Raw genomic sequence first — 41,776 nt, forward strand, 5'->3', positions numbered from 1 at the left:
ACGCGGGTCGCCTGCTCGGCGATGACTTCCTGCGCCTGCTTCTTGGTGCCGACGAAGAGGATGGTGCCGCCGTGGGCGACCGTCTCCTTGACGAACTCGTACGCCTTGTCGATGTACGTCAGCGACTGCTGGAGGTCGATGATGTGGATGCCGCTGCGCTCGGTGAGGATGAAGCGCTTGACCTTCGGGTTCCACCGGCGGGTCTGGTGTCCGAAGTGGACGCCGCTGTCGAGCAGCTGGCGAATGGTGACGACGGCCATGGCCGGTCTCCTGTTCTGGCGCGGGGAGCGCCTGTTGCGGTTGTCTCGCGCCGACCGACGGCCGGCGAGCCTGGTGCCCGGCACATGCCCGCCCCGCGTTCGCAGTGATGCGCTCGCAAGGACCGTTGGGAATGGATGCCACGTCACAGACGTCGTCCCGTTCGAGACGAGATCCGTCACGCTGTGGGCACGCGGAGTCACTCCGACATGCGGAGTGCGACACCCAGTGTACCAGGAGCGGCGCCCACGACCCTCCTCCCCACGGCTGCCGGCATCCGGGTTCTCCCCAGCGTGGGGAGACGGGGATGCCGCGCCCTGAGGACTGCGCGAGTCTCGGACGATGACCCCCTCATCCGCCCGCGCAGCGCAGCGACGACGTCGGGTCGTCGCCGGCCTGCTGGCGCTTCTCGTGGCGTCGGGAGCGGGCGCTCCGGACGGCGCTGTCGCCGTGGTGCCCGCTTCCGTGGAACCGAGCGTGGCGGCTTGGGTGTGGCCGGCCAGTCCGTTCCGCCTGGATCGCCCCTTCGTCGCCCCGCCCCACGACTACGGCCCGGGGCACCGCGGGCTCGATCTGACGCCGCTGGGCGGCGACGGGCTCGTGGCACCGGCGGCGGGGATCGTCGCGTTCGCGGGTCAGGTCGCGGGGCGCGGCATCCTCACGATCGACCACGGGGACGGACTCGTGACGACGCTGGAGCCGATCGACACCGCAATGACGGCGGGCACACCGGTCGGACGCGGGGATCCGGTCGGCACCCTGTCGCTGGGAGGCCACGCGGAGCCCGGCGCGCTGCATTTCGGGGTACGACTGCACGGCGAGTACATCAATCCACTCGTACTGCTGGGCGGGGTTCCGCGCGCGGTGCTGCTGCCCTGCTGCTGACGCGGGTCAGGCGCGCGGGTGCGCCAGGCGGTAGGTGGCCGTCAGACGCTCACTCGACACGTGCGTGTAGATCTGCGTCGTGCCCAGGCTCGCGTGGCCGAGGATCTCCTGCACCGCCCGCAGGTCCGCTCCCCCGTCGAGCAGATGGGTGGCCGCGGAGTGCCGGAGCGCGTGCGGCCCGACCTGCGCCCCCAGCTCCGGTCCGAGGCGACGCGAGACGAGGTCGTACACGGCGCGGGGTCCGAGCCGTCTCCCCCGCGCGCCGAGGAACAGCGCGGATGCCGCCGCGGCGTCGAGCTCGTCGGCCCGCGCCGCGAGAGCCGGCCGGCCGCGCACCAGGTACGCCTCCACCGCACGCAGCGCGGGCAGGCCGAAGGGCACCACGCGCTCCTTCGCGCCTTTGCCGAGGACCCGCACGGTGCGTCGATCCGGGTCGAGGTCATCGATGTCGAGCCCGCACAGCTCGGATACGCGCACGGCCGCGCCGTACAGCAGCTCGAGCACGGCATGGTCGCGGAGCGCCGCCGGGTCTCCGTCCACGGCCGCCTGCGCCAACTGCGCGAGCACCCCGTCGAGAGTCTGGGCTGTCGCCACCTTGGGGAGGGTCTTGCCCCGCTTCGGCGAGACGAGCCTCAGACTGGGGTCGGTCTCGATGGCGTCGGTCTCGGTGGCCCAGGCGAAGAAGCCGCGCACGGCCGCCGTGCGCCGTGCGATGGTCGCGCGGCTGTCGCCGCGTTCCACCGCCTGCCAGAGCCAGTCCCGCAGTGTCTCCAGGTCCACGTCGGCGAGGTCCACGTCGCCGCACGCGGCTTCGAGGCCCGCGAGGTCGGACCGGTAGGCGCGGACGGTCGCGGGCGACAGCCGGCGCACCTGGTCGAGGTGGCGCAGGTACGCCTCGGCGGCCTCGGCGATCCTCATGGCTCCAGCTTGCCGCGTGCGCGACGCCCGAGGCCCGCGGCGCACCGGTGCCCCACGCGATCACCCGTGAAGGGCGGCCAGCCGCCATCCGTCGGCACCCACGAGGACCGCCCCTTCGAGCCGCAGCAGGCCGAGCATCGCCTGCACCTCGTCGACGGCCATGCCGGCCCGGCGGGCGACATCGTCCGCGTCCCGCCCGATCCGGGCGCTGAGCGCGTCCCTCACACGCGTGGTGTCGTCGGTGCGGCCGCGGTCCTCGGCGCGTTCGGCAGCGCCTCCCGCGCGCGGTGTGGGCCCGCCGTCGCCGCGCGAGGCGGCGGCGAGCCCGAGCAGCTCACGCACATCGTCCGGGCTCGTGATGCACGCTGCGCCGCCGTAGTCGCGGATGAGCCGGTGCGTGCCCGCGGATCCGGGGGACGTGATCGGTCCGGGCACCGCGCCCAGGCCGCGGCCGAGGGCAGCGGCGTGTCCGGCGGTGTTCAAGGATCCGCTCCGCCAACCGGCCTCGACGACGACCGTGGCGGTCGACAGTGCGGCGATGAGCCGGTTCCGCTGCAGGAACCTCCATTTCGTGGGCGCCGAACCGCAAGGCACTTCGCTCGCCACGATCCCGGTGGCGGCGATGTGATCGATCAGCTGGGTGTGCCCGGCGGGATATGCGCGCTCCGCACCGCCGGCGAGCAGCGCGACCGTGAGTCCTCCGGCACTGAGCGCTGCGCGGTGCGCCGCGCCGTCGATGCCGTAGGCGCCGCCCGAGACGACGGGGATCCCTGACCCCGCGAGTTCGGCGGCGAGCTCGCGAGCCACCAGATCGCCGTATCCGGATGCCGCTCGCGCTCCCACGACGGCGACGGAGGGATCCAGCCGTGCGAGGGCTGCGGCATCGCCCCGCACCCAGAGGCACATCGGGGCGTGGGGGCCGAGGTCGTCGAGCTGCTGGGGCCACACCGGATCGTGGCGCGTCACCAGCCGCACCCCGCGGGCGCCCGCGATGCGCAGGGTGTCGGAGACCGCCCGCGCCGACAGGCGAGGCATCCATCGCTTGCGCGCGTCGGAGTCCTCTCGCGCCGTGAGTTCGGCGAACGGGGAAGCGGCAGCGAGACGAGCGAGGGCCTCGACGGGTCCGAGGGATGCCACGACGCGACCCGCGGCGGAATCCCCCGGTTCCACCAGCTGGCACCAGACGGCGACGGTGTGGCGATACAGCGCCTCCTCGTCGGACAGATCGAGCCCGAGCGGGGCGAAGGCCGCACGCGCCGCCCCGACCGACAGATCGAAGCCGGTCACAGTGCGATCCCCTTCTTGAGGTACAGCGCGCGCCCGATGTGATCGGCGCTCAGCTGGGCTCGTCCCTCGATGTCTGCGATGGTCCATGCCACGCGCAGCACGCGATCGTAGCCGCGCAGCGTGATGGTGCCGCGGCTGAGTGCGGCATCCAGAGGGCGGCGCACATGCGGCGGTGGAGCCGACGGGCCCTCGCGCAGCCACACTCCGGGCACATCGGCGTTGACCCGCCATGCCGTGCCCTGCAGACGCTGCCGCGCCCGCTCGCGGGCCGCCGCCACGCGGTCGCGGGCGACCGCCGTCGAGGTGACCGGCGCCGCGTCGCGCTGCGCGACCGAGACACGCGACAGCGTCAGCTCGATGTCCATCCGATCCAGCAGCGGCCCCGAGAGGCGACCGAGGTAGCGCCGGATCGCCGCGGGCGGGCACGAGCAGTCCCCGCCCCGGATGCCGTAATCACCGCACGGGCAGGGATTCGTGGCGAGGACCAGCTGGAATCTCGCCGGGTACTCGGCATGGGCGCCGGCGCGGTGGATGGCGATGGTGCCGGTCTCGAGCGGCTGGCGCAGGGCGTCGAGCACCGAGGCCGGGAACTCGCCGGCCTCGTCGAGGAACAGCACGCCCTCGCTCGCACGCGCGATCGCACCGGGGCGGACGACGCGCGATCCGCCGCCGACGAGCGCGGCGACGGATGCGCTGTGGTGGGGGGCCTCGAAGGGCGGTGTGCGCGACAGCTCGACGACGCGCACCCCCGACAGGCTGCGGATCGACGCGCTCGCGAGGGCTGCCCGGTCGTCGAGCTCGGGAAGGATGCCGGGCAGCCGGCGCGCGAGCATGGTCTTGCCTGCCCCGGGCGGGCCGCACATGAGCAGGTGGTGTCCTCCGGCGGCGGCGACGATGAGCGCTTCGACGGCGTCGCGCTGCCCGATGACGTCGGAGAGATCGACCGCGTCGTCCCGCGCGGCCTCCTCCTCCGGCAGCTCGACCGGCTCGTCGTCGGGCACCTCCACCTCACCGCCGTGCCACGAGACCACCTGGGCCAGATTCGTCGCCGCCAGCACCTCCACCCCGTCCACGAGCGTCGCTTCGGGACCGTTGGCGAACGGCACGACCACCCGTCGGTGCCCGGCGCGACGGGCGGCTGCCACCGCGGGGAGCACGCCTGCGACGGGCCGCAGACGCCCGTCGAGCCCCAGCTCGCCGATGTGGACGGTCGAGGCGAGGGAGGCGGCATCCATTCCCGGCTCGGTGGCGAGCGACGCGACCGCGATCGCGATGTCGAAGCCCGAACCCTGCTTGGGCAGGCTCGCCGGCGAGAGGTTCACGGTCAGCCGTCGCCGCGGAAGCGGGATGCCGCTGTTCGCGCAGGCGTTGTGCACGCGCTGCACCGCCTCGCCCAGCGCTTTGTCGCCCAGCCCGATGATCCGGAAGTCGGGCTGCTGGTTCGACAGGTCGGCCTCGACCTCGACGACCTCGCCCTCGGCGCCCACGAGCGACACGGCCCAGGTCCGCGCGACGCTCACGGCACCTCCACATCGACGAGGTGCTCGAGCGGCGCCGAGTGCGGCTGAGGTCCGACGATCCCGATCGCGTCGATGCGCAGCCGGCGCCCCTGCAGCACGTCGCGGTTCTCTGCCGCCCAGGCGACCGCCAGGCGCCACAGCCGGGCCCGCTTGCGTGCGTCGAGAGCTTCGAACGGGTGGCCGAAGGCCTCGCCCCGCCGCGTCTTGACCTCGACCACGACGACGTGCTTCGCATCCGCCGCGACGAGGTCGATCTCGCCGGCGCCGCACCGCCAGTTGCGCGCGAGGACCTCGTACCCGAGTCCCGTGAAGTAGCGGGCTGCGCGATCCTCGCCCGCGCGCCCGAGTTCGTCCTTCTCTGCCATTCCGGCATCGTCGCGCGGAAGGCGCGCCCCGCGGACGCCGGGTGGCGGCATCCGTTGACAACCCCCGGAAACGGGCCAGGGGGCCCGGCTGGGGAGGAAGGGTCAGGTGTCGAGCGACAGCTCTTCGGGAAGGTGGAAGTCCCGGCGGGTGAGCTCCTCGACGTTGACGTCCTTGAACGTCAGCACGCGGACGGCCTTGACGAACCGGTCGGCGCGGTAGATGTCCCAGACCCACACGTCCGACATAGAGATCTCGAAGTAGAAATCGTGCTCGGTGTCGCGGCGCACGACGTTGACCTCGTTCGCGAGGTAGAACCGCCGTTCGGTCTCGATCACGTACTGGAACTGCGATACGACGTCGCGGTACTCGCGGTACAGGGCGAGCTCGAGCTCTCGGTCGTAGTCTTCGAACACCTCGTCGTCCATGGTGCTTCCATCCTAGGGCGGAGAGCGGATGCCGCGCCCCCGCGTCCGCGGCCCGCGAACGCCGCTCTCAGAAGAGCGTCGGCGCCTCGGCGATCGACCACGAGGCGCGGTGGTGCCTGCTGATCCCATGCGCACGGATCGCTGCGCGGTGCTCAGGACTCGCGTAGCCCTTGTTGCGCGCCCATTCGTAAGCGGGGAGCTCGTCGTGCAGCTCGGCCATGAGGCCGTCACGGGCGACCTTCGCGATCACCGACGCGGCGGCCGCCGACGCGCAGTCGCGGTCGGCCTTGATCACCGGACGGATCGTGAGCGCCCACTCGCCCGCGGGCGAGATGTAGTCGTAGTTGCCGTCGAGGATGACGATCGCGTCCTCGACCACGACGCCCTGACTGCGGAGTTCGGCCAAGGCGCGCACCGAGGCGAGGCCGAGTGCGCGCATGATGCCGATCTCGTCGATCTCCTGCGAGCTCGCCCATCCCACGGCGCTCGCGGCCACCCACGAGGCCGCACGCGCAGCCACCTCGGGACGGCGCAGCTCGGGCACGAGCTTCGAGTCACGCAATCCCTGCGGCACGCGCTTGCGCGAGCGCGGGGCATCCACCACTGCCGCGCCGACGGCGACCGGTCCCGCGAGCGCACCGCGACCCACCTCGTCGCACGCGATGACGAGCGTGTGCTCGCGCAGCAGGCGTCTCTCCAGCGTGAGCCGTGGCTCGACGACGGTCATTTCGAGCCGTCGCCTCCCTCGGGCGCCGGTACGCCGGCGAAGACGTCGTGATGGAAGTCGAGCACCCCGAAGCGGTCGAACGGCCAGGTGATCAGGAACGCACGCCCGACGACGTTGTCGATGGGCACGAACCCCTTGCCCGGCTCGTCCATGTGGAATCGCGAGTCGGCGGACTTGTTGCGGTTGTCGCCCAGCATCCACAGCGAGCCCGCGGGGACCGTGACGTCGAAGGACTCCGCGGATGCCGGGTCGCCGGCATCCACGTTGATGTAGGCGGTCTCGTCGATGGGCACCCCGTTGACGGTGATCTGGCCGATGGCGTTGCAGCACACGACATGATCGCCCGGGATCCCGATGACGCGCTTGACCAGATGGTCGTCGCTGTCGGGAGCGGCGAGACCCACGAGCGACAGCACCCACTCGAACGCCTCGACGACGGGCGGTCGCGCCGGCTCGGGATTCGGCGGCAGCCATCCGCCCGGATCCCGGAACACGACGATGTCGCCGCGCTCGTACCCGCCGAAGCGCGGGGTGATCTCGTCGACGAGGATGCGGTCCTTGATGAGGAGCGTGTCCTCCATCGAGCCGGACGGGATGTAGAACGAGCGGACCAGGAACGTCTTGACCACGAGCGAGACGAGGACCGCGATCAGGATGATCACGACGACGTCGCGGAGGAAGATCAGCCACCCGCGCCGCCGCGGCTGCACCGTCGCCGCCGTGTCGGTGCCGGCGGTGGGCGACGGTTCGGCCGGGGCCGACTTCTCAGTCGTCATCGAGTTCCTCCGCGGGCGCCGACCGTCGGCGAGCCCGTCTTCAAGGGTGACACACTCCGGGGCGGTTGCCGCACGTCGACGCATACCCGGAAACGATCGAAGCCCCGGACCAGCGGTCCGGGGCTTCGATGCGCGCACGCGACGACGTATCAGTAGTCGCGCTTCTCCTTGATGCGGGCCTTCTTGCCGCGGAGGTTGCGGAGGTAGTAGAGCTTGGCGCGGCGGACGTCACCACGGGTCACGACCTCGATGTGGTCGATGACCGGCGAGTGCACCGGGAAGGTGCGCTCCACGCCGACCTGGAAGCTGATCTTGCGGACCGTGAAGGTCTCGCGCACGCCGTCGCCCGAGCGGCCGATGACGACGCCCTGGAAGACCTGGATGCGGGAGCGGTTGCCCTCGGTGATGTTGACGTGCACCTTGACGGTGTCACCGGCGTCGAAGGCGGGGATGTCGGAGCGGAGCGAAGCCGCGTCGACGGCGTCGAGGATCTGCATGATCGTCTCTCTCTGCGGCCGCCACAGGTCGACCGCGGGAAGTGTTCTGAAAGGATTCGGTGTGCCGCAGGCCTTCGGCGTGACGCCGTCCAGCTGATTCCCCTGAGGCAGAACCGGTCAGGGCACAAACAACCATTGTGCCACGGATGCAGCACCTCGCCAAAACGCCTCAGCCGGCGGGCGGTGCCTGCTTCTCGGTGATGACGATGACTTCGCGCGCCGCTGCCGTCGGCCCGTCGGCCGCCTCCTGCGGCGCCGGGATGTAGGCGACGCCTTCCGTCGTGTGCAGGACGACCCGGGAGGGGCGCGCCTCACTCCACAGCTGCCACAGCGCGAGCCAGAACAGGGCGATCCCGGCGAGCACCGCGACGACCATCACCGGCGCCCACCACGACTGGACGAAGAAGCCGAGCGAGATCACCAGGCCGTGCCACACCGTGAAGCCGAGCACGTCCCACCACGACACCGCACGCTGTGCGCGGACGGTCCCCCGCGCACGCACCAGCAGAGTGAGGATCAGCTGCCAGACGAACACCCCGGGGATGGCCAGGAACAGCACCCACAGGAACGCCCATCCGCCGGCGTTGAACACGGCCCAGCCGACGAACAGCCACAGCGGGAGCAGGAAGGCCGCGGGGATCAGCCAGCCGAAGAACGCACGACGCAGCCACATGCCTTGATGCTACGCCGCTCCCGGTCGCGACGGCACCGGTCCCGCGCGCCGCGGAGGATCCTCCCAGCCAGGCCGTCCCGCGCCCGGCAGAATGGTCTGAGAAACGAGAGGAACACCCATGATCGAGTTGCGCACCCCTGCCGAGATCGAGGCGATGAAGCCCGCCGGGCGATTCGTCGCCGAGACGCTGGCGACTCTGCGCGACGAGACCAAGGTGGGCACGAACCTCCTGGCGATCGACCGCCGCGCGCACGATCTGATCCGCCGCGCGGGCGCCGAGTCCTGCTACATCGACTATCACCCGTCCTTCGGAGCGAGCCCGTTCGGGAAGGTGATCTGCACCTCGGTGAACGATGCCGTGCTGCACGGCCTGCCCTTCGACTACGCGCTGCGCGACGGCGACCTCGTCTCGCTGGACTTCGCCGTGTCGGTCGACGGCTGGGTCGCCGACTCGGCAGTCTCGTTCGTCGTGGGCACGCCCCGTGACGAGGATCTCGCGCTCATCGACACGACCGAACGGGCTCTGGATGCCGCCATCCGGACGGCGACCGTCGGCAACCGCATCGGCGACATCTCGGCCGCGATCGCGCACGTGGCCCACGGCGACGGCTACTCCATCAACACCGACTTCGGCGGACACGGGGTCGGCCGCATCATGCACGGCGACCCCCACGTCCCCAACGACGGCAAGGCGGGTCGCGGCTACCCCTTGCGCGCCGGACTCGTTTTGGCCCTGGAGCCGTGGTTCCTGCAGACGACGGACGAGCTCGTGACCGACCCGGACGGCTGGACGCTGCGCTCGGTGGACGGCTCGCGCGGTGCGCACGCGGAGCACACCGTCGCGATCACCGAGGACGGCCCCATCGTGCTGACCGACCGGTCCTGGCTCGGCGTCTCCTGATCCGCGGCCGCTCCTGAACCGCGGCCGCGGTCAGGTGCGCAGCTCCGCGCTCGGAGCGTGCGCGGGCGTCGCGGCGCCGGCGAGCGCCGCGAGCGATGCCGCGACGGAGTGATCCGCTTCACGCTCCACGCGCGGGTGCTCGCTGAGCACGATCAGCGACTTGGCCGCCAGGCGCACCGTGTCGCCGGGCCTCACCAGGGGCGAATCGGCCCGCTCCCCGGCGGTGTCGATCACGACCTCCCAGTCCGGGCTGTACTCCACGACGGGGATGTGGAAGTCGATGATGTCGTCGCCGGCGTTGAACAGGACGATGAAGTGGCGGTCACGGATCGGGTCGCCCCGCCGGTCCTTCTCGCGGATGCCCTGACCGTTGAGGAACACGCCGACGGCGCGCCCGAACCCCGACTCCCAGTCGTCGGGCTGCATGAGCGAGCCGTCGGGTCGCAGCCACGCGATGTCCTGGATCGGCGCCCCGACGTCGCGCTGCACCGGGCGCCCCTCGAAGAAGCGGCGGCGGCGGAACGTCGGGTGGTCCCGCCGGAGCCGGCTCATGGCGGCGGTGAACTCGAGGAGCGGGCGGTCTGCGTTCTCCCAGTCGATCCAGGTGATCTCGTTGTCCTGCGCGTAGCCGTTGTTGTTGCCCTCCTGCGTGCGTCCGAGCTCGTCTCCGTGCAGCAGCATGGGAACCCCCTGGCTCAGCATGAGCGTGGCGAGGAAGTTGCGCTGCTGGCGCGCGCGCATGGTCAGAACCGCCGAGTCGTCGGTGGGCCCTTCGACGCCGAAATTGTCGGAGCGGTTGTCGTCGGCCCCGTCGCGCCCGTCCTCGCCGTTGGCGTCGTTGTGCTTCTCGTTGTACGACACGAGGTCCCGCAGCGTGAAGCCGTCGTGCGCCGTGACGAAGTTGACGGATGCCACGGGCCGGCGTCCGGAGTGCTCGTAGAGGTCGCTCGACCCGGTGAGCCGGGAGGCGAACTCGCCCAGCGCCTGCGGCTCGCCGCGCCAGAAGTCACGGACGGTGTCGCGGTACTTGCCGTTCCACTCCGTCCACTGCGGCGGGAAGTTGCCGACCTGATATCCGCCGGGGCCGACGTCCCAGGGCTCCGCGATCAGCTTGACCTGTGAGACGACGGGGTCCTGCTGCACGAGCTCGAAGAAGGTGGACAGGCGGTCGACGTCGTAGAACTCGCGAGCGAGCGCGGACGCGAGGTCGAACCGGAAGCCGTCGACGTGCATGTCGATGACCCAGTAGCGCAGCGAGTCCATGATCAGCTGCAGCGAGTGCGGGTTGCGCACGTTGAGACTGTTCCCGGTGCCGGTGTAGTCGGTGTAGTACCGCTTGTCGTCCTCGAGCTTGTAGTAGGCCGCGTTGTCGATGCCGCGCATCGAGAGGGTCGGCCCCAGGTGGTTACCCTCGGCGGTGTGGTTGTAGACGACGTCGAGGATGACCTCGATGCCGGCGGCGTGGAGCGCGCGCACCATCCCCTTGAACTCCTGCACCTGCTGGCCGCGGTCACCGGTGGCGGCGTAGCGGTTGTGCGGGGCGAAGTACGAGATCGAGTTGTAGCCCCAGTAGTTGGAGAGGCCCTTGCTCTGCAGGATCGCGTCGTCGACGAACTGGTGCACCGGCATCAGCTCGATCGCCGTGACGCCGAGCTTGGTCAGGTGCTCGATGATCGCGGGGTGCGCGACGGCGCTGTAGGTGCCCCGCATCTCTTCGGGGATGTCGGGATGCCGCATCGTCAGGCCGCGGACGTGAGCCTCGTAGATCAGCGTCTCGCTGTAGGGGGTCCCCGGCCGTCGGTCGCCCGCCCAGTCGAAGAACGGGTTGACCACGACGCCCTTGATCATGTCGGCGGCGGAGTCCTCGTCGTTGCGCGAGTCGGGGTCGCCGAACGTGTAGCCGTACACCGGCTGCCCCCACTGCACCGCGCCCTCGACCGCCTTCGCGTACGGGTCGAGCAGCAGCTTGGCCGGGTTGAACCGCAGCCCGTTCGCGGGGTCGTACGGGCCGTGCACGCGGTAGCCGTAGCGCTGGCCCGGCTGCACGTTGGGCACGTACGCGTGCCACACGAACGCATCGACCTCGGCGAGCTCGATGCGCGTCTCGGCGCCGCGCGTTCCGAACAGGCAGAGCTCCACGCGCTCGGCGCCTTCGCTGAACAGCGCGAAGTTGGTGCCGCTTCCGTCGTAGGTCGCCCCGAGCGGATACGCCGATCCCGGCCAGGTGTGCATCGTCATCCCCCATGCCTCACTGGCCACACCCTACCGGTGCGAACCCGCCCGCGGCCGCGTCTCACATGGCGGGCGCGAGCCGTGTGAGCGAAACGTTCGTTCGAGGTAACGGCGCACACCCCGGCGACGAAACACCGCGCTCCTAACGTCGCTGACACGGAATCCCCGCCGGATCAGGAGGACCCATGGCCCACCGCGACCGCGTCGACAGCCCGAAACACGACGCTGACACCGATGCAACATCGCCCGCATACGGTGACGACATGAGCAGCCTGCCCGCCCTCGGCACGCATGTCGTGGTGGTGGGCGCCGGGATGGTGGCGCATCGGTTCGTCGAGAGCCTGCTCAGCCGTGCCGACGGCCGGTGGCGGGTCACGCTGATCGGCGAAGAGGACCGCCACCCGTATGACCGGGTGGGCCTCACCGGATTCTTCGCGGGCGCGTCCGCCGACGACCTCACGCTCGACCGGTCGATCTTCGACGACGACCGGCTGCGGTTCCTGCGCGGCGACGCGGTCGTGCGGATCGACCGCTCCGCACGGCGCGTGACCACCAGGTCGGGGCTGAGCGTCGGGTACGACCGCCTCGTGCTCGCGACCGGGTCGTACGCCGCGCGCCTGGCGGTGGACGGCTTCGGCCTCGACGGCTGCTTCGTGTACCGGACGCTCGACGACGTCGAGAGCCTGGAGGCGTTCGTGCAGCGACGCTCCGCGCAGCTCGGCCGCCGCCTCACCGGCACCGTCATCGGGGGCGGGCTGCTCGGCCTGGAGGCGGCGGGAGCGCTTCAAGGCCTCGGCGTCGACTGCACTGTCGTGCAGTCGTCCGACCGGCTCATGTCGGCGCAGCTCGATCTGCCTGCAGGCGGCGCACTGCGGCGCCTGATCCAGTCGCGCGGCATCCGGGTCAGGACCGAGACGGTGACGACGCGTCTCGACCCCGACCGCTCAGGCCAGGTCACGGGGCTGGAGTTCCGCGACGGGTCGTACGAGCGCACCGACGTCGTCGTCTTCACCGTCGGCGTCCGGCCGCGGGACGAGCTTGCGCGCAGCGCGGAGCTGGACGTCCACCCGCGCGGCGGAGTGCTCATCGATGCGGGGTGCCAGTCGTCCGATCCGCGCATCCTCGCGATCGGCGAGGTCGCGAACTTCGACGGCCAGTGCGTCGGCCTCGTCGCGCCGGGCTACGCGATGGCCGAGGTGGCCGCCACGCGGCTGCTCGGGCTCGACGAGCACAGCGGCGAGGCATCCTTCCCCGGCTACGACCTCTCGACCAAGCTCAAGCTCTCGGGAGTCGACGTGGCGAGCTTCGGCGACGCATTCGCCCGGACGCCCGGCGCGCTCGACGTGGTGTACGCCGACCCTGTCGCGGGGGTCTACAAGAAGCTCGTCCTCTCGGACGACGCGAAGACGCTCCTCGGCGGCATCCTCGTCGGCGACGCGTCCGCCTACGGCTCGCTGCGCCCGCTCGTCGGCGGCGCCCTCGGCGGCGACCCCGTCGCGTATCTCATGCCCGAAGGCGGCGTCGCCGCGCCGACCGGCGACCTGCCCGACGATGCCCTCGTCTGCTCGTGCAACAGTGTCAGCGCGGGGCGCATCCGTCATGCAGTGCACGAGGAGGGCTGCTCGGACGTCGCGGGCGTCAAGTCCTGCACGAAGGCGGGTGCCGCCTGCGGATCATGCCTCACGATGGTGAAGAAGCTCGTCACCACGGAACTCGCCAAGACGGGCGCCAACGTCAGCAACGCCCTGTGCGAGCACTTCGACCTGTCGCGGCGCCAGCTGTTCGACGCGGTGCGTATCTCAGGTCTGCACACGTTCAGCGCCGTCATCGAGCGGTTCGGCGTCGGGCGCGGCTGCGACATCTGCAAGCCCGTTCTGGCGAGCATCCTCTCCACCCTCGTCGGCGGGCACGTACTCGACGGCGAGAACGCGACGCTGCAGGACACCAACGACCATGTGATGGCCAATCTGCAGAAGGACGGCAGCTACTCGGTCGTGCCGCGCATCCCGGGCGGCGAGATCACCCCGGAGGGGCTGCTCGTCATCGGACAGGTCGCGCAGGACTTCGGGCTCTACACGAAGATCACCGGCGGCCAGCGCATCGACATGTTCGGCGCGCGCCTGGAGCAGTTGCCCGACATCTGGAGGCGGCTCGTCGACGCCGGGTTCGAGTCCGGGCACGCCTACGGCAAGTCCCTGCGCACCGTCAAGTCGTGCGTGGGCTCGACCTGGTGCCGCTACGGCGTGCAGGACTCCGTCGGCATGGCGGTGCAGCTGGAGCTGCGCTACCGAGGCCTGCGCTCGCCTCACAAGCTCAAGCTGGGCGTCTCGGGGTGCGCCCGCGAGTGCGCCGAGGCACGCGGCAAGGACGTCGGTGTCATCGCGACGGAGGCCGGCTGGAACATGTACGTCGGCGGCAACGGCGGCTTCACGCCGCGCCACGCCGTCCTGCTGGCCGAAGGGCTGAGCGACGAGCAGCTGCTCACGGCCATCGACCGGTTCCTGATGTACTACATCTTCACCGCCGACCGCCTGCAGCGGACCGCTCCGTGGTTCGAGGAGCTCGACGGCGGCATCGAGGGCCTGCGCGACGTCATCTTCGCCGACAGCCTCGGTATCTGCGCCGACCTCGACGCCGCCATGGCGGCGCACGTCGGCTCGTACGAGGACGAATGGGCGGCGACGCTCCAGGACCCGGAGAAACTCCGTCGGTTCGCCTCGTTCGTCAACGCGCCGGCCACGCCTGACCCGTCGCTCGCCTATGTCGCCGAACGCGGTCAGCCCCGCCCTGCCACCGCAGAGGAGCGCCGCGACGGCGGCGTTCTCATCGCCGGAACCACCTTGGAGGTGCGCCGATGACCCTCATCGACCAGCAGACATCCGCGCCGGCGGCCCCGCCCGGATGGGTGCGCGTGTGCGCGGTGGGAGATCTGGAGGTCGAGCGCGGGCGCGCAGCCCTCCTCGGCGGCACGCAGATCGCGCTCTTCCTCACCCGCGCCGCCAAGGGCGGCGAAGGCCGCGTGTACGCGGTGTCGAACTTCGATCCGTACAGCCGGGCCAACGTCATCTCGCGTGGCATCGTCGGCACCCGGCGGGATGCGCCGACCGTCGCCTCGCCCATGTACAAGCAGGTCTTCGACCTGCGCACGGGCATCTGCCTCGACACGCAGGGCAAGGAGCCGATGAACCTGCACTCCTGGCCGACGGCGGTCGACGGCGGCGCGGTGCTGGTCCGGTGGGACGAGCGACCCGATGGAGGCATGCCGTGACCGGCCGGGTCCACCTCATCGGCGGCGGCCCCGGCCCGATGGACCTCATGACGGTGAGGGCCTGGCGCCTGCTCACCACCGCCGAGGTCGTCGTGATGGACCGGCTCGGCCCCACGGACCTCCGCGGCGAGCTGCGCGCGGACGCCGAGGTCATCGACGTCGGCAAGCTTCCCGGTCATCACCCGGTGCCTCAGGACGAGATCAACGCACTGCTGGTCTCCCGTGCGCGTGCAGGCAAGCAGGTCGTCAGGCTCAAGGGCGGCGACCCGTTCGTGTTCGGCCGCGGCGGTGAAGAGGTGGCCGCCTGCCTGGCCGCCGGCATCCCGGTCGACGTCGTCCCGGGGGTCACCAGCGCCGTCGCCGTTCCGCAGGCGGCCGGCATCCCGGTCACACATCGCGGGGTGGCGACAGCCGTCCACATCGTCCACGGCCAGGGTCCGGTGAGCGCGTCGACCCTCGCCGCGCTGCGCGACCCGCAGGTCACCACGGTGATCCTCATGGGAGTGAGCGCCATCCCTCGCATCGTCGCGGACGCGCTGCGCGCCGGTGTCGATGCCGACCGCCCGGTCGCGATCATCGAACGCGGGCACCACCTCGATCAGCGCACGACGCGCACTACGCTCGGGAAGGCGGTGCTGGATGCCGGGCGCACCGGCATCCGCAATCCCGCGGTCATCGTCGTCGGCGATGTCGCGCGAGCCGAACTGCTGCTGCCCGCGCATGAGATGACAGGTGACACCGTCCGTTGAGCTCCCCCACCCGCCCCACCCTGTCGGCCGCGCTCGAGGGCTGCACGGTCGTCATCGCGGTCGACCGGCGCTCGTCCGAGCTTGCCGCCGCGCTCGAGCGGCATGGCGCGGTGGTCCGCCACGCCCCGGCGCTCACGATCGTGCCCCACATCGATGACGACGCCCTGGTCGAGGCCACCCGCGCGCTGATCGACGAGCGGCCCGACATCGTGGTCGCGACGACGGGTGTCGGCTTCCGCGGCTGGATGGAGGCCGCCGATGAGGCGGGACTCGCCGACGAGCTGCACGAGGCGCTCGCCGGTGCGCAGATCGTCGCGCGCGGCCCGAAGGCACGCGGGGCGATCCAGCAGGCCGGACTGACCGCCGACTGGGTCGCCGAGTCCGAGACCTCTGCGGAGCTCGGCGAGTATCTGCTGGCCGAGGGGGTCGGCGGGCGCCGTGTGGCGGTCCAGCATCACGGCTCGGGCGCCGACGGGCTCGATGAACTGCTCGGGGATGCGGGAGCCGACGTGGTGAGCCTCACCGTGTACCGCTGGGGCCCGCCACCGGACCCCGCCGTCGTGGCGCGCTCCGTGCTGTCAGCCGCGCAGGGCGAGGTGGATGCGGTGCTCTTCACCTCGGCGCCCGGGGCGGCCGAATGGATGGCCGCCGCCGCGCGCGAGGGCTCCCTCGAGGCCATCGTGGACCGCTCCCGGCGCGGACGCCTGCTGCTGGCTGCCGTCGGCCCGATCACCGCCGGCCCGCTGCGGGACGCCGGGGTCGAGCCGCTCATCGCCGAGCGCGGCCGGCTGGGCGCGCTCGTGCGCGCCGTCGTGTCGCATTTCGGCGGCGGCCACGCCGACTTCCTCCCGACCGGCTCGGGCCGCCTCGAGCTGCGCAGCGCGGGCATCGTGCTCGACGGCCGCCACATCCCCCTGTCACGGACCGGCGCCGACCTGATGGCGGCCCTGTTCGATGCCGGCGGAGGCGTCGTGTCGCGCCAGCGACTGCAGACGGTGCTCCCCCGTTCGGGCGAGAGCACTCACGCCGTCGAGATGGCGGTGGCCAGACTGCGCGAGGCACTCGGCACGCCCGAGCTGGTCAAGACGGTCGTCAAGCGCGGGTACCGGCTCGACGTCCTCGATCCCGCCTGACCGGGCGGACGCGCGATCTCAGTCGGTCGCCGCGGCGTCCGCACCCTCGAGCAGGTCCGGGCGGTGGGCTCTCGTGCGCTCCAGGCTCTGCTCTCGACGCCAGGCCGCGATGGCGCCGTGGTTGCCGCTCAGCAGCACCGACGGCACCTCGAGCCCGCGCCACTCGGCCGGCTTGGTGTAGCTCGGGTATTCCAGCATCCCGAGTTCGTGCGACTCTTCGACGAGGCTCTCGGGGTTGCCGACGACACCGGGGATCAGGCGCGACACCGCCTCGATGACGGCCATCGCCGCCACCTCGCCGCCGTTGAGCACGTAGTCGCCGAGGCTCACCAGCCGCACGCGGCCGCGAGCGGCGTAGTGATCGACGACGCGCTGGTCGATGCCCTCGTAGCGCCCGCACGCGAAGACGAGGTGCTGCTCCTGCGCGAGCTCGCGGGCGAGCGGCTGCGAGAACAGCTCGCCGGCGGGCGACGGCACGAGCAGGACGGCGTCCTCGCTCAGCACTGCATCCAGGGCCTCGCCCCAGGGCTCGGGCTTCATCACCATGCCGGCACCGCCGCCGTAGGGTGTGTCGTCGACGGTGCGGTGACGGTCGTGCGTCCAGTCCCGCAGGTCGTGGACGTGCATGTCGAGGATGCCGCGATCACGTGCCTTGCCGATGAGCGAGACCCCGAGCACGTCGAAGAACGTCGGGAAGATCGTGACGATGTCGACGCGCATGCTTCGAGTCTAGAAGGCCCGAGTGTTTCGGACGTGTGACGGGTCGCCCACCTCGGCGCCGCGGGGCCGTGATGGAGAAGTGACGGAGAGGTAACCGGCAGGCACGAGGGGATGAAACACCCGCTTCCTAGCGTGGACGCACACTCACTCCCACCGTCAGTCCCCAGGAGGCGCCATGACCACGACCGTGACCCCGTCGACGACGGACACACCAGCCCCGCCACGGAGCACCCTCACCCGTCGCCCCGGCCGCTGGATCGACGGCTGGAACGCCGAGGATGCCGCATTCTGGATGGCGGAGGGCCGCGGGATCGCACGCCGCAACCTGGGCTGGTCGATCTTCGCCGAATTCCTCGGCTTCATCATCTGGCAGCTGTGGAGCATCGTCGTCGTGATGCTCCCGGCGGCCGGCTTCGACCTCACCAGCTCGCAGTCGTTCTGGCTCATCTCCCTGCCGAGCCTCGTCGGCGCCACCCTGCGCTTCCCGTACACGTTCATGGTGGCGATCTTCGGCGGGCGCAACTGGACCATCGTCTCTGCGGGCCTGCTCCTCATCCCCGCGGTGCTCCTGGGCATCGTCGTGTCGAACCCCGACACGCCCTTCGGAGTGCTGCTGCTCGTGGCCGCGCTCGGCGGCGTCGGCGGCGGCAACTTCGCGAGCTCGATGGCGAACATCACCTACTTCTTCCCGCAGAAGGAGAAGGGCTGGGCGCTGGGCCTGAACGCGGCAGGCGGCAACCTCGGCACGTCGGTCGCGCAGTTCGCCGTGCCGATCGTCGTCACCGCCGGCGCCGGCGCGGCGCTCAACATCTCGCTGGCGGGCTGGATGTGGATCCCCCTCATCCTCGTCGCGATGTTCGGCGCCTGGCGGTACATGGACAACCTGTCGTCCGCCAAGGCCGACTTCGCCGGGTCGGCGGCGGCCCTTCGCGAGCCCCACCTGTGGATCATGGCGGTGCTGTACATCGGCACGTTCGGCTCGTTCATCGGCTTCGCGAGCGTGTTTCCGAAACTCATCGCCGACCAGTTCCCCGCCTTCTCCACCATCCAGGTCGGCCAGGCCGCCGTCTCGCTCGCGTTCCTCGGCGCGCTGGTGGGCTCGCTGGCGCGCCCGTACGGCGGGCGTCTGGCAGACCGCTTCGGTGGGGCCCGCGTCACGGTGTGCGCCTTCGCCGTCATGGCACTGGGCGCGCTCACCCTCGTGTGGACCCTGCCGCTGCAGAGCTTCCCGGTCTTCCTCGCCGTCTTCCTTGTGCTCTTCGCCGCGACCGGCATGGGCAATGGCTCGACGTACCGCATGATCCCGAGCATCTTCGCCGCCCGCTCGGTGGCGAAGGGGTATCAGGCCGGCAGCATCGAGGCGACGCGCATGACACGCAAGTCGGCGGCCGCCCTGGGTCTCATCTCGGCGATCGGCGCGTACGGCGGCTTCCTCGTGCCGCAGGTGCTCAACGCGTCCCAGCTCGCGACCGGCGGCTACACGGCCGCCTTCATCGGTTTCGTCGCCGCGTACGTCGTGCTCCTGCTCGTGACACTGCTCGTCTACGTCGTCCCGCGGGCGTCGCTCGCGCAGCAGCGCATCTGACGCGCACCACACCCGGAATCGCGAAAGGGTGGATACCCGCCGGACGTCCGGCGGGAATCCACCCTTTCGCGGATCCGGGGCGGCGGCTCGCGCCTCAGTAGACGTCGCGGACGTAGCGGGCTTCGGCCGCGAGGGTGCGCAGGTACTCCGCCGCGCCTTCTTCGCTCAGACCGCCGTGCTGCTGGGCGATCGTCACGAGCGTCGCCTCGACGTCCCTCGCCATGCGGCTCGCGTCGCCGCACACGTACACGTTCGCGCCGTCCTGCAGCCAGCCCCATAGGCGCGCGCCGTGCTCGAGCATGCGGTCCTGCACGTAGACCTTCTGTCGCTGGTCCCGGGAGAACGCGACGTCCAGCCGCGTCAGGAAGCCGTCCTCGTGCATGCCCACGAGCTCGTCGCGGTAGTAGAAGTCCGTGGCGGCATGCTGCTCGCCGAAGAAGAGCCAGTTGCGCCCGGTGTGACCGTCCGCGCGCCGATCGTGCAGGAAGGCACGGAAGGGGGCCACACCGGTCCCCGGCCCGACCATGATCATCGGCGTGTCGGCGTCCGCGGGGGGACGGAACGCCGGCGAGCGCTGCAGGTACACCGGAGGCGCACCTGCGTCGCCGTCTGCGAGGAAGGTCGAACACACGCCGCCGCGGGCGCGGCCGGACTCGGTCTCGAAGCGCACGACCGACACCGTGAGCTCGACGCTCTCGGGATCCGTCTTCGGGCTCGACGAGATGGAGTACTGACGCGGCTGCAGACGTTTGAGCACGCCCACCCATTCCTCGGCCGAAGCACGCACGGGGAAGTCGCGCACCAGGTCGATCGCCTGCTGGCTCCACAGGAACTGGTCGAGCCGGCTCTTGTTCTCGCGCCGCAGCAGCGTCGCCAGCATGCCGTCGCCACTGCGCTGGGCGACGAAGCGGACGAGGTCGGCGGGCGTCTTGGTGATGTCCAGGCGTGTGCGCAGCGCATCGGCGAAAGTGCGCTCCTCGCCGTCGACCTCGACGACGGTGCCCGGGGCGATCCCGGTGGCCTCCAGCCACTCGGTCACGACCGCGCCGGAGTTCGCGCACACGACGCCCAGCGAGTCGCCTGCCTCATACGCCGCGCCGGTGTCGCACAGGTCGAACGCGAACCTGCGCACCTCTTTCTGCGATCCGCGCCCGCTGAGCAGATCGTTGCGCACGAGTGTCGCCTTCACGGGGTTGGCGCGCGTGAACAGTCGCTTGGCCGCAACAGGGGTCGCCGCGCCGGCGCGAAGGGCGGTGGATGCCGCACCTCCGGCGTCGGCGTGTCGTCCGCTGCCGGCATCCGACAGCGTTGCGACGATCTCGTTCAGCCACGCCGCGCGCTGCGCGTCCGCATCGGGTTCCACGTCGACGCGCGCCAGCAGCGCCGTCGCTCCGAGCTCGCCCAGCCGCTCATCGAGACGCCGGCCGTGACCGCAGAAGTCGTCGTAGGTGGAGTCGCCCATCGCGAGCACCGCGTACCGGAGTCCCGAGAGCTCCGGGGCGCCATCGGCGCTGAGGTCGTGCCACAGCGAGGCGGCGTTGTCGGGAGGTCCGCCGTCCCCGAACGTCGAGGTCACCACGAGCAGCCTGCGCACCTCGGTGAGGTCCGCCGCCGTCAGTTCAGCCATGCTCCGCGCCCGGGCGGGGATCCCGCGCGCGCTGAGAGCTGCCGTCGCGGCGGCGGCGAACTCCTCGGCATTGCCCGTCTGCGACCCCCACAGCACGACGACCTCGTCGGCTGCGGAGACGCCGGCCGGCCGCATCCCTTCTGCCGCGGTGCGTGAGAACGCCCCCGCCAGCACGCCGTCGAACCAGGCGCGGACGAGATCGCCGAGCGGTGCCTCAGGGGGCAGCACCGGCACCTGCCCCGGAGCCAGCGCGACCGAACGCACCATCGACAGGAAGCCGGCCAGGTACGCTCCCTCGATGTCGGTGAGCGCAGGCGGTGTCACCGACACGCCGGCGTCCCGCAGTGCCGCTTCGACCTCGGAGTCGTCGTCCACGGCGGCAGGGGCCGGGCCGACACGCCGCAGCGACACGGCCGCGTACTTGAACTCGGGCTGCGCCGACATCGGATCGACCGCGTCGCTGGTCACGGCGTTCACGGTGACGTACTCGCCGTGTTCGTCGTTCCAGTGGAACGGGGCGAACAGCCCGCCCCGCTGGACGCGGTCGGTGAGCAGTGCAGGCACCACGAACCGGCCGCGGCGCGAGGCCACCTCGACCAGGTCTCCGTCGCCGAGGCCGAGGAGTTCGGCATCGATCGGGTGCACCTCGACGAAGGGTCCCGGGTGCAGCTTCGCCAGCTTGGCGACCCGGCCGGTCTTGGTGAGTGTGTGCCAGTGGTGCGGGAGTCGGCCGGTGTTGAGCACCCACGGGTAGTCGTCGTCGGGCTGCTCCGCGGGGTCGAGGTGGGGCCGGGCCAGGAACTGGGCGCGGCGTGTCGGGGTCGCGAACGCGAGGCGCGGCACAGTGCCGTCGGGCTCGACGTGCAGGCTCTGGCTGACGCCGTCGTTGAGATAGCGGATCGGATGCCGCGTCGCGTCGTCGTCCGGCGGCGCCGGCCATTGCACGGGCGTCTGCCGCAGCCGCGCGTACGTGACGCCGCGCACATCCCAGCCGGTCTGGGGGTTGAAGAAGCGGCGGATCTCGTCGAACACCTCCTCGGCCGACGCGAACTCGAAGCCCTCGTAGCCCATCGCACGCGCGATCTGGCAGATGGTGAGCCAGTCCGGCTGCGCCTCACCCGGGGCGGGGAGGATGCCCTGCACGAGCGTCATCGTGCGGTCGCTGCTGACGCTCACGCCGTCGGACTCCACCCACAGGGTCGCCGGCAGCACGATGTCGGCGTACGCGGCAGTTGCCGTGTCGCCGTATACGTCCTGCACGATGACGAGCTCGGCGGTCTCCAGCGCCTCGATCACGGTGCGGCGGTTGGCGACCGAGGCGACCGGGTTGCTGCACACGACCCACACGGCCTTGATCTCGCCCGCGGTGGCACGACGGAACATGTCGATCGTGCCGGCGCCCGACTCCGCCCGGATCGAGCCGCGGGCGATGCCCCACTGCTCCTCGACGAACGCGCGGTCGTCGGCGCTGAAGACGGCGCGCTGGCCCGGTAGCCCAGGTCCCATGTAACCCATCTCCCGGCCGCCCATCGCGTTGGGCTGACCCGTCAGCGAGAAGGGCCCGCTGCCAGGACGGCAGATCGCCCCGGTCGCCAGGTGCAGGTTGCAGATCGCGTTCGTCGACCACGTGCCGTGGGTGGACTGGTTGAGCCCCATGGTCCACAGTGTCATCCACTCCCCGGCCTCGCCGATCCAGCGCGCGGCCGTGCGGATGTCGTCCTCGTCCAGCCCCGTGAGCTCTGCCACGCGCGCCGGCGGGTACTCGGCGAGCAGCTCGGGCATGCGCTCCCAGCCCTCCGTGTGGGCGCCGATGAACTCCTCGTCGATGTCGCCCGCCTCGACCAGCAGGTGGAGCAGCCCGTTCAGCAGGGCGAGGTCAGTGCCGGGCCGGATCTGCAGGAACAGGTCGGCACGCTCGGCGGTCGTGGTCCGTCGGGGATCGACCACGATGAGCCTCGCACCCTGCTTGAGCCGGTCGGCCATCCGCAGGAACAGGATGGGGTGGCAGTCCGCGGCGTTCGAGCCGATCACGAAGAACAGGTCGGCGCGGTCGAAGTCCTCGTACGACCCCGGCGGGCCGTCCGCTCCCAGCGACTGCTTGTATCCCGTCCCGGCCGACGCCATGCACAGCCGGGAGTTCGATTCGATGTGGATGCCGCGCACGTATCCCTTGACGAGCTTGTTCGCAAGGTACTGCGCCTCCATGCTCATCTGCCCCGACACGTAGAGCGCCACGGCATCGGGGCCGTGCTCGTCGACGATCGCGCGCAGGCGGGCTGCGGCATCCCCCACCGCATCTGCGACGGGTGCCGGCACCGCGGGTTCGCCGCGCGCCGAACGCACGAGCGCGGTCGTGAGCCGACCAGGCGCCCGCATCAGGTCGGCGTGCGTCGCGCCCTTGGTGCACAGCCGGCCGGCGTTCGTCGGGTGGTCGCGGTCGCCGGCGACCTTCGCGATCGTCAGCGGGTGCCCCGCACCGTCCCGCGCGGCGGTGACGGCGATGCCGCAGCCGACGCCGCAGTACGAGCACACGGTGCGGACCGCGACGCTCTCTCGGCTGCCGGCATCACCCATGCCGTCCAGGCTCCGGCATCGAGGTTCCGGAGCGTTTCCCGCCGTGTTACCCGCAGATCACATCTGCTGCACGGAACGCGAGGGCCGCGTGTGAGATTCAGTCGTGGGCGGGGCCCGGTTCGGGGCTCTCGTCGTCCGGCTCGTCAGCGAGGTCTTCGAACAGCCCGGGCGGGGGCGTCACGACGACACGGCCGCCGGGGACGTCGACCTCGGGGACGATCGCCTTGACGAACGGCACGAGCACCTCGTCATCGCCGACGCGGACGATCAGCAGGTCCTGTGCGGGGAGGTGCTCGACGCGGGCGACGCGGCCGACGACGGCACCGTCGCGCACGACGTCGAGGCCCACGAGCTGGTGGTCGAACCACGCGTCCTCTTCGGCCGACGCGGACTGCGCGTCCTCGTCGATCCAGAGGATCGCGCGGATGAGCTCCTCTGCCGCGCTACGGTCCTCGACGCCGTCGAAGAACGCGACCGGGTGGCTGTTCATCCACCGGAACTCGCGGACGGTGAGAAGCTTGCCGTGCCACGGCGACGACTCCGGCACCTGGAGGGTGAAGGTCGCACCGGGGACGAAGCGCCCGTCGGGGTCGTCGGTGTACAGCTCGAGCTTGATGGCGCCCTTGAGGCCGTGGGCCTTCACGAGACGCCCGACGCGCAGTTGCGTCTTGCCGGCCGGCGGAGCGGCGTTCACGGGCTTGCGGGCGTCCTCGCCCGCCCCCGTGGTGTCTTCGCCTGCCACCTCAGTCGTCCGCCACGTCGACGCGCACACGGCGGCCGTCGGCGAGGGCAGTGATGAGGGTGCGCAGGGCTTTGGCCGTGCGGCCGCCGCGCCCGATCACGCGACCCCGGTCGTCGGGGTGGACGTGCACCTCGAGCACGTCGCCGCGGGGCGACGTGGACGAGTCGATGCGGACGTCGTCCGGGTGATCGACGATCCCCTTGACGACGTGTTCGAGCGCGGCGGCGAGCAACGGATTACTCGGCGGACTCGGCGGCCTCGTCGGCCGCGTCGGTCGCCTCGTCGGCAGGAGCCTCAGCGGGCTCCTCGGCCTTCTTCTCAGCCTTGGGCTTGATGACCGACTTCTTCGAGGCGTCGGCCTCGAACGCGGCCTTGTCCTCGCGGGTCTTCACCGTCGAGACGGCGTTCTTGTCGCCCTTGAAGCGGCCCCAGTCACCGGTCAGCTTGAGGATGGCGAGCACCTGCTCGGTCGGCTGCGCGCCGACACCGAGCCAGTACTGCGCACGCTCGGAGTCGACCTCGATGAACGAGGGCTCCTCGGTGGGGTGGTACTTGCCGATCTCCTCGATGACACGACCGTCGCGCTTGGTGCGCGAGTCGGCGACGACGATGCGGTAGTAGGGCGCGCGGATCTTGCCCAGGCGCTTGAGACGAATCTTGACAGCCACGATTCTCCTGAATGTGTGGAAAGGGAACGAACCGGTCGCCTGGAGCGTGGGGTGCACACCCGGCGGAAGCTCAGAGGAGGAACGGCACGCTGGATAGAGGGTCGAGCGCACGTTCCGACCCTCTATTGTGCCAGATGACGGCGCCCGCCACGAACCGGCCGGGTTGCGGCATCCGCATGTCAGACTGTGCGCATGACGGTGCCCTTCGCGACATCCGCCCGCTCGTCGGTGGGACTCGAGTGGGAGCTCATGCTCGGCGACAAGGAGACAGGAGACCTCGTCCCGGCCGCCCCTGGCCTGCTCGCCGCGCTGGAGGAGGACTCGACGCTCGAGCGCTACACGGTCACCGGCGAGCTGCTGACCAACACCGTCGAGGTGACGAGCGGCATCGGCGACACCGTCGCCGCGGCCGTCGACGACATCGCGGATGCGATCGCCGCCGTGCGCGCGTACACCGACCCGCACGGCGTCGACCTGCTGTGCGCAGGCAGCCACCCGTTCGCGCAGTGGTACGACCAGAGCGTCACCGACAAGACCCGCTACCACAAGCTCATCGAGCGCACCCAGTGGTGGGGACGCAACATGATGATCTGGGGCATCCACGTCCATGTCGGCGTCGAGGACGTGAACAAGGTCTTCCCGATCATCAACGCCCTCGCCGTGTATCTGCCGCACCTCCAGGCGCTCTCGGCATCGAGCCCGTTCTGGGCGGGTGAGCGCACCGGGTACGCGTCCAACCGGGCGCTGGTGTTCCAGCAGCTGCCCACGGCGGGGCTCCCCTGGCCGCTGCAGAACTGGGCGGAGTTCGAGGGGTACCTCGACGACATGATCGGCACCGGGGTGATGGCCGATGCCACGGAGGTGCGATGGGACATCCGCCCCGCTCCGCGCTGGGGCACCATCGAGGTGCGGGCGTGCGACGGGATGTCGACGCTCCCCGAGCTCGCGGCGGTCGCGGCCCTCGTGCAGGTGCTCGTCGAGCACTTCTCGCGTCGCCTGGACGAAGGCCTCCCGCTGGAGACCCTGCAGCCCTGGTTCGTCCGCGAGAACAAGTGGCGTGCCGCACGCTACGGACTCGACGCCCGGGTCGTCGTCGACCACTTGGGCACACAGCGACCGGTGGTTGAGCACCTGCGCGAGACGCTCGAACAAGTCGACGACATCGCGGTCGAGCTCAAATGCGCCCGCGAGCTGGCGGGCATCCAGAGGATCCTGACCGACGGCGCCAGCTACGCCCGGCAGCTGGCCGTCGCAGATGCCGCGGACGGCGACCTCCGTGAGGTCGTCCGTCACCTGGTGGGCGAGTTCCGCTCCGGTCCGACGCTGCGCGAGCACCTGGCGAGCCTCGGGCATTGAGCCGGCGGGCGCCAGCGGCCCAGGCCCACGCGGCCGCGAGGCTCTGCGCAGCGCGAAGCGATGCGTGGAGAGGGCGCGGGGAGCATCCGCGCGCCCAGGATCAGCCCCGGCCGAGCATCTTCTGCAGCTCGGCGAGGTCGGCCTCCGTCGGCGCGCCCTTCGCGCCGCCGCCGAGGCCGAAGCCGGAGCCCGTCGGGGTCTGCGGAGCCTGCGCGGCGATGCCGGCGTTCTCGGCGGCGCGCTTGGCCGGGTTGCCCGACCGCGAGCCCTTCGCCTTCTGCTGCTTGCCGCGCTTCGAGGACGCGCCGGGGCGCCCGGCTCCCGGGATCGGGCCCATTCCGGGAATGTTCGGCACGCCGCCGCGGGCGACGGTCTTCATCATCTTCGCGGCCTGGTCGAACCGCTGCACGAGCTGGTTCACGTCGGTCACGGTCATGCCCGAGCCGCGTGCGATGCGCAGGCGGCGCGAGCCGTTGAGGAGCTTGGTGTTGCGGCGCTCGGCCGGCGTCATCGAGCGGATGATCGCCTCGGTGCGGTCGATCTCGCGCTCGTCGAAGTCCTCGAGCTGCTGCTTCATCGAGCCCATGCCCGGCAGCATGCCGAGCATCTTCTTCATCGAGCCCATCTTGCGCATCTGCTGCATCTGAGCGAGGAAGTCCTCGAGGGTGAACTGCTCGGTCGCGAGCTTCTCGGCGACCTTGAGCGCCTCCTCCTCGTCGAAGGCCTGCTGGGCCTGCTCGATGAGGGTGAGGATGTCGCCGAGGTCGAGGATGCGCGACGCCATGCGGTCGGGGTGGAAGGCCTCGAGGTCCTCCAGTCCCTCACCCGTCGACGCGAAGATGATCGGGCGACCGGTGACCGAGGCGACCGACAGCGCGGCACCGCCGCGTGCGTCGCCGTCGAGCTTCGAGAGGACGACGCCGGTGAAGTCGACACCGTCCTGGAAGGCCTTCGCCGTGTTGACGGCATCCTGACCGATCATCGCGTCGATGACGAACAGCACCTCGTCGGGGTCCGTCGCCTTGCGGATATCGGCGGCCTGCTTCATCAGCGCGGCGTCGCCGCCGCGCCGGCCAGCGGTGTCGATGATGACGACGTCGTGCTGCTGGCGGCGCGCGACCTCGACGCCGTCCTTGGCGACCTTGACCGGGTCGCCGACGCCGTTGCCGGGCTCCGGTGCGTAGATCGCGGCCCCCGCGCGCTCGGCGACGACCTGCAGCTGGTTCACGGCATTCGGGCGCTGGAGGTCGGCGGCGATGAGGAGCGGCGTGTGGCCGTCCTTGGCGAGCTGGCGGGACAGCTTGCCGGCGAAGGTCGTCTTGCCCGAGCCCTGCAGGCCCGCGAGCATGATGACGGTCGGCGGGTTCTTGGCGAACTGCAGGCGGCGCTGCTCGCCGCCGAGGATCGCGATGAGCTCCTCGTTGACGATCTGCACGACCTGCTGGGCCGGGTTGAGGGCGCGGTTCACCTCGTCGCCGAGGGCGCGTTCGCGCACCTTGGCGGTGAACTCCTTGACGACGGGCAGCGCCACGTCGGCGTCGAGCAGCGCGCGCCGGATCTCGCGGACCGTGCCGTCGACATCCGCGGGCGTGAGCTTGCCCTTGGTGCGGAGGTTGCGGAAGGTCTCGGTGAGCCGGTCGGAGAGAGTGCCGAAAGTCGCCATGATGCCCTGATTCTACCGGCGACCGGCGCCGGTCCCGCCCCTCGCGCGGGGCGGAAGTCCGCGCCGGCCGCTAGTCCGTGTCGCCGAGCTCCTGGAACAGCGTCAGCTGGAGTCCCGCCGGCCCGCGCAGCCGAGCGTTCACCGAGCGCCACGGGGTCTGGCGAGCGGATGCCTGCAGCACCGCTCCCCCGTCGGTGGCGCGCGCGACGGCCGCGGCCGTGTCGTCCACCTCGAACGCCAGCCGGATCGCCTCGCTCGGGGCGTCGCCGTCGGTCTCGACGCGGTCGATGAAGTCCACCTGCGCGGGGTTCGACAGCTCCAGCGTCGCGCGCCCCGCGTCGAGGATCGCCACGCGCGCGCCGCCCTCTGCCTCGTACGCCTCGGCCTGCGGCATCCCGACGACGTCGCGGTAGAACGCGAGGGCGGCCTCGAAGTCCTCCGCCCTCGCCACGACCCGCAGCTGCCGCACCTCACCGGACGGCTGCGGCCGCACCGCTTCGGCCGCGTCGGCCGCGCGCGCGAGGAAGCGCGACAGCGACGTACGGCCGGCACCGTCGTGCGCCCAGGCTTCGATCGCCGCGAGCACCGCCCCGCCCCACGCGGCTCCGGCGACCTCTGCGCGCACGCGGTCGGCGCCGCCGCGGGCGAACCGTGCAGCAGCGGCGCGTGCCACCCGGGATCGCCGCAGCGCAGCATCGCGCTCGTACTCCGTCTCGATGCCCATGGCCGCCGCGTTGACGATCCCGAGCGCCAGGCTGTCGGGCGCGAAGTCGATCGCGATGGCCTCGGCCGCCCGACGGACGGACGCTGCGGCATCCGATCTCTCGTCGGCGGCCAGCTGGTCTTCGAAGACCGCGAGGCGCTCGTCGAGACCGGCCCACAGCACGTCGGACTTGGATGCGAAGTAGTTGAAGAAGCTCGAACGGCTCACGCCCGCCCGGTTGGCGATGTCGACGATCGAGGTCTGCTCGTACCCCTGCTCGAGGAAGAGCTCGCATGCGGCCTCGGCGATGTTCTCTCGGGACGACGCCTTCGGGCGTCCGGCGCGCGACTCGGTCGACATGAAGCCACCCTATGACTCGCGTGCGACGCGGTCCTGCTCCCATCGGTCGCAGATCGCCTGAGCGGCGGGGCGATCCGAATCGGGCACCACGACGATGAGCCGATGATCGTGGTCGCTGTACTGGACGAGGATGCGGATGCCGGCGTCGCCGAGGCGACGCGCGAAGGCGCCGAGCTGCCCGGGCACGTCCTGCGCGAGTCGCACGCTCACGACCGGGTTCGCGACGACCCGTCCGAGCCCGGCGGTCGCGAGCGCCGCCTTCGCGCCGTCGACATCGGCGACGAGGAAGTGGGCGATCCCGACCCCGTCGTGCACCCACACCCCACCGCCCTCGACGCTGATGCCGGCGCGACCGAGGGCGTCGCCGAAGTCCGCGAGCGCGCCCGGGCGATCCGGAAGGGCGAGAGAGATGTCGGCTTCAGCGCGGGAGGCGAGGCTCATGGCCCGCACGCTACGCCGGGCGTCCGACACGCACCGCGGATGTATTGTTGGACGCGATCCATCAATCGCCACGAGCGTACGCGTCAAGCGAAGGAGCACGATGCTCGAGATCCAGACCGTCGGCCTGTCCCCCCATTACGTCCCCTACCTGGACGGCTGGGACCTGCAGCGCCGCATCCATGCCGAGGTGGTCGAGGGGACGCGGCCCGACACGCTCCTGCTGCTGGAGCACGAGCCGGTGTACACCGCGGGCGCCCGCACGGCCAAGCACGAGCGGCCTGCCGACGGCACGCCCGTCGTGGACGTCGACCGCGGGGGCAAGATCACCTGGCACGGCCCGGGGCAGCTCGTCGGCTACCCCATCGTGCGCCTGCACGAGCCGGTGGACGTCGTCGCGCACGTGCGGCGCCTGGAGGGGCTGCTCATCGAAGCTCTCGCCGAGCACGGCGTCGACGGGTACCGCGTCGAGGGCCGCAGCGGCGTCTGGGTCCGCCGGCCCCTCGGGGAGGACAAGGTCGCCGCGATCGGCGTGCGCGTCCAGCGCGGTGTCACCATGCACGGCTTCGCGCTCAACTGCGACAACACCCTCGCCGGATTCCGCGGCATCATCCCCTGCGGCATCACGGATGCCGGAGTCACGACCATCAGCGAGATCGTGGGCGCCGACATCGCCCCGAAGGACGTGATCGGCACCGTGAGCCGCGTGTTCGAGGCCGAGTACGCGGGGGTCAGCGCATGAGCGGCTGCGCCACGGGAGCTGCCGGCGCCGGGGGTGCGGCATCCGGTCCCTCCGCCGCCCCGGAGGGGCGCAAGCTCCTTCGCCTCGAGGTGCGCAACGCACAGACCCCCATCGAGCGCAAGCCCGAGTGGATCAAGACGAAGGCGAAGATGGGCCCCGAGTACCAGGCCCTCCACTCGCTGGTGAAGACCGAAGAGCTGCACACGGTGTGCCAGGAGGCCGGCTGCCCCAACATCTACGAGTGCTGGGAGGACCGCGAGGCGACCTTCCTCATCGGCGGCTCGCAGTGCACGCGCCGGTGCGACTTCTGCCAGATCGACACCGGCAAGCCTGCCGACTACGACACCGATGAGCCGCGGCGCGTCGCCGAGAGCGTCGTGCGGATGAACCTGCGCTACGCGACCGTCACCGGCGTCGCCCGCGACGACCTGCCCGACGGCGGCGCGTGGCTGCACGCCGAGACCGTGCGGCAGATCCACGCGATGAACCCGAACACGGGCGTCGAGATCCTCGCCACCGACTTCAACGGGGACCCGGGTCTGCTCGGCGAGGTGTTCGACAGCCGACCCGAGGTGTTCGCGCACAACGTCGAGACGGTGCCGCGCATCTTCAAGCGCATCCGGCCCGCGTTCCGCTACGAGCGGTCGCTCGACGTGCTCACGCAGGCGCGTGACGCGGGGCTCATCACGAAGTCGAACCTCATCCTCGGCATGGGCGAGGAGCCGGAGGAGGTCGTGCAGGCGCTGCCGGACCTGCACGACGCCGGCACCGACATCATCACCATCACGCAGTACCTGCGGCCCTCGCCGCGCCACCTGCCGGTGGCCCGCTGGGTGAAGCCGCAGGAGTTCGTCGAGTTCAAGGAGGAGGCGGAGCGCATCGGCTTCCTTGGCGTGCTCGCCGGACCACTCGTGCGCTCGTCCTACCGCGCCGGCCGGCTGTGGGCGCAGTCGATGCTGTCGAAGGGGCGCGAGATCCCCTCGCACCTCGCGCACATCGCCGAGGACGTGCACGTCGACCGCGGCTTCGCGCAGGCGGTCTGAACCCGGATCCCCCCGTCCGGACGGCGGTGCGGTTCAGTCGGCGCTGGTGACCGACTGGACCGCCCCGTCGGAGTCCAGGTTCACCAGCAGCACGTCATCCGTGGCGTCGGGGTCGAGCGCATACTCCAGCACCGCGAACGGGTCGGAGCCGCCGTGCTCGTCGGCGAGGATCGTCATGCTCATGAGCTGCAGCGATCGGATGACGTCCATGTGCACATCGCCCGAGATGTCGACGAGCACGTCGTCGATCGCCTCGCCGAGCGCCTCCTGCTGCTGCAGGATGTACTCCGTCACCTCGCTGGTGCGGTCGTTGAGCTCGTTCACCATGGCGTTGCGGGCGCTGAGGTCGATGGCCTCCAGCGACGAGATCAGCGCGGCCGCGACGTCGAGCGCGGCCGCCGACACGTCGTCCTGGTCCGGCGCCGTGAGGTCGACCGTGACCGACTGATCCCCCAGCTCGACGTTCTCCGACCAGAAGATGGATCCGTCGGGGCCCGATTCGAGGAGTCCGAAGTAGTCGTGCTCGATCGCCATGACCCCATGAAACCGCACGGAGCGCGTCGGCGAAAGTCCGGACACGCCGTGGCGGCGATCCGGCCGGACCGCTGCGATCAGTCGACGAGGGATGCGGCGAACACGTGGGGCGTGAAACCGGTGAGATCGCCGATCCCCTCGCCCTGCCCGAGGAGCTTCACCGGGATGCCGGTGCGCTCCTGCACGGCGAGCACGAAGCCGCCCTTGGCGGACCCGTCGAGCTTGGTGAGGACGAGTCCTGTGACCCCGGCGTGCTCCAGGAAGGCCTGCGCCTGCATGACGCCGTTCTGCCCGGTCGTCGCATCGAGCACGAGCAGGACCTCGCTGATCGGCGCCTGCTTCTCGATGACGCGGCGGATCTTGCTGAGCTCGTCCATCAGCCCGCCCTTGGTGTGCAGGCGTCCCGCGGTGTCGACGAGCACGATCTCGGTGCCGGTGCTCTTGGCGTACTCGATCGTCTGGAACGCGACCGATGCCGGATCCTGGCCCTCCTGCTGCGGCCGGACGATCGCCGCCCCGCCGCGCTCGGCCCATGTCGCCAGCTGGTCGACAGCGGCTGCACGGAACGTGTCCGCCGCGCCGACGACGACCGATCGTCCGTAGCGCTGGAGGAACTTCGCGAACTTGCCGATCGTCGTCGTCTTGCCGACGCCGTTGACGCCGACCACCAGGACGACCGCCGGGCGCTCGGTCAGGCGGAGCGTGGTGTCGAACTTGGCGAAGTGCTCCTCGAGCGTCTCTTTCAGCATCCGCTGCAGGTCGCGCGGGTCGGTCGTGCGGAAGCGATCGACCTTCTCGCGCAGCTCGTCGACGATCCGCTCGGTGATGTCGGGGCCGAAGTCCGCGGTCAGCAGGGCACTCTCGAGGTCCTCCCACGTGTTCTCGTCGATCGTGGGCTTGACGAACATGCCGCGCAGTGCGCGACCGAGCGACCAGGAGCTCTCTGCCATGTCTCCAGCCTAGGGGCGGGTCCGCGGCATCCCGACCGCCGCCGCGCTCACTGCAGCGGGACGATGGAAGCGGCCAGGCCGTCCTCGACGAGAGTGCTGAGCTCGGTCGTCGCGTCCTGCCCGGTGGGGCACTGGATGCCGAGATAGATGCCGCCGCCCGCCGACGCGATCATGCGGGCGGTGTCGAGCCAGCTCGTGCCGTCGTCGCTGGAGCTCGTGATGCTGCGGGTGTCGACGGTGCCTGACGGCGACAGCGGGATGGAGTCGTCGTACGCGTACTGCGCCACGTCGTCGCCGGTGACCGCGTCGCCGTCGCTGGTGAGCACGATCGCGAGCATCGAGTCGGTCAGGGCGCTGTCGTCCAGTGACGTGTCGAGATCGGTGATGGTGCCCTGATAGAACGTGGCGACGCACCCGGAGCGGGTGTCGGTGTAGGCCCAGCTGCCGTTCCCGTCGTCGGCGGAGCTGACCGTGTAGTTCGAATCCGTCATGAACGGATCGGTCCACTGCAGCGTCATGGTGGTCGCGTCGAACTCGACGTCGAACGGCAGGTCGCCGACCCCCGCGTCGTCGGTCGTCGTCTCGTCGTCGGTGGTCGCGTCGTCCGACGGCGACTGCGACGCGTCGACGGGACCGACGATGGTGGGCATCGGCAGCGCACAGCCGGCGAGGGTCATGGCGCCGGCGATCAGGATGCCGAGCCCGGCCGCCGAACGGAGAAGGTGGGTCATGCCTGGAAACCTATCGTCAATGGGGCGTTGCAGGGGGTCTCGCGTGCTCACGCGACGCGTTCGCCGACGCGCTGGCCGACGACGGCCGACACGCCGTCCTGGCGCATCGAGACCCCGTACAGCGCGTCGGCGATCTCCATCGTCCGCTTCTGATGCGTGATGACGATGAGCTGGCTGGACTCGCGCAGCTGCTCGAACACCCCGAGCAGGCGCCCGAGATTCGCATCGTCCAGGGCGGCCTCGACCTCGTCGAGGATGTAGAAGGGGCTGGGCCGAGCCTTGAAGATCGCCGTCAGCAGCGCCACGGCGGCCAGGGACCGCTCGCCTCCCGACAGCAGTGAGAGACGCTCGATCTTCTTGCCCACGGGCCGCACCGCCACCTCGATGCCCGTCGTCAACGGCGAGTCCGGATCCGTCAGGGTGATCGATCCGGTGCCGCCGGGGAACAGGATCGGGAACACCTCGCCGAACGCCACCTGGGTGTCTTCGAACGCGGCGAGGAAGATCGTCTGCATGCGTTCGTCGAGCTCCTCGATGATCGTCAGCAGATCCTTGCGGGTCTGCGTCAGGTCGGCGAGCTGCTCGGTCATGAACTTGTGCCGCTGCTCGAGCGCCTCGAACTCCTCCAGCGCGAGCGGGTTGACGCGACCGAGCTGCGCCAGCTTGCGCTCCGCCTCCTGCAGCCGACGACGCTGCCGCGCGCGGTCGAACGGAACGGTGGCCGGTTCGTCGCCGTCCCCGCCGTCGTCGCCCCCGCGTGCATCGTCGACCGCGGGCCCGGTGAGCACGTCATCGGCAGGGATGGGCTGATCGGGGCCGTATTCCGAAATGAGAATGTCTTCGTCGAGGCCGAGCTCGGACTGCACGCGCTCCAGCAGCCCCGTGACGTGCAGGCGCTTCTCGTGGATCTGCAGCTCCAGGCTGTGCACGCTCTCGGTGAGACCGGCGAGCCGTTCGCGCATCGCGGACTCCTGGGCACGGAGCTCGGCGAGCTCTGTGGTCAGCGCCGTGCGCGCCGACTCCGCGGCGGCGAGCTCGGCGCGAGCCTGCGCGAGCGAACGATCCACCGAGTCGATGACGGCCGGGAGCTGACCCGCCACCCCCGCAGCGATCTCGCGCTGTGCGCGCCTCACCACGGCCCGGCGCGCAGCCTCGGCAGCCGCCTCCTTCTCGCGTTCGCGCTGACGTTCGAGGGCGACCACCCGGGCCTCGCCCGCCCGGATGCGTTCGCGCAGCGTCTCGACGTCCAGCCGTGAGCGCATCTCGGCGTCGCGCGCCGCGTCGAGAGCTGCCAGCATCCCCTCCCGCGCGGACGCGTCCAGGATCGGCCGCGGCGCTTCGAGCGCCGCGGTGAGCTGGTCATCGGCGGTCCGTGCAGACCCCTCGGCCTCTTCGACCGCCGCCGATGCCTGCGCGAGCCCCGCCTCGAGCCGCTCGCACTCGGCCACCGCGGCCTCGTGCCTCACCGTCGCCCGGTTGAGCTGCTCCGCGTGCGATGCCAGTGCCGCGTCGTGCTCCCGGAGCGTCGTGAGCGCCGTCTTGGTGCGCTGCCGGGCGGATTCCAGCGTCTGCGTGGCTTCGGCCAGCTCCTGACGCAAGGTTTCGGCGACCGCGGTGACCTCGTCCCGGCGCTCTGCGGCGGCATCCCTCTCGGCGGTGAGCTCCAGCCGGGAACGCGAAGCGCCGGCCCCGGCGCGCAGCGAGTACTCGGTGTACACCTCGCCGCGGCGGGTGACCACGGTGATCGGGCCGCCCACCTCAGCGTCCGCGAGGGCGGGACCGGCGGCCTGTGCCGCCTCGAGGTCGTCGGCGACGACGACGTACGACAGCAGGCCGAGCACGCCCTCCGGGGCGGTCACGACCTCGCGCGCCGGCACCACGCCGGGCAGCTGCGGGAACGCAGGCCGCATCATGCCCGCACCGGCGATCACGATGTCGACGACACCGGCATCGGCCTGGCGGACCGCCTCGGCGACGGCGAATGCGCCCGCCCGGTCGTCGACCAGCACGCCTTCGGCGACCGGGCCGAGCACCGCGGCGACGGCCGCCTCGAAGCCCGGCCGCACCTGCACCGCATCGCCGACGAGGCCGCGGACACCGTCGAGCCCCTGCGCGATGAGCGAGGATGCCCCGTTCTGCACGTCGAGCGCCCGGCTGAGCGCCGCCGTCTGCGCGGTCAGGGCCTCGCGCTCGCGCTCCGCCGCGTGGAGCCGCTCGCGCAGGGACGCCACCGTCGCCTCGGCATCCGCCGCATCGCGCTGCGCCGCCTCGTACGCGGCGGCATGATCGGCCGACGCCGCCTCGGGCATCAGATCCGGATCCACACCGGCGAGGATCTCTTCGGCCTCGGCGCGGCGGGCGAGGGCCGCATCGAGTGCCTTCTGCTGACGCTCGACGGCCGCGCGGACGGCGGCGAGGGCGGATGCCGCCGCTTCCGCCGTGCCGCGCAGGGCGGTGATCCGCATGTCGTGCTCCGACACCAGCGCACTCTGCGCCGCGATGTCGACGTCCAGCGCATCCAGTTCCGCCCGCGCGCGCATCACGTCGCGGGCGGCCTCGGCGGCGGCATCCTGAGCGGCACCCAGACCGTCGGACACCTCGTCGATCTCGGTGCGGGCCTCGTCGATCATGGCCTGCGAGACGGTGGTCAGCTCGATGCGCTCCTCGTCTTCGGCATCGCCCAGCAGAGCCAGGCGCTGACCCGCGAGGGCGTACAGGCCGCGGAGCCGCTCCTGCACGCGCTCCAGCCCGTACGCGACACGGCGGGCGCCGTCGACGGCCTCCGACCGCTGGTCCGCCTCGAGCTGCTCGATGCGCACCTTCGCGTTGTCGAGGCGCTCCTGCAGCACGAGACGCTCGGCGTGCCGCTCGTGCTCGCTGCGGGCGTGCGAGGCCAGCTCTTCGCGCAGGCCGACGAGCTCGTCGGCGAACAGGCGGGCCTTGGCGTCACGGACGACGGCGGCGATCGTCGCCGCCTCACGTGCGATCTCCGCCTGCCGTCCGAGAGGCTTCAACTGACGGCGCAGCTCCCCGGCAAGGTCGCTCAGGCGGGTGAGATTCGCCTCCATGGCGTCGAGCTTGCGGAGCGTCTTCTCTTTGCGCCGCCGGTGCTTGAGGATGCCGGCCGCCTCTTCGATGAAACCGCGCCGGTCCTCCGGTGTCGCCTGCAGCACGCTGTCGAGGCGCCCCTGCCCGACGATGACGTGCATCTCACGGCCGAGACCCGAGTCGCTGAGCAGCTCCTGCACGTCCAGAAGACGGCAGGACTCGCCGTTGATCGCGTACTCGCTGGAGCCGTTGCGGAACAGCGTGCGGCTGATCGTGACCTCGGAGTACTCGATCGGCAGCGCGCCATCGGCGTTGTCGATCGTCAGCTGGACCTCTGCGCGCCCGAGCGGACCTCGCGTCGCGGTGCCCGCGAAGATGACGTCCTCCATCTTGCCGCCGCGCAGGGTCTTGGCGCCCTGCTCCCCCATCACCCACGCGAGCGCGTCGACGACGTTCGACTTGCCGGATCCGTTGGGGCCGACGATGCAGGTCACGCCGGGTTCGAGTGCGAAGGTCGTCGGCTGGGCGAACGACTTGAACCCTTTGAGCGTCACGCTCTTCAGGTGCATGGCTGCGCCTCCGCCCCCGGTCGATTACCCGCCTACGCTACCGGAGCCATGCCCCCGATCCCGAGTGCCGAGCCGTGGTCGATCGGATGCCGCGACACGCCATGCGCGACACGAATCTGCGAATTCGCTTGACGTGGGCCACATAACCGCGCTAGCGTCACTCTCCGCGTCTGAAGTCGAGAAAGGAGGTCCACCGATGATGATCAATGACAACACTGGAGTCGCCGCCCGTGATGGCGAAGCGACTCGTGCGTTCACGTCGGGGACCGTCTCCTTCGGCGTTGTGCTGAGCGGCCGCTTCCCCGCCGCCATCTGATCCCCGCAGGGGACGAGTCTGCCCACAGCCGGGCGATCTTCGTCTGCTGCGCCGCATCCGCCTCCGGGTGCTGAGCGCGCTCCCCCTGAATCCGGCCCGTCGTGCTGCGGTACGACATCTCCGCCGTCGGCGCCCGCCGTCGGCATCCCTCCTCCTATCGGAAGAAGAACCATCATGAGTACACTCCTCGCGCCGCAGCGCCCGTCGGGCGAGCCCGATACGCTGCGGCTCCCGAGCCGCGACGACCGCATCTCGTTCGTAGACCGCGCCGCACTGCACCTGGGTCTGCGCCTGCTCCTGTGGAGCACCCGCACACCCCGGCTCGCAGACGCGCGCGATCGGCACAGCGAAGCGTTCCGCCGACAGGAAGACGCCGCACAGCGTGAACGCGCGTACGTGCGGGGCGTCATCCTCTCGCGGGGCCTGTGAACGTCGCCGGGTCCGCCACTCGATTGCGAGCGGCGGACCCCGCCCTCACACTTTCCACCGCATCGAAGGACACACCGACATGACCACCATCACCGGGGTCGAGTTCCGACCCCTCGTCGTCCCCGCGTCGATCGACGCGGCGGACGCCGCCGACTTCATCGCCATGGTCGACGTCCGCAACGAGATCTACCGCGAGATCTCGGGCCACGGCGACGAAGCCATCACTGCGGCGGAGCTGCTCCCCCACTACCAGGGCAGCGAGCACCAGATCCGCAACTCCTGGATCGTCGTGCAGGACGACGAGGTCGTCGGCCGCGTCGGCGTCGACATCCCACTCGACGAGGGCTCGACCTCGGCCTTCTGGCTCATCGAGCTGCTCCGGAGCACGTGGGGCCGGGGAATCGGCTCGGCCGCTCACGAACTGGTCGAGCGCACCGCCCGCGACAGCGGCCGCACAGTGCTGCAGTCGTGGGCCGAGCACCCGGCGGCCGACGGTCCGCGGCTCGCGCCGCCCACGGGCTTCGGCTCCATCCCGGAGGATCACGCGGCGCGATTCTATCTGCGCCACGGGTACACCCTCGAACAGGTCGAACGCAGCAGCGCCTTCGACCTGACCGGATCGTTCGCCGAGGTCGAGCGCCTGCTGACCGTGGCCGAGGCCGCCTCGGGCGACTACCGCATCGTGCAGTGGTTCGCGCCGACGCCCGCGGAGTACGTCGACGGCTACGCGTGGATGAAGTCGCGCATGTCGACCGACACCCCGGTCGGCGCGCTCGAGTTCGCCGAAGAGACCTGGGATGCCGCCCGCATCGCCGAGCACGACTCGAAGTACACCGACGTCGGCCGCACCCTGCTCGTCACCGCGGCGCAGCACATCGCCACCGGTGAGCTGTGCGCCTTCAACGAGCTCGTCATCGGCAACGACCGGACGGAGGCATCCCATCAGGAGGACACGCTCGTGCTGAAGGAACACCGCGGTCACAAGCTCGGCACGCTCGTCAAGTGCGCCGGACTGCTCGCCTGGCGCGACGTCGCACCCGCGTCGCCGCGCATCATCACCTACAACGCGGAGGAGAACAGACCCATGCTCGACATCAACGAGGCGATCGGGTTCGCACCCATCGCCTACAGCGGCGCCTGGAAGAAGGTGCTCGATGACTGAGCACATCGCCGACACCCTCACGATCGTCCCCGTCGTCGTCCCCGCCACGGTGGACGCCCCCGACGCGCGGCTGTTCGTCGAGATGGTCAGGATCGCCAACGCCGTCTGCCTGCACGACGCCGGTCACGACTACCTGCACGAGGAGCCGGAAGAGATGCTCGGCATGTGGCAGGACCAGGCGGACTGGACCCAGCTCGGATTCGCCGCGCTCCGCCATGACGACGCGAAGAGCGCCGACGAGGTGCTCGGCGTCGTCAAGCTGCTCATCTCGAACCAGCCCGATGCCAGCACGATCGAGTTCGACCTCATGGTCGACCCGCCGTACCGGGGGCAGGGAATCGAGCAGCGGCTGCTCGCCGAGGTCGAGCGCGAAGCCCGCGAGCGGGAAATCGACACGATCCAGACGTGGACGCTGCACCGCCCCGACGCGCCCGGGGAACGCCTCGCCTCGCCCACCGGGTGGGGGTCGATCCCTGCCGACGCCGAGGCGCGGCTGCAGCAGGCGAACGGGTTCACGCTCGAGCAGGTGGAACGCAACAGCGTCTTCGACCTCACCGGCGACCTCTCGCGGGTCGAGCGCATGCTCCGCGATGCCGAGCAGGCCGCAGGTGACGAGTACCGGTCGGTCGCGTGGACGTCCCCGACGCCGCCGGAGTTCATCGACGGCTTCGCCTACGCCATCTCGCGCATGTCGACCGACACCCCGCAGGGTGGCCTCGTGGTCGACGAGCAGCACTGGGACGCCGAGCGCGTGAACCGGCGCGACGCCCGGCTGAAGGCGCAGGGGCTCACGGTCTCGGTCGCGGCGGTGCTGCACGTGCCGACCGGCCGAGTCGTCGCCTACAACGAGCTGGCGATCGCGGACGATCCGACGGGCGCCACGCAGCAGTTCGGCACGCTCGTCGTGCGGGAGCATCGCGGACACCACCTCGGCACGATCGTCAAGTGCGCCAACCTGCTGCGCTGGCGCACGATCGCGCCGCAGTCGCCGCGCGTCTCGACGTTCAACGCCGAAGAGAACCGCCACATGCTCGACATCAACGAGGCCATCGGGTTCGTCCCGGCCTCGTACGCGGGTGCCTGGAAGAAGGTGCTCGCCTGATCAGCCGTGGCGCGGGGGCCGCTGACAGTGCGGGCAGAAGTGGCTCGACCGGTTCGTGAACGACACACGGACGATCGGACGGCCGCATCGGGGACACGCCTCCCCGGTGCGGCCGTAGGCGTTGAGCGAGTGAGCGAAGTAGCCGGCCTGGCCGTTGACGTTGACGTACTGGGCGTCGAAGCTCGTGCCGCCCTCGGCCAGCGCCTTGTCGAGCACGTGCCGCACTTCGGCGAGCGTGCGGTTGACCGCGCGGGTCGACAGCGCGCGCGCCGGGGTCTCGGGATGGATGCGGGCGGCCCAGAGCGACTCGTCCGCGTAGATGTTCCCCACACCGCTGACGACGGTCTGGTCGAGCAGCACCCGCTTGACGGCGGAGTCCTTCCGCGCGAGCGCATGCCGGAACGCGGCATCCGAGAAGGCGGGGTCCAGCGGATCGCGCGCGATGTGCGCGACCTGCGCCGGAACGGATGCCTCGTCCCCACCGAACCCGCCGGCTGCGGCATCCGGCGTGGCGACGAGATCGTCGATCGCCAGGGAGCCGAAGGTGCGCTGGTCGGCGAACACCACCGACACCTCGCCGTGATCGGGGTGGAAGAGATCGATGCGCACACGCTCGTGGCGCTCAGGGGCGGCGCCCGGCGCGCGCAGCAGCAGCTGACCGCTCATGCCCAGGTGGCCGACCACCGCCTGCTCCGAAGGACCGCCCGGATCGCGCGGCTCCAGCGGAAGCCACAGGAACTTGCCGCGACGCACCGCGGCACGGATCCGACGCCCGGTCAGCGCGGCCTCGAAGTCTGCACCGCTGCCCGGATGCCGGGTGAGCGCCCGCTCATCGAGCACCGACACGCCGAGAACGGTCGCTCCGGTCACCGCGGGCGCGAGGCCGGCGCGGACGACCTCGACCTCGGGGAGTTCAGGCACGCCCGGTGAGCTCCCGCCACGCGGTCAGCGCGGCGGCCATCTCGGCGTGCTTCTTGCTGGTGCCGGTGCCCTCGGCCGTGAGGTCTCCGACGCTCACCGTCGCGGTGAAAGAGCGGTCGTGATCGGGTCCGGTCGAGGTCACCGAGTAGGACGGCGGCAGCATCCCGCCGTGCGCAGCGAGCTCCTGCAGCGCGGTCTTCGGGTCCATCGCCGCGCCGTAGCGCTCGGGGTCGGCCAGCAGCGGCTCGACCAGGCGCAGCACGAGGGCGGTGGCGGCATCCGGACCCGCCGACAGGTGCGCGGCACCGAAGATGGCCTCCATCGTGTCGGCGAGGATCGAGTCCTTGTCGCGTCCACCGGTGAGGTCCTCGCCGCGTCCGAGCAGAAGGTGGCGCCCGAGGTCGATGCCCCGCGCGATCTCGGCGAGGGCCAGGGTCGACACGACGCTCGCCCGCCTCTTGGCGAGAGCACCCTCTTCGAGTTCGGGATGCCCGGTGAACAGGCGTTCCGTCACGGCCAGGCCGAGGACGGAGTCACCCAGGAACTCCAGGCGCTCGTTGTGCGGGACCTGCCCGTTCTCGTACGCCCACGAACGATGCGTGAGCGCCAGCGACAGAAGCTCGGAGTCGATATCGACCCCGAGCTTCTGTGTGAGTTCTGCGAGCGCCATGCGCTCGGCAGTGACGTCGGTCACGTCAGGCGCGACGATCAGACGTCGGCGACCTTGCGGCCCTTGTACTCGAGGAACAGCTCGGTGCCCTGCGAGTCGGTGACGACCTTCGCCTGGTGCGGACGGCTGTAGACGGTCTTGCCGTTCTCGACCGTCTTCACGAGCGTGATGGGCGTGGCCTTCCACTGCGCGCGACGCGAGCGGGTGTTCGAACGGGAAACCTTGCGCTTCGGGGGGTTACCTGCCATGGCTAACTCTCTTCTGTCTGAACTTCCCCGCGCGAGCGGGGAACGTCTGGGGTGAAGTCCTGGAGCGCGGCCCATCGTGGATCGGCAGGCTGGCTCGACTCTGCTCCGGCATCAGCGGTCAGCCGCTCGCCCGTGACCGGATCAAGGCCGGGGCAATCCGGCTGACATACCGGCTGAAATGGAAGCGACAGGACGACCGCCTCCCTGACCAGAGTTTCAAGATCCACGTGGTCGTCTTGAACCTCGAAGTCAGCTTCGTC

General features: G+C 70.8%; 40 protein-coding genes. 13 read left to right on the top strand and 27 right to left on the bottom strand.

Annotated features, from left to right (window positions below; translation table 11 throughout):
• Positions 1-260, bottom strand: a 260-nt coding sequence (rpsB, locus tag ACTHNQ_RS03380) for a 30S ribosomal protein S2 (RefSeq protein ID WP_440331091.1), incomplete at its 3' end; no start/stop codon positions are given.
• Positions 261-600: 340 nt separating this feature from the next.
• Here rpsB and ACTHNQ_RS03385 point away from each other — a divergent pair.
• Positions 601-1,143, top strand: a complete 543-nt coding sequence (locus tag ACTHNQ_RS03385; protein ID WP_440331093.1) for a murein hydrolase activator EnvC family protein — start codon at positions 601-603, stop codon at positions 1,141-1,143.
• Positions 1,144-1,149: 6 nt separating this feature from the next.
• Here ACTHNQ_RS03385 and ACTHNQ_RS03390 read toward each other — a convergent pair whose 3' ends face one another.
• The 9 genes from ACTHNQ_RS03390 to ACTHNQ_RS03430 form a co-directional block, all read right to left on the bottom strand.
• Entirely contained in the window at positions 1,150-2,061 is a 912-nt protein-coding gene (locus ACTHNQ_RS03390) for a tyrosine recombinase XerC (RefSeq protein ID WP_440331095.1), read from the bottom strand.
• A gap of 60 nt (positions 2,062-2,121) precedes the next feature.
• Complete coding sequence (dprA, locus tag ACTHNQ_RS03395; RefSeq protein WP_440331096.1) at positions 2,122-3,348, bottom strand: DNA-processing protein DprA; 1,227 nt, start codon at positions 3,346-3,348, stop codon at positions 2,122-2,124.
• Positions 3,345-4,868, bottom strand: coding sequence for a YifB family Mg chelatase-like AAA ATPase (locus tag ACTHNQ_RS03400; RefSeq protein WP_440331098.1), 1,524 nt, complete (start codon positions 4,866-4,868; stop codon positions 3,345-3,347). The genes dprA and ACTHNQ_RS03400 overlap by 4 nt, the downstream gene beginning before the upstream one ends.
• Positions 4,865-5,233 carry a YraN family protein gene (locus tag ACTHNQ_RS03405; RefSeq protein ID WP_440331100.1) on the bottom strand — a complete coding sequence of 123 codons (369 nt, stop codon included), beginning with the start codon at positions 5,231-5,233 and terminating at the stop codon, positions 4,865-4,867. Before ACTHNQ_RS03405 ends, ACTHNQ_RS03400 begins: the two co-directional genes overlap by 4 nt.
• 102 nt (positions 5,234-5,335) lie before the next feature.
• Positions 5,336-5,659 carry a DUF2469 family protein gene (locus ACTHNQ_RS03410; RefSeq protein ID WP_018171080.1) on the bottom strand — a complete coding sequence of 108 codons (324 nt, stop codon included), beginning with the start codon at positions 5,657-5,659 and terminating at the stop codon, positions 5,336-5,338.
• A 67-nt stretch (positions 5,660-5,726) separates the two neighbouring features.
• Positions 5,727-6,386: a ribonuclease HII gene (locus ACTHNQ_RS03415; RefSeq protein WP_440331102.1), complete on the bottom strand. Its 660-nt coding sequence runs from the start codon at positions 6,384-6,386 to the stop codon at positions 5,727-5,729.
• Complete coding sequence (lepB, locus tag ACTHNQ_RS03420) at positions 6,383-7,162, bottom strand: signal peptidase I (protein WP_440331104.1); 780 nt, start codon at positions 7,160-7,162, stop codon at positions 6,383-6,385. The genes ACTHNQ_RS03415 and lepB overlap by 4 nt, the downstream gene beginning before the upstream one ends.
• 149 nt (positions 7,163-7,311) lie before the next feature.
• Positions 7,312-7,659: a 50S ribosomal protein L19 gene (gene rplS, locus ACTHNQ_RS03425; RefSeq protein WP_018171083.1), complete on the bottom strand. Its 348-nt coding sequence runs from the start codon at positions 7,657-7,659 to the stop codon at positions 7,312-7,314.
• A gap of 169 nt (positions 7,660-7,828) precedes the next feature.
• On the bottom strand, positions 7,829-8,332 hold the full coding sequence (locus tag ACTHNQ_RS03430; RefSeq protein ID WP_440331106.1) for an MFS transporter permease: 504 nt from the start codon (positions 8,330-8,332) through the stop codon (positions 7,829-7,831).
• Between the two features lie 118 nt (positions 8,333-8,450).
• Between ACTHNQ_RS03430 and map the strand changes: the two genes are divergently transcribed.
• Positions 8,451-9,233, top strand: coding sequence for a type I methionyl aminopeptidase (gene map, locus ACTHNQ_RS03435; RefSeq protein WP_440331108.1), 783 nt, complete (start codon positions 8,451-8,453; stop codon positions 9,231-9,233).
• A 30-nt stretch (positions 9,234-9,263) separates the two neighbouring features.
• Here the strand turns inward: map and glgX are convergent, their stop codons facing one another.
• A complete protein-coding gene (gene glgX, locus ACTHNQ_RS03440) occupies positions 9,264-11,465 on the bottom strand; it encodes a glycogen debranching protein GlgX (RefSeq protein ID WP_440331152.1) in 2,202 nt (733 codons plus the stop codon).
• Between the two features lie 263 nt (positions 11,466-11,728).
• Between glgX and nirB the strand changes: the two genes are divergently transcribed.
• From nirB to ACTHNQ_RS03460, 4 genes are read left to right on the top strand one after another with little or no spacing between them, the layout of a single operon-like run.
• Positions 11,729-14,323, top strand: a complete 2,595-nt coding sequence (nirB, locus tag ACTHNQ_RS03445) for a nitrite reductase large subunit NirB (RefSeq protein ID WP_440331110.1) — start codon at positions 11,729-11,731, stop codon at positions 14,321-14,323.
• Complete coding sequence (gene nirD, locus ACTHNQ_RS03450; protein WP_440331112.1) at positions 14,320-14,733, top strand: nitrite reductase small subunit NirD; 414 nt, start codon at positions 14,320-14,322, stop codon at positions 14,731-14,733. The genes nirB and nirD overlap by 4 nt, the downstream gene beginning before the upstream one ends.
• A complete protein-coding gene (cobA, locus tag ACTHNQ_RS03455) occupies positions 14,730-15,482 on the top strand; it encodes a uroporphyrinogen-III C-methyltransferase (RefSeq protein WP_440331114.1) in 753 nt (250 codons plus the stop codon). The genes nirD and cobA overlap by 4 nt, the downstream gene beginning before the upstream one ends.
• The gene (locus ACTHNQ_RS03460) at positions 15,479-16,615 is read left to right on the top strand and encodes a uroporphyrinogen-III synthase (protein WP_440331116.1); all 1,137 of its coding nucleotides are present in this window, start codon (positions 15,479-15,481) and stop codon (positions 16,613-16,615) included. The genes cobA and ACTHNQ_RS03460 overlap by 4 nt, the downstream gene beginning before the upstream one ends.
• A gap of 18 nt (positions 16,616-16,633) precedes the next feature.
• Here the strand turns inward: ACTHNQ_RS03460 and trmD are convergent, their stop codons facing one another.
• Positions 16,634-17,335 (bottom strand): tRNA (guanosine(37)-N1)-methyltransferase TrmD, encoded by a 702-nt coding sequence (gene trmD, locus ACTHNQ_RS03465; protein WP_440331118.1) that lies wholly within the window; start codon positions 17,333-17,335, stop codon positions 16,634-16,636.
• Positions 17,336-17,510: 175 nt separating this feature from the next.
• On the opposite strand from trmD, the gene ACTHNQ_RS03470 reads away from it, so the two are divergent.
• Complete coding sequence (locus ACTHNQ_RS03470; RefSeq protein ID WP_440331119.1) at positions 17,511-18,920, top strand: MFS transporter; 1,410 nt, start codon at positions 17,511-17,513, stop codon at positions 18,918-18,920.
• Between the two features lie 94 nt (positions 18,921-19,014).
• Here ACTHNQ_RS03470 and ACTHNQ_RS03475 read toward each other — a convergent pair whose 3' ends face one another.
• The 4 genes from ACTHNQ_RS03475 to rpsP all read right to left on the bottom strand — a co-directional run bounded on the left by ACTHNQ_RS03475 (position 19,015) and on the right by rpsP (position 24,531).
• Positions 19,015-23,121 (bottom strand): molybdopterin-dependent oxidoreductase, encoded by a 4,107-nt coding sequence (locus ACTHNQ_RS03475; RefSeq protein WP_440331121.1) that lies wholly within the window; start codon positions 23,119-23,121, stop codon positions 19,015-19,017.
• 97 nt (positions 23,122-23,218) lie between these two features.
• Positions 23,219-23,815, bottom strand: a complete 597-nt coding sequence (rimM, locus tag ACTHNQ_RS03480) for a ribosome maturation factor RimM (protein ID WP_440331154.1) — start codon at positions 23,813-23,815, stop codon at positions 23,219-23,221.
• A gap of 49 nt (positions 23,816-23,864) precedes the next feature.
• Positions 23,865-24,095 (bottom strand): RNA-binding protein, encoded by a 231-nt coding sequence (locus ACTHNQ_RS03485; protein ID WP_018171095.1) that lies wholly within the window; start codon positions 24,093-24,095, stop codon positions 23,865-23,867.
• Between the two features lie 4 nt (positions 24,096-24,099).
• Positions 24,100-24,531, bottom strand: coding sequence for a 30S ribosomal protein S16 (gene rpsP, locus ACTHNQ_RS03490; RefSeq protein ID WP_018171096.1), 432 nt, complete (start codon positions 24,529-24,531; stop codon positions 24,100-24,102).
• A gap of 192 nt (positions 24,532-24,723) precedes the next feature.
• Between rpsP and ACTHNQ_RS03495 the strand changes: the two genes are divergently transcribed.
• Positions 24,724-25,887, top strand: a complete 1,164-nt coding sequence (locus tag ACTHNQ_RS03495) for a glutamate--cysteine ligase (protein WP_440331124.1) — start codon at positions 24,724-24,726, stop codon at positions 25,885-25,887.
• A 100-nt stretch (positions 25,888-25,987) separates the two neighbouring features.
• On the opposite strand, the gene ffh is transcribed toward ACTHNQ_RS03495, so the two are convergent.
• The 3 genes from ffh to ACTHNQ_RS03510 all read right to left on the bottom strand — a co-directional run bounded on the left by ffh (position 25,988) and on the right by ACTHNQ_RS03510 (position 29,054).
• Positions 25,988-27,550 (bottom strand): signal recognition particle protein, encoded by a 1,563-nt coding sequence (ffh, locus tag ACTHNQ_RS03500; RefSeq protein ID WP_440331126.1) that lies wholly within the window; start codon positions 27,548-27,550, stop codon positions 25,988-25,990.
• 70 nt (positions 27,551-27,620) lie between these two features.
• Positions 27,621-28,613 carry a TetR family transcriptional regulator gene (locus ACTHNQ_RS03505; RefSeq protein WP_440331128.1) on the bottom strand — a complete coding sequence of 331 codons (993 nt, stop codon included), beginning with the start codon at positions 28,611-28,613 and terminating at the stop codon, positions 27,621-27,623.
• Positions 28,614-28,622: 9 nt separating this feature from the next.
• Positions 28,623-29,054, bottom strand: a complete 432-nt coding sequence (locus tag ACTHNQ_RS03510; protein WP_440331130.1) for an ACT domain-containing protein — start codon at positions 29,052-29,054, stop codon at positions 28,623-28,625.
• On the opposite strand from ACTHNQ_RS03510, the gene lipB reads away from it, so the two are divergent.
• A complete protein-coding gene (lipB, locus tag ACTHNQ_RS03515) occupies positions 29,053-29,793 on the top strand; it encodes a lipoyl(octanoyl) transferase LipB (RefSeq protein WP_440331132.1) in 741 nt (246 codons plus the stop codon). The genes ACTHNQ_RS03510 and lipB overlap by 2 nt on opposite strands.
• Positions 29,790-30,836 (top strand): lipoyl synthase, encoded by a 1,047-nt coding sequence (gene lipA / locus ACTHNQ_RS03520; protein WP_440331134.1) that lies wholly within the window; start codon positions 29,790-29,792, stop codon positions 30,834-30,836. Before lipB ends, lipA begins: the two co-directional genes overlap by 4 nt.
• A gap of 33 nt (positions 30,837-30,869) precedes the next feature.
• Here the strand turns inward: lipA and ACTHNQ_RS03525 are convergent, their stop codons facing one another.
• The 4 genes from ACTHNQ_RS03525 to smc form a co-directional block, all read right to left on the bottom strand.
• Complete coding sequence (locus tag ACTHNQ_RS03525) at positions 30,870-31,370, bottom strand: DUF2004 domain-containing protein (RefSeq protein ID WP_440331136.1); 501 nt, start codon at positions 31,368-31,370, stop codon at positions 30,870-30,872.
• A gap of 77 nt (positions 31,371-31,447) precedes the next feature.
• The gene (gene ftsY, locus ACTHNQ_RS03530) at positions 31,448-32,320 is read right to left on the bottom strand and encodes a signal recognition particle-docking protein FtsY (RefSeq protein ID WP_440331138.1); all 873 of its coding nucleotides are present in this window, start codon (positions 32,318-32,320) and stop codon (positions 31,448-31,450) included.
• A 47-nt stretch (positions 32,321-32,367) separates the two neighbouring features.
• Positions 32,368-33,051 (bottom strand): hypothetical protein, encoded by a 684-nt coding sequence (locus ACTHNQ_RS03535; RefSeq protein WP_440331140.1) that lies wholly within the window; start codon positions 33,049-33,051, stop codon positions 32,368-32,370.
• Between the two features lie 47 nt (positions 33,052-33,098).
• Positions 33,099-36,668 (bottom strand): chromosome segregation protein SMC, encoded by a 3,570-nt coding sequence (smc, locus tag ACTHNQ_RS03540; protein WP_440331141.1) that lies wholly within the window; start codon positions 36,666-36,668, stop codon positions 33,099-33,101.
• A gap of 490 nt (positions 36,669-37,158) precedes the next feature.
• Here smc and ACTHNQ_RS03545 point away from each other — a divergent pair, with 490 nt between their 5' ends.
• The 3 genes from ACTHNQ_RS03545 to ACTHNQ_RS03555 all read left to right on the top strand — a co-directional run bounded on the left by ACTHNQ_RS03545 (position 37,159) and on the right by ACTHNQ_RS03555 (position 39,677).
• Positions 37,159-37,413: a hypothetical protein gene (locus ACTHNQ_RS03545; protein WP_018171110.1), complete on the top strand. Its 255-nt coding sequence runs from the start codon at positions 37,159-37,161 to the stop codon at positions 37,411-37,413.
• Positions 37,414-37,492: 79 nt separating this feature from the next.
• Positions 37,493-38,575, top strand: a complete 1,083-nt coding sequence (locus tag ACTHNQ_RS03550; protein WP_440331143.1) for a GNAT family N-acetyltransferase — start codon at positions 37,493-37,495, stop codon at positions 38,573-38,575.
• Entirely contained in the window at positions 38,568-39,677 is a 1,110-nt protein-coding gene (locus tag ACTHNQ_RS03555; protein WP_440331145.1) for a GNAT family N-acetyltransferase, read from the top strand. Before ACTHNQ_RS03550 ends, ACTHNQ_RS03555 begins: the two co-directional genes overlap by 8 nt.
• Here ACTHNQ_RS03555 and mutM read toward each other — a convergent pair whose 3' ends face one another.
• The 4 genes from mutM to ACTHNQ_RS03575 all read right to left on the bottom strand — a co-directional run.
• Positions 39,678-40,598, bottom strand: a complete 921-nt coding sequence (gene mutM / locus ACTHNQ_RS03560; RefSeq protein ID WP_440331147.1) for a bifunctional DNA-formamidopyrimidine glycosylase/DNA-(apurinic or apyrimidinic site) lyase — start codon at positions 40,596-40,598, stop codon at positions 39,678-39,680.
• A complete protein-coding gene (gene rnc, locus ACTHNQ_RS03565; RefSeq protein ID WP_440331148.1) occupies positions 40,591-41,292 on the bottom strand; it encodes a ribonuclease III in 702 nt (233 codons plus the stop codon). The genes mutM and rnc overlap by 8 nt, the downstream gene beginning before the upstream one ends.
• 14 nt (positions 41,293-41,306) lie before the next feature.
• The gene (gene rpmF / locus ACTHNQ_RS03570) at positions 41,307-41,516 is read right to left on the bottom strand and encodes a 50S ribosomal protein L32 (protein ID WP_018171115.1); all 210 of its coding nucleotides are present in this window, start codon (positions 41,514-41,516) and stop codon (positions 41,307-41,309) included.
• A gap of 2 nt (positions 41,517-41,518) precedes the next feature.
• A partial coding sequence (locus ACTHNQ_RS03575) for a YceD family protein (protein ID WP_440331150.1) occupies positions 41,519-41,776 on the bottom strand: 258 nt, incomplete at its 5' end.

Origin of the sequence: Microbacterium sp., from assembly GCF_051953575.1 — a bacterium.
In the GTDB taxonomy this organism is placed as follows: domain Bacteria; phylum Actinomycetota; class Actinomycetes; order Actinomycetales; family Microbacteriaceae; genus Microbacterium.

Bases quoted from the DNA above. Each gene is read 5' to 3' on its own strand.
- ACTHNQ_RS03385 (WP_440331093.1), top strand. From the start codon at position 601: ATGACCCCCTCATCCGCCCGCGCAGCGCAGCGACGACGTCGGGTCGTC.
- ACTHNQ_RS03390 (WP_440331095.1), bottom strand. From the start codon at position 2,061: ATGAGGATCGCCGAGGCCGCCGAGGCGTACCTGCGCCACCTCGACCAG.
- ACTHNQ_RS03405 (WP_440331100.1), bottom strand. From the start codon at position 5,233: ATGGCAGAGAAGGACGAACTCGGGCGCGCGGGCGAGGATCGCGCAGCC.
- ACTHNQ_RS03410 (WP_018171080.1), bottom strand. From the start codon at position 5,659: ATGGACGACGAGGTGTTCGAAGACTACGACCGAGAGCTCGAGCTCGCC.
- ACTHNQ_RS03415 (WP_440331102.1), bottom strand. From the start codon at position 6,386: ATGACCGTCGTCGAGCCACGGCTCACGCTGGAGAGACGCCTGCTGCGC.
- lepB (WP_440331104.1), bottom strand. From the start codon at position 7,162: ATGACGACTGAGAAGTCGGCCCCGGCCGAACCGTCGCCCACCGCCGGC.
- rplS (WP_018171083.1), bottom strand. From the start codon at position 7,659: ATGCAGATCCTCGACGCCGTCGACGCGGCTTCGCTCCGCTCCGACATC.
- ACTHNQ_RS03430 (WP_440331106.1), bottom strand. From the start codon at position 8,332: ATGTGGCTGCGTCGTGCGTTCTTCGGCTGGCTGATCCCCGCGGCCTTC.
- map (WP_440331108.1), top strand. From the start codon at position 8,451: ATGATCGAGTTGCGCACCCCTGCCGAGATCGAGGCGATGAAGCCCGCC.
- glgX (WP_440331152.1), bottom strand. From the start codon at position 11,465: ATGCACACCTGGCCGGGATCGGCGTATCCGCTCGGGGCGACCTACGAC.
- nirB (WP_440331110.1), top strand. From the start codon at position 11,729: ATGAGCAGCCTGCCCGCCCTCGGCACGCATGTCGTGGTGGTGGGCGCC.
- nirD (WP_440331112.1), top strand. From the start codon at position 14,320: ATGACCCTCATCGACCAGCAGACATCCGCGCCGGCGGCCCCGCCCGGA.
- trmD (WP_440331118.1), bottom strand. From the start codon at position 17,335: ATGCGCGTCGACATCGTCACGATCTTCCCGACGTTCTTCGACGTGCTC.
- ACTHNQ_RS03470 (WP_440331119.1), top strand. From the start codon at position 17,511: ATGACCACGACCGTGACCCCGTCGACGACGGACACACCAGCCCCGCCA.
- ACTHNQ_RS03475 (WP_440331121.1), bottom strand. From the start codon at position 23,121: ATGGGTGATGCCGGCAGCCGAGAGAGCGTCGCGGTCCGCACCGTGTGC.
- ACTHNQ_RS03495 (WP_440331124.1), top strand. From the start codon at position 24,724: ATGACGGTGCCCTTCGCGACATCCGCCCGCTCGTCGGTGGGACTCGAG.
- ffh (WP_440331126.1), bottom strand. From the start codon at position 27,550: ATGGCGACTTTCGGCACTCTCTCCGACCGGCTCACCGAGACCTTCCGC.
- ACTHNQ_RS03505 (WP_440331128.1), bottom strand. From the start codon at position 28,613: ATGTCGACCGAGTCGCGCGCCGGACGCCCGAAGGCGTCGTCCCGAGAG.
- lipB (WP_440331132.1), top strand. From the start codon at position 29,053: ATGGCCCGCACGCTACGCCGGGCGTCCGACACGCACCGCGGATGTATT.
- ACTHNQ_RS03510 (WP_440331130.1), bottom strand. From the start codon at position 29,054: ATGAGCCTCGCCTCCCGCGCTGAAGCCGACATCTCTCTCGCCCTTCCG.
- lipA (WP_440331134.1), top strand. From the start codon at position 29,790: ATGAGCGGCTGCGCCACGGGAGCTGCCGGCGCCGGGGGTGCGGCATCC.
- ACTHNQ_RS03525 (WP_440331136.1), bottom strand. From the start codon at position 31,370: ATGGCGATCGAGCACGACTACTTCGGACTCCTCGAATCGGGCCCCGAC.
- ftsY (WP_440331138.1), bottom strand. From the start codon at position 32,320: ATGGCAGAGAGCTCCTGGTCGCTCGGTCGCGCACTGCGCGGCATGTTC.
- ACTHNQ_RS03535 (WP_440331140.1), bottom strand. From the start codon at position 33,051: ATGACCCACCTTCTCCGTTCGGCGGCCGGGCTCGGCATCCTGATCGCC.
- smc (WP_440331141.1), bottom strand. From the start codon at position 36,668: ATGCACCTGAAGAGCGTGACGCTCAAAGGGTTCAAGTCGTTCGCCCAG.
- ACTHNQ_RS03545 (WP_018171110.1), top strand. From the start codon at position 37,159: ATGAGTACACTCCTCGCGCCGCAGCGCCCGTCGGGCGAGCCCGATACG.
- ACTHNQ_RS03550 (WP_440331143.1), top strand. From the start codon at position 37,493: ATGACCACCATCACCGGGGTCGAGTTCCGACCCCTCGTCGTCCCCGCG.
- ACTHNQ_RS03555 (WP_440331145.1), top strand. From the start codon at position 38,568: ATGACTGAGCACATCGCCGACACCCTCACGATCGTCCCCGTCGTCGTC.
- rpmF (WP_018171115.1), bottom strand. From the start codon at position 41,516: ATGGCAGGTAACCCCCCGAAGCGCAAGGTTTCCCGTTCGAACACCCGC.